General features: G+C 68.6%; 56 protein-coding genes and 13 pseudogenes (1 of these 69 cut by a window edge). 35 read left to right on the top strand and 34 right to left on the bottom strand.

Translation table 11 applies throughout. The annotated features are described in order from the left end of the window. The 3 genes from OG802_RS00345 to OG802_RS00335 form a co-directional block, all read left to right on the top strand. Positions 1-2,034, top strand: partial view of an SDR family NAD(P)-dependent oxidoreductase gene (locus tag OG802_RS00345; protein WP_329406015.1) — the 3' portion only. The gene continues 5,412 nt to the left of window position 1, outside the view; 2,034 of the gene's 7,446 nt are visible here — the last part of the coding sequence; its start codon lies beyond the left edge, outside the window; the stop codon is at positions 2,032-2,034. 397 nt (positions 2,035-2,431) lie between these two features. Further along, positions 2,432-4,690, top strand: coding sequence for an MMPL family transporter (locus tag OG802_RS00340; protein ID WP_329406013.1), 2,259 nt, complete (start codon positions 2,432-2,434; stop codon positions 4,688-4,690). A gap of 409 nt (positions 4,691-5,099) precedes the next feature. Beyond that, on the top strand, positions 5,100-6,743 hold the full coding sequence (locus OG802_RS00335; RefSeq protein WP_329406011.1) for an ABC transporter ATP-binding protein: 1,644 nt from the start codon (positions 5,100-5,102) through the stop codon (positions 6,741-6,743). Between the two features lie 965 nt (positions 6,744-7,708). Here OG802_RS00335 and OG802_RS00330 read toward each other — a convergent pair. Next, on the bottom strand, positions 7,709-7,948 hold the full coding sequence (locus tag OG802_RS00330) for a hypothetical protein (protein ID WP_329406009.1): 240 nt from the start codon (positions 7,946-7,948) through the stop codon (positions 7,709-7,711). Positions 7,949-8,226: 278 nt separating this feature from the next. On the opposite strand from OG802_RS00330, the gene OG802_RS00325 reads away from it, so the two are divergent. Further along, entirely contained in the window at positions 8,227-9,240 is a 1,014-nt protein-coding gene (locus OG802_RS00325; protein WP_329406008.1) for a DNA polymerase Y family protein, read from the top strand. Between the two features lie 51 nt (positions 9,241-9,291). Here OG802_RS00325 and OG802_RS00320 read toward each other — a convergent pair whose 3' ends face one another. The 3 genes from OG802_RS00320 to OG802_RS00310 all read right to left on the bottom strand — a co-directional run bounded on the left by OG802_RS00320 (position 9,292) and on the right by OG802_RS00310 (position 11,086). After that, positions 9,292-9,768 carry an ATP-binding protein gene (locus OG802_RS00320; protein ID WP_329406006.1) on the bottom strand — a complete coding sequence of 159 codons (477 nt, stop codon included), beginning with the start codon at positions 9,766-9,768 and terminating at the stop codon, positions 9,292-9,294. A gap of 526 nt (positions 9,769-10,294) precedes the next feature. Next, a complete protein-coding gene (locus OG802_RS00315) occupies positions 10,295-10,660 on the bottom strand; it encodes an STAS domain-containing protein (RefSeq protein ID WP_329406004.1) in 366 nt (121 codons plus the stop codon). Between the two features lie 117 nt (positions 10,661-10,777). Then, complete coding sequence (locus tag OG802_RS00310) at positions 10,778-11,086, bottom strand: DUF5133 domain-containing protein (protein ID WP_329406003.1); 309 nt, start codon at positions 11,084-11,086, stop codon at positions 10,778-10,780. Positions 11,087-11,480: 394 nt separating this feature from the next. On the opposite strand from OG802_RS00310, the gene OG802_RS00305 reads away from it, so the two are divergent. Then, positions 11,481-11,852: a hypothetical protein gene (locus OG802_RS00305; RefSeq protein WP_329406001.1), complete on the top strand. Its 372-nt coding sequence runs from the start codon at positions 11,481-11,483 to the stop codon at positions 11,850-11,852. 227 nt (positions 11,853-12,079) lie between these two features. On the opposite strand, the gene OG802_RS00300 is transcribed toward OG802_RS00305, so the two are convergent. Both OG802_RS00300 and OG802_RS00295 read right to left on the bottom strand, forming a co-directional pair. Further along, on the bottom strand, positions 12,080-12,331 hold the full coding sequence (locus OG802_RS00300; RefSeq protein WP_329405999.1) for a hypothetical protein: 252 nt from the start codon (positions 12,329-12,331) through the stop codon (positions 12,080-12,082). Between the two features lie 203 nt (positions 12,332-12,534). Beyond that, entirely contained in the window at positions 12,535-12,996 is a 462-nt protein-coding gene (locus OG802_RS00295) for a hypothetical protein (protein ID WP_329405997.1), read from the bottom strand. 255 nt (positions 12,997-13,251) lie between these two features. Here OG802_RS00295 and OG802_RS00290 point away from each other — a divergent pair, with 255 nt between their 5' ends. Further along, on the top strand, positions 13,252-14,304 hold the full coding sequence (locus OG802_RS00290) for a hypothetical protein (RefSeq protein ID WP_329405996.1): 1,053 nt from the start codon (positions 13,252-13,254) through the stop codon (positions 14,302-14,304). A gap of 348 nt (positions 14,305-14,652) precedes the next feature. Here OG802_RS00290 and OG802_RS00285 read toward each other — a convergent pair. Beyond that, a pseudogene (locus OG802_RS00285) lies at positions 14,653-14,900 on the bottom strand (alpha/beta fold hydrolase); the annotation flags it as partial. Between the two features lie 260 nt (positions 14,901-15,160). Continuing rightward, positions 15,161-15,937, bottom strand: a complete 777-nt coding sequence (locus OG802_RS00280; protein ID WP_329405994.1) for an AraC family transcriptional regulator — start codon at positions 15,935-15,937, stop codon at positions 15,161-15,163. Between the two features lie 92 nt (positions 15,938-16,029). Here OG802_RS00280 and OG802_RS00275 point away from each other — a divergent pair, with 92 nt between their 5' ends. Then, entirely contained in the window at positions 16,030-16,845 is an 816-nt protein-coding gene (locus OG802_RS00275) for a sulfite exporter TauE/SafE family protein (RefSeq protein WP_329405993.1), read from the top strand. Positions 16,846-16,887: 42 nt separating this feature from the next. On the opposite strand, the pseudogene OG802_RS00270 reads toward OG802_RS00275, so the two are convergent. Continuing rightward, positions 16,888-17,031 (bottom strand): annotated as a pseudogene (locus tag OG802_RS00270) (DUF6192 family protein); the annotation flags it as partial. 158 nt (positions 17,032-17,189) lie between these two features. On the opposite strand from OG802_RS00270, the gene OG802_RS00265 reads away from it, so the two are divergent. After that, positions 17,190-17,564 carry a helix-turn-helix domain-containing protein gene (locus tag OG802_RS00265; RefSeq protein WP_329405991.1) on the top strand — a complete coding sequence of 125 codons (375 nt, stop codon included), beginning with the start codon at positions 17,190-17,192 and terminating at the stop codon, positions 17,562-17,564. A 503-nt stretch (positions 17,565-18,067) separates the two neighbouring features. On the opposite strand, the gene OG802_RS00260 is transcribed toward OG802_RS00265, so the two are convergent. Continuing rightward, positions 18,068-18,547: a MarR family winged helix-turn-helix transcriptional regulator gene (locus OG802_RS00260; RefSeq protein ID WP_329405990.1), complete on the bottom strand. Its 480-nt coding sequence runs from the start codon at positions 18,545-18,547 to the stop codon at positions 18,068-18,070. A gap of 105 nt (positions 18,548-18,652) precedes the next feature. Between OG802_RS00260 and OG802_RS00255 the strand changes: the two genes are divergently transcribed. Then, positions 18,653-19,534, top strand: coding sequence for an NmrA/HSCARG family protein (locus OG802_RS00255; protein ID WP_329405989.1), 882 nt, complete (start codon positions 18,653-18,655; stop codon positions 19,532-19,534). 49 nt (positions 19,535-19,583) lie between these two features. Beyond that, a complete protein-coding gene (locus OG802_RS00250) occupies positions 19,584-20,003 on the top strand; it encodes a MarR family winged helix-turn-helix transcriptional regulator (RefSeq protein WP_329405987.1) in 420 nt (139 codons plus the stop codon). A gap of 57 nt (positions 20,004-20,060) precedes the next feature. On the opposite strand, the pseudogene OG802_RS00245 reads toward OG802_RS00250, so the two are convergent. The 4 genes and pseudogenes from OG802_RS00245 to OG802_RS00230 all read right to left on the bottom strand — a co-directional run. After that, positions 20,061-20,441 (bottom strand): annotated as a pseudogene (locus tag OG802_RS00245) (transposase family protein); the annotation flags it as partial. Positions 20,442-20,778: 337 nt separating this feature from the next. Continuing rightward, a pseudogene (locus OG802_RS00240) lies at positions 20,779-21,584 on the bottom strand (alpha/beta fold hydrolase). 160 nt (positions 21,585-21,744) lie between these two features. Further along, positions 21,745-22,031, bottom strand: a pseudogene (locus OG802_RS00235) (leucine zipper domain-containing protein); the annotation flags it as partial. Further along, positions 22,028-22,999: an SDR family NAD(P)-dependent oxidoreductase gene (locus OG802_RS00230; RefSeq protein WP_329405986.1), complete on the bottom strand. Its 972-nt coding sequence runs from the start codon at positions 22,997-22,999 to the stop codon at positions 22,028-22,030. The pseudogene OG802_RS00235 and the gene OG802_RS00230, both read right to left, overlap by 4 nt. A gap of 55 nt (positions 23,000-23,054) precedes the next feature. On the opposite strand from OG802_RS00230, the gene OG802_RS00225 reads away from it, so the two are divergent. The 3 genes and pseudogenes from OG802_RS00225 to OG802_RS00215 all read left to right on the top strand — a co-directional run. After that, the gene (locus OG802_RS00225) at positions 23,055-23,477 is read left to right on the top strand and encodes a MerR family transcriptional regulator (protein ID WP_329405985.1); all 423 of its coding nucleotides are present in this window, start codon (positions 23,055-23,057) and stop codon (positions 23,475-23,477) included. Positions 23,478-23,508: 31 nt separating this feature from the next. Beyond that, positions 23,509-23,763: pseudogene (locus tag OG802_RS00220) on the top strand (transposase); the annotation flags it as partial. After that, a pseudogene (locus OG802_RS00215) lies at positions 23,738-23,904 on the top strand (IS630 family transposase); the annotation flags it as partial. The pseudogenes OG802_RS00220 and OG802_RS00215, both read left to right, overlap by 26 nt. A gap of 84 nt (positions 23,905-23,988) precedes the next feature. Here OG802_RS00215 and OG802_RS00210 read toward each other — a convergent pair. Next, positions 23,989-24,900: a LysR family transcriptional regulator gene (locus OG802_RS00210; protein ID WP_329405983.1), complete on the bottom strand. Its 912-nt coding sequence runs from the start codon at positions 24,898-24,900 to the stop codon at positions 23,989-23,991. A gap of 72 nt (positions 24,901-24,972) precedes the next feature. Here OG802_RS00210 and OG802_RS00205 point away from each other — a divergent pair. The 4 genes and pseudogenes from OG802_RS00205 to OG802_RS00190 all read left to right on the top strand — a co-directional run. Then, positions 24,973-25,350: pseudogene (locus OG802_RS00205) on the top strand (RidA family protein); the annotation flags it as partial. After that, complete coding sequence (locus tag OG802_RS00200) at positions 25,336-25,737, top strand: antibiotic biosynthesis monooxygenase family protein (protein WP_329416865.1); 402 nt, start codon at positions 25,336-25,338, stop codon at positions 25,735-25,737. The pseudogene OG802_RS00205 and the gene OG802_RS00200, both read left to right, overlap by 15 nt. A 440-nt stretch (positions 25,738-26,177) precedes the next feature. Further along, positions 26,178-26,417 (top strand): XRE family transcriptional regulator, encoded by a 240-nt coding sequence (locus tag OG802_RS00195; protein WP_329405982.1) that lies wholly within the window; start codon positions 26,178-26,180, stop codon positions 26,415-26,417. Between the two features lie 141 nt (positions 26,418-26,558). Then, positions 26,559-26,768, top strand: a complete 210-nt coding sequence (locus OG802_RS00190) for a hypothetical protein (protein WP_329405980.1) — start codon at positions 26,559-26,561, stop codon at positions 26,766-26,768. 275 nt (positions 26,769-27,043) lie between these two features. Here OG802_RS00190 and OG802_RS00185 read toward each other — a convergent pair. The 3 genes and pseudogenes from OG802_RS00185 to OG802_RS00175 all read right to left on the bottom strand — a co-directional run. Beyond that, positions 27,044-27,492: pseudogene (locus OG802_RS00185) on the bottom strand (helix-turn-helix domain-containing protein); the annotation flags it as partial. A 7-nt stretch (positions 27,493-27,499) separates the two neighbouring features. Next, positions 27,500-28,171, bottom strand: coding sequence for an HAD family hydrolase (locus tag OG802_RS00180; protein ID WP_443055428.1), 672 nt, complete (start codon positions 28,169-28,171; stop codon positions 27,500-27,502). A 134-nt stretch (positions 28,172-28,305) separates the two neighbouring features. Further along, positions 28,306-29,238 (bottom strand): transposase family protein, encoded by a 933-nt coding sequence (locus OG802_RS00175; protein ID WP_329405977.1) that lies wholly within the window; start codon positions 29,236-29,238, stop codon positions 28,306-28,308. Between the two features lie 57 nt (positions 29,239-29,295). On the opposite strand from OG802_RS00175, the pseudogene OG802_RS00170 reads away from it, so the two are divergent. Both OG802_RS00170 and OG802_RS00165 read left to right on the top strand, forming a co-directional pair. Further along, positions 29,296-29,736 (top strand): annotated as a pseudogene (locus tag OG802_RS00170) (IS5 family transposase); the annotation flags it as partial. Positions 29,737-29,996: 260 nt separating this feature from the next. Further along, positions 29,997-30,143, top strand: coding sequence for a hypothetical protein (locus tag OG802_RS00165; RefSeq protein WP_329405976.1), 147 nt, complete (start codon positions 29,997-29,999; stop codon positions 30,141-30,143). Positions 30,144-30,296: 153 nt separating this feature from the next. On the opposite strand, the gene OG802_RS00160 is transcribed toward OG802_RS00165, so the two are convergent. Next, positions 30,297-30,671 (bottom strand): ATP-binding protein, encoded by a 375-nt coding sequence (locus tag OG802_RS00160; RefSeq protein WP_329405975.1) that lies wholly within the window; start codon positions 30,669-30,671, stop codon positions 30,297-30,299. Between OG802_RS00160 and OG802_RS00155 the strand changes: the two genes are divergently transcribed. Genes OG802_RS00155 through OG802_RS00145 form a run of 3 tightly spaced genes read left to right on the top strand, consistent with a single transcriptional unit; the run spans position 30,652 to position 32,724 of the window. Then, the gene (locus tag OG802_RS00155) at positions 30,652-30,939 is read left to right on the top strand and encodes a helix-turn-helix domain-containing protein (protein WP_329405973.1); all 288 of its coding nucleotides are present in this window, start codon (positions 30,652-30,654) and stop codon (positions 30,937-30,939) included. The genes OG802_RS00160 and OG802_RS00155 overlap by 20 nt on opposite strands. 1 nt (position 30,940) lies before the next feature. Further along, positions 30,941-32,419, top strand: a complete 1,479-nt coding sequence (locus OG802_RS00150; RefSeq protein WP_329405971.1) for a S1 RNA-binding domain-containing protein — start codon at positions 30,941-30,943, stop codon at positions 32,417-32,419. Further along, positions 32,416-32,724: a hypothetical protein gene (locus OG802_RS00145; protein ID WP_329405970.1), complete on the top strand. Its 309-nt coding sequence runs from the start codon at positions 32,416-32,418 to the stop codon at positions 32,722-32,724. The genes OG802_RS00150 and OG802_RS00145 overlap by 4 nt, the downstream gene beginning before the upstream one ends. Positions 32,725-32,791: 67 nt before the next feature. Here the strand turns inward: OG802_RS00145 and OG802_RS00140 are convergent. The 5 genes and pseudogenes from OG802_RS00140 to OG802_RS00120 form a co-directional block, all read right to left on the bottom strand. Beyond that, a pseudogene (locus tag OG802_RS00140) lies at positions 32,792-33,540 on the bottom strand (transposase family protein). A gap of 428 nt (positions 33,541-33,968) precedes the next feature. Then, positions 33,969-35,573: an MFS transporter gene (locus OG802_RS00135; RefSeq protein WP_329405968.1), complete on the bottom strand. Its 1,605-nt coding sequence runs from the start codon at positions 35,571-35,573 to the stop codon at positions 33,969-33,971. A gap of 528 nt (positions 35,574-36,101) precedes the next feature. Beyond that, the gene (locus OG802_RS00130; protein WP_443055148.1) at positions 36,102-36,275 is read right to left on the bottom strand and encodes a hypothetical protein; all 174 of its coding nucleotides are present in this window, start codon (positions 36,273-36,275) and stop codon (positions 36,102-36,104) included. Between the two features lie 13 nt (positions 36,276-36,288). Further along, positions 36,289-37,032, bottom strand: coding sequence for a TNT domain-containing protein (locus tag OG802_RS00125; protein ID WP_329405966.1), 744 nt, complete (start codon positions 37,030-37,032; stop codon positions 36,289-36,291). A gap of 89 nt (positions 37,033-37,121) precedes the next feature. Beyond that, positions 37,122-37,859, bottom strand: coding sequence for a nuclease-related domain-containing protein (locus tag OG802_RS00120; RefSeq protein ID WP_329405964.1), 738 nt, complete (start codon positions 37,857-37,859; stop codon positions 37,122-37,124). Positions 37,860-37,889: 30 nt separating this feature from the next. On the opposite strand from OG802_RS00120, the pseudogene OG802_RS00115 reads away from it, so the two are divergent. Then, positions 37,890-38,018: pseudogene (locus OG802_RS00115) on the top strand (cytochrome P450); the annotation flags it as partial. A 239-nt stretch (positions 38,019-38,257) separates the two neighbouring features. Continuing rightward, positions 38,258-39,484 (top strand): lactonase family protein, encoded by a 1,227-nt coding sequence (locus OG802_RS00110; RefSeq protein WP_329405962.1) that lies wholly within the window; start codon positions 38,258-38,260, stop codon positions 39,482-39,484. 194 nt (positions 39,485-39,678) lie between these two features. On the opposite strand, the gene OG802_RS00105 is transcribed toward OG802_RS00110, so the two are convergent. Further along, on the bottom strand, positions 39,679-39,999 hold the full coding sequence (locus OG802_RS00105; protein WP_329405960.1) for a hypothetical protein: 321 nt from the start codon (positions 39,997-39,999) through the stop codon (positions 39,679-39,681). A 26-nt stretch (positions 40,000-40,025) separates the two neighbouring features. Between OG802_RS00105 and OG802_RS00100 the strand changes: the two genes are divergently transcribed. From OG802_RS00100 to OG802_RS00085, 4 genes are all read left to right on the top strand, one after another. Then, positions 40,026-40,637, top strand: coding sequence for a hypothetical protein (locus tag OG802_RS00100; protein ID WP_329405957.1), 612 nt, complete (start codon positions 40,026-40,028; stop codon positions 40,635-40,637). 123 nt (positions 40,638-40,760) lie between these two features. Further along, positions 40,761-41,765: an RHS repeat-associated core domain-containing protein gene (locus tag OG802_RS00095; RefSeq protein ID WP_329405955.1), complete on the top strand. Its 1,005-nt coding sequence runs from the start codon at positions 40,761-40,763 to the stop codon at positions 41,763-41,765. Continuing rightward, on the top strand, positions 41,648-42,358 hold the full coding sequence (locus tag OG802_RS00090) for a polymorphic toxin-type HINT domain-containing protein (RefSeq protein WP_329405953.1): 711 nt from the start codon (positions 41,648-41,650) through the stop codon (positions 42,356-42,358). Before OG802_RS00095 ends, OG802_RS00090 begins: the two co-directional genes overlap by 118 nt. A gap of 64 nt (positions 42,359-42,422) precedes the next feature. Further along, complete coding sequence (locus OG802_RS00085; protein ID WP_329405951.1) at positions 42,423-42,947, top strand: barstar family protein; 525 nt, start codon at positions 42,423-42,425, stop codon at positions 42,945-42,947. A gap of 83 nt (positions 42,948-43,030) precedes the next feature. Here the strand turns inward: OG802_RS00085 and OG802_RS00080 are convergent. The 6 genes and pseudogenes from OG802_RS00080 to OG802_RS00055 all read right to left on the bottom strand — a co-directional run. Continuing rightward, positions 43,031-43,417, bottom strand: a pseudogene (locus OG802_RS00080) (transposase); the annotation flags it as partial. Positions 43,418-43,642: 225 nt separating this feature from the next. Next, entirely contained in the window at positions 43,643-45,019 is a 1,377-nt protein-coding gene (locus tag OG802_RS00075) for an IS1380 family transposase (protein WP_329405949.1), read from the bottom strand. 122 nt (positions 45,020-45,141) lie between these two features. After that, positions 45,142-45,666, bottom strand: coding sequence for an IS5 family transposase (locus OG802_RS00070; protein WP_329405947.1), 525 nt, complete (start codon positions 45,664-45,666; stop codon positions 45,142-45,144). 415 nt (positions 45,667-46,081) lie between these two features. Continuing rightward, positions 46,082-47,062 carry a hypothetical protein gene (locus OG802_RS00065; RefSeq protein ID WP_329405945.1) on the bottom strand — a complete coding sequence of 327 codons (981 nt, stop codon included), beginning with the start codon at positions 47,060-47,062 and terminating at the stop codon, positions 46,082-46,084. A 1-nt stretch (position 47,063) separates the two neighbouring features. Next, complete coding sequence (locus OG802_RS00060; protein WP_329405943.1) at positions 47,064-47,669, bottom strand: RNA polymerase sigma factor; 606 nt, start codon at positions 47,667-47,669, stop codon at positions 47,064-47,066. Positions 47,670-48,624: 955 nt separating this feature from the next. Continuing rightward, the gene (locus tag OG802_RS00055) at positions 48,625-49,323 is read right to left on the bottom strand and encodes a hypothetical protein (RefSeq protein ID WP_329405942.1); all 699 of its coding nucleotides are present in this window, start codon (positions 49,321-49,323) and stop codon (positions 48,625-48,627) included. 278 nt (positions 49,324-49,601) lie between these two features. Between OG802_RS00055 and OG802_RS00050 the strand changes: the two genes are divergently transcribed. Further along, positions 49,602-49,844: a hypothetical protein gene (locus OG802_RS00050; RefSeq protein ID WP_329405941.1), complete on the top strand. Its 243-nt coding sequence runs from the start codon at positions 49,602-49,604 to the stop codon at positions 49,842-49,844. A gap of 165 nt (positions 49,845-50,009) precedes the next feature. On the opposite strand, the gene OG802_RS00045 is transcribed toward OG802_RS00050, so the two are convergent. Together OG802_RS00045 and OG802_RS00040 are read right to left on the bottom strand one after the other, a co-directional pair. Beyond that, a complete protein-coding gene (locus OG802_RS00045) occupies positions 50,010-50,558 on the bottom strand; it encodes a DUF4262 domain-containing protein (RefSeq protein ID WP_329405939.1) in 549 nt (182 codons plus the stop codon). A gap of 49 nt (positions 50,559-50,607) precedes the next feature. Then, positions 50,608-51,162, bottom strand: coding sequence for a LysE family translocator (locus OG802_RS00040; RefSeq protein WP_329405937.1), 555 nt, complete (start codon positions 51,160-51,162; stop codon positions 50,608-50,610). Between the two features lie 134 nt (positions 51,163-51,296). On the opposite strand from OG802_RS00040, the gene OG802_RS00035 reads away from it, so the two are divergent. Both OG802_RS00035 and OG802_RS00030 read left to right on the top strand, forming a co-directional pair. Beyond that, positions 51,297-51,806, top strand: coding sequence for a GNAT family N-acetyltransferase (locus OG802_RS00035; RefSeq protein ID WP_329416864.1), 510 nt, complete (start codon positions 51,297-51,299; stop codon positions 51,804-51,806). 11 nt (positions 51,807-51,817) lie between these two features. Continuing rightward, complete coding sequence (locus OG802_RS00030; protein WP_329405935.1) at positions 51,818-52,078, top strand: maleylpyruvate isomerase N-terminal domain-containing protein; 261 nt, start codon at positions 51,818-51,820, stop codon at positions 52,076-52,078. 495 nt (positions 52,079-52,573) lie between these two features. On the opposite strand, the gene OG802_RS00025 is transcribed toward OG802_RS00030, so the two are convergent. Next, on the bottom strand, positions 52,574-52,858 hold the full coding sequence (locus OG802_RS00025; RefSeq protein WP_329405933.1) for a hypothetical protein: 285 nt from the start codon (positions 52,856-52,858) through the stop codon (positions 52,574-52,576). A 512-nt stretch (positions 52,859-53,370) separates the two neighbouring features. Between OG802_RS00025 and OG802_RS00020 the strand changes: the two genes are divergently transcribed. From OG802_RS00020 to OG802_RS00005, 4 genes are all read left to right on the top strand, one after another. Continuing rightward, a complete protein-coding gene (locus tag OG802_RS00020) occupies positions 53,371-54,513 on the top strand; it encodes a DUF6417 family protein (RefSeq protein WP_329405932.1) in 1,143 nt (380 codons plus the stop codon). Between the two features lie 58 nt (positions 54,514-54,571). Next, positions 54,572-54,775: a hypothetical protein gene (locus OG802_RS00015; RefSeq protein WP_329405930.1), complete on the top strand. Its 204-nt coding sequence runs from the start codon at positions 54,572-54,574 to the stop codon at positions 54,773-54,775. 79 nt (positions 54,776-54,854) lie between these two features. After that, complete coding sequence (locus OG802_RS00010; protein ID WP_329405929.1) at positions 54,855-55,208, top strand: hypothetical protein; 354 nt, start codon at positions 54,855-54,857, stop codon at positions 55,206-55,208. Continuing rightward, positions 55,205-55,354 (top strand): MerR family DNA-binding transcriptional regulator (locus OG802_RS00005; RefSeq protein WP_329416863.1); only part of this gene is annotated, 150 nt, incomplete at its 3' end. The genes OG802_RS00010 and OG802_RS00005, both read left to right, overlap by 4 nt.

Genomic DNA, 55,354 nt, shown 5'->3' with positions numbered 1-55,354 from the left:
GGTGAAGTGGTGATCCAAGTGCGGGCAGCCGCACTGAACTACCGCGACGTGATGCTCGCCGAAGGCATGCTGCCGCCCGGCGCGGAACCCGTCACGGAGTCTGGGCCTCAGCTGGGCCTGGAATGCGCCGGCGACGTCGTCGCCGTGGGCGCGGGCGTGACCGCTCTGGCGGTCGGTGACCGGATCTTCGCCTTCGGGCACGGCACGCTGGCCTCCCACGTGCGGGTGCGCACCGAACAGGCCGGCCGCATCCCCGACGGCATGTCCTACAACGAGGCCGCCACCCTGGCCGCCGTCCACCTCACCGTGCAGCACAGCCTTGAGACCTGCGCGCGCCTGGCAGCAGGAGAGACCGTGCTGGTGCACGGCGGCGCCGGCGGCATCGGGCTGGCCGCTCTCCAGTGCGCCCGGCGGGCAGGTGCCACAGTCATCGCCACCGCCGGGAGCCCCGCCAAACGTGATCTGCTGAGGATGCTGGGCGCCGCCCACGTCTTCGACTCTCGCAGTCTGTCCTTCGCCGACGACGTCCGCACCGTCACCGAAGGGCGAGGCGTGGACGTCGTGCTGAACTCCCTGGCCGGGGAAGCCATGACCCGCAGCCTCGAGTGCCTGAGGCCGGGCGGTCGGTTCATCGAACTCGGCAAGCGCGACATCTACGCCAACCAGCCGCTGCTGCTGCGCCCCTTCCGCAACAACCTGGCGTACTTCGCGGTCGACATCACCCGCCTCATCTCCGACTCGCCCGCAGAGGCCGCGGCTGCCTTCCGCACCGTCGCCGAACGGGTCGCCGAAGGCATCTACCGGCCGCTGCCCCACCAGTGCTACCCCGCGCCCCAGATCGGTGAGGCCCTGTCGGCCCTGCGCCACTCCCGCCACATGGGCAAGGTGGTCGTCAGTTTCTCCCCCGGCACTCCCGTCCACGTCGAGGAAGGCGGCAGCGCCAAGCCCTTGGCCGAGGAGGGCACCTACTTGATCACCGGTGGACTCAGCGGGCTAGGGGCCGCCACCGCCCGGCACCTGGCGGCGCGCGGCGCACGTCACCTGGCCCTCGTCGGTCGTCGCGGTACCGCTTCCCCGGAGGCGACCGCTCTCCTGGCAGACCTCGAACGCCAGGGCGTATCGGCCGTCGTGCATGCGGCCGATGTCACCGACGCGGCCGGCATGGAACGCATCGTCCAGCAGGCTGAGCATCTCGGACATCCGGTCCGTGGCGTCGTCCATGCGGCCATGCACCTGGACGACGCGCCGTTGGAGGAACTCACCGCGGAGCGCTTCCGCAGCGTGCTGGCGCCCAAGGTATGCGGAGGTGAGATCCTCAGCCGGCTGACGGAGAACTCCGACCTGGACTTCTTCGTCGTCTACTCCTCGATCACCGCCCACGTCGGCAACATGCACCAGGCCCCCTACGCGGCGGCCAACCTGCACCTGGAGGCCCTCGTACGCGACCGCCGTCGACGCGGATTGCCCGGCCTCGCCCTGGCCTGGGGCGGCATCAGCGACACCGGCTACGTGGCCCGTACCCAGATTGCCGACACCATCACCCGATCCGGGCTGGGACTCATCAAGCCCCAGACGGCCCTGTCCGCCCTCGACCGGCACCTGCACCGCGACACCGTCACGGCAGCGATCGGTGTCATGGACTGGGACCGCCTCGCCCAACTCCTGCCCGACCTGAACGGGCCGCGCTTCAGCGGCCGGCTGTCGGACACCGCCGACCGCTCTGCCCGCACCGCGGCCGAGGAGCTACGCAAGCGCCTGTCGGCAGCAGTCGACGATCAGGCACGCCTGGCCGTCATCACGGAAACGTTGATCGGCGCGGCGGCACACATCCTGCAGACCGCTCCGGAACGGATCAACCCCGCCGCCAACCTCGCCGACCTCGGCCTCGACTCACTCATGGGGGTCGAACTGAAACTGCTCGTGCAGCAGACGTTCGGCTGCGACCTGGCCCTGATGGAGCTCATGGCCGCAGGCACCGTCAACGGACTGGCCCAGCGTCTCCACCAGAACCTGCGCCCCACCCCGCAACGGTAGACGCCATACCGGTTGCCGCCCGGAAGGCCCGCGTCACTTCCGGACGGTCACCCGTCGCAGGACGGCCACCCGGTGCGGGGTACGGGATCGGCCGCCCATCGCTTCCGATGCACGACCTGAGGCTCCACGGACGGGCCGGTGCACCGGGAGCCGCCACCGGCCCTTGATCAGGCCACGTGGCCACCGCAGGCGGAGCGGCTTTCCTCCCCCGATCGATGCTAAGGAGATTCGTCATGTTGATGCCCAGCAGGGAAACCATGGCCCGCGGTGGTGTGTGCACAACCGCACGGTTGCGATCAGCCCGGGCGCCGAGGCCGACGGCTCGATCGAGCAACCGTGGCCGGTACGTCCGCGTTGTCGTCTCGGACGGTTTCGTCATGGCAAGTACGGTCCCTGCGTGCTGACCGATGCCGTGGGTGTGCTGGCACGCTGGTCGTTCCGGCATCGCCGGTCGGTACTGAGTCTGGCGGCTTTGCTGATCGTGGCGTGCGCCGCAGTGGGCTTGAGCGCCGGAGTCCGCTGGTCCAATGGGGGCTACGCCGCCGAGGACACGGCGGCTGAGCGGGCGGAGCACATGGCACAGAAGTTCGGTGCCGGTACAGCGGACCTGGTGTTGTACGCCCGACCGGGGAGGGCGGTCGACTCCCGTGACGTTGCGGCGCAAGGCCGTCAGGTGACGGAACTGGCCCAGCGGTCTCCCGGAGTCCGATCGGCACTCTCGTACTGGACCACCGGGCTCGAGGCTCTGCGCTCGGCGGACGGCAGGGGCGCCCTCCTGCGGATCGACCTGAAGGGAGATGAGTCGCAGGAAGCCAGGACGGCCGGCACTCTGGTGCCCGCCCTGCGTGCGGCGGTCCCCCGCTTGGCACTGTCGGCCACCGGGCGGAGCTGGATCAACGTGCAGGGCACGGCTCAGGCGGAGCATGACTTGCTTCGTTCCGAGTTGCTGGCCCTGCCGTTCATCACGGCTGTGCTCGTCCTGGTTTTCGGATCCTTCGGCGCCACATTGGTGCCCGTACTGATCGGTGGACTGGCCGTGACCGGGTCGCTCGCGGTTCTGGCCGCCGGCAGCCGGCTCCTGCCCGTGTCGGTCTTCGCAGCCAACCTGAGCTTCGCACTCGGCTTCGGACTGGCCGTGGACTACGGCCTGTTCACGCTGTCCCGGTACCGCGAAGAGCGGGCCCGGGGGCTCGGGGGCGAGGCCGCGGTCGTCCAAGCCATGTGCACGGCCGGCCGTTCGGTGATGTTCTGTGCGCTCACCATGGTCTGGTGCATGGCGGCCCTGCTCGTCTTCCCGCTGGGCCTGGTCCGTTCGTTGGCCCTCACCTCGATCATCGTCGTCGTGTCCTGCGCGATCACCACCCTGGTCGTGCTTCCCGCTCTGCTCGCAGCGCTCGGCGACCGCCTGGAACGGTTCGACCCTTTCCGCGGTCTGCCCTGGCGGCGGTCGCCGCTGGAGGCATCGGTCAGCCCGACTTGGCGCCGCATCGCCAAGGCGGTGACCAGACGGCCGCTGCTGTGGGCGAGCATGGGAGCGGTGACGCTCCTGACCCTGGCCCTGCCGGCCATCTGGTTGCGGCCGGCGCTGATGGACGAATCCATCCTGCCGGCCCGGGCGGAGGCACACGCTGTCGCCGACGACGTCCGCGCGGACTTCCCGAACCCCCCTGAGCGGCAACTGACCGTCGTTCTGCCGAAGACCGATCCTGCGGCGCGCTCGGCGGCCCTGGACGCCTATGCCCGGCGCCTGGCTGGACTGCCGGGCCAAGCCGGGGTGAGCACTCTGGCAGGTGACTATGCCACGGGGCGGCTCGTCAAGACTCGGCAGTCCGACCTGCAACCAGGGACCGGAACGTTGCTCGTGGTGTTTGCGGCAGGGCCGCCCCAGTCCGCGTCCACGGTCGCTCTGGTCGACGCACTGCGTGCCACGCCAGCGCCCGGACCGGCCTACGTCGCGGGGGTCGCCGCCCAACTCGCCGACACCACGGCGCAGATCCGCACCGCGCTGCCCTGGTGGGCGGGACTGATGCTGGGGGGCACCCTCGTCGGCCTGCTCGCGTTCACCAGGAGTCCGGTCTTGGCGGTAAAGGCAGCAGTCCTCGGTGGTTTGAGTCTCACCGCCGCTCTCGGTCTAATGGTCCTGCTCTTCCAGGATCTGCGTCTCAGCGGACCGCCGGCCGGCGGAGGCGAGCCGTCGTTGGAGATCACCATGCCACTGTTGGCGAGCGCGCTCGCCTTCGGTCTCTGCGTGGACTACGAGGTCTTCCTCATCGCCCGGATGGCCGAGGAATGGCAGCGCACCGGCGAGAACACCAGCTCCATCGTGTTCGGGATCGAGCGCACGGGCAGACTGTTCACCGCCGCCGCCCTGGTCGTTGCCGTCAGTATGGGAGCACTGATTCTTTCCCGGGTCACCCTCCTGGTGGTGCTCGGCGCGACCATGGCGGCGGTCGTCGTCCTGGACGCCACCGTGGTCCGCGGCATCCTCGTTCCCGCCGCCATGCAGCTGGCCGGACGGGCCAACTGGTGGTCACCCACACTGCGCCGCGGCGCAGCGGCAACGGTGAGTGCGGCAACGGTGAGTCTGGAAGGCATCGATCAGCACCGTGCGGACGAGACCTGCGAGGCGGGTCGGCGCGCGGCCCGACAGCAGTGAGGACCTGGATCCGCAGGCGACTTCCACCCCGACATCGCACTACAGCTGTGGAGCGAGGAACTGACCCTGGACGTCCATGGGTTGCCACACAGACCCACAGCAGAAGGCTGTTGCGGCGCACGTACTTCCGCACGGCCCTGTACGGGATGAGACAGCACTATGGGGCCAACGATGTTCGGCGGGAGCCCTGATGCCCGCGGTACGCGCGCATCCAGCCGGGGATCCGGGAGCACGTCCGGGCGAAGGGGTCACTGACCGCGGCAGGCGGCGGTCCAGGGGAACTCCGCACGGCGGCCGCCTCATGGTCCGCGGCGCAGCGACGACAGACGTCCCGCCACCCCGGCCGGTTGCCGCCTCGGGCGTCCGAGCCAGTCTGCCGCTGGCCGAGCTGACGCGGGGCAGCCGGGGGATGCTCTTCCTCGCCGCGGCCTCGGCATGGTTCTCGACGGGGGCGGGGCTGGCTCTGCCCTGGGCGATCACGGGCACGATCGTCGCCCTCACCCGCCATGGGCCGGTCGCAGGACCGGTGCTCTGGCTCAGTGCCCTGGCCCTGGCCGCTGCGGGGTGCCAGGCGGGAAGCGGCTGGCTGCTCGCCCGGGCCGGCGAGGATCTCGTGCTGCGACTACGACGCCGGATCATCGACCATGTGATGCGGCTGCCAGTGGCTGCGCTCGAGGCACAGGGAGCCGGTGACATCAGCGCCCGTATCACGTCCGACTGCTCCCTCGTACGCGCCTGGGCGGAGGCCGCACTGGTCCACCTCCCCGTGGCGGCGCTCGGTACGGCCGTCACCCTCACGGCCATGGCCTGTCTCGACCCTGCCCTGACCGTGCTCACCCTGGGCGCCTTCGCCACCGCGGGAGTGCCACTGGCAGGCGTCATCGCGCGAACTCGGCGGGCGGCCGACGCCCAGCAATCCGCCCTCGCAGACCTCGGGCAGCGGTTGTTCGCCACCCTGGCCGCATTCACAGCCATCAAGGCGTACCGTCACGAGCCCATGGCGGTCGCACGGCTCGGACACACCGCAGCCCGCCTGAGCACCGCCACGACTACCACCGCACGCCTTCAGTCGCTGATGGGTCCCCTGGTGACCCTGGGGCAGCAGGTGGCCGTGGTCGCCGTCACCGTCTTCGCGGCCCAGCGAATCACCGCCAACGAACTGCCGAGTGCCACCTTCAGCGCCTTCTTCTTCCTCCTGCTGTACCTCACTTCGCCGATCACCGTTGCCGTGCTCGGTGTCGGACAGCTCCGGGCAGGACGGGCCGCCCGGGCCCGCCTCACGTTTCTGCTCGGGCTCCTGACCGAACCCGCCGAACCACCGCACAGCCTCGTCGGTCCCGTAATCGCGACAGGTCAGGAGGCCGTGAGCTTCCAGAACGTCAGCTTCACCTACCCAGGGGCGACGCCCACGTTCCAGGACCTGTCCTTCACCATTCCCACCACCGGCCTGACGGCTCTCACCGGGCCTTCCGGAGCCGGGAAATCCACGGTCTTCGCCCTGATCAGCCGCTTCGCCGAAGTCGACGAAGGGTGCCTCCGGATCCTGGGACAAGACATCGATGCCTGGCCGCTTCAAGATCTTCGCCGTCACATCGCCTACGTCGACCAGCACGCCAGTGTGCTGGAGGGCACGATCCGGGAGAACCTGCAGATGGGCCGGGACCACCCGATCCCTGAGCAGCACCTGTGGGAGGCGTTGGAAACAGTGGGACTGCACGAAGCTGTTCGGCGACTTCCCCGGACACTCGACACGCGCCTGGGCCGCGGCCGGGATCTGTCCGGGGGCCAGCGCCAACGCCTCGTGCTGGCTCGCGCCCTGCTGAGCGACGCCCTCCTCTTCCTGCTGGACGAGCCGACGTCCCAGCTGGACGATGCCGCCGAACAGCGAGTAATGAGCACCCTGAACCATCTCGCCGAGACACGTGCGGTGGTCATGGCCACCCACCGCCTCTCGTCAGTGCGCCACGCTCATCACACCGTTTTCATCACCCCTCACACACCCGACGACACGAACCCGTCGGCTCCTCTTCCGATCGGCGAAGACGTCCGCTGAAGCGGGGCGGTGAGCCGACCACGCGGGCGGCCGCTGGGGCCAGCAGCTGCCCGCCGACGACCTGCGCTTCTGGCCTGCGATCGTCGTTTCGCTCGCCGAGTTCAGCTTATGGGCCGAGATGAGCGCTGGCGGTGCAGTCGTCGGGACCGCTCATGGGGCTTCTGGCAGGTGCTGGGACGTGTTGCCCCCGGTGAGCGCCTGTGCGCCGGGCACGCCCTCTCCACGGACACGCACCGGGCGGCGCACGGTCGGACGCATGGGGACTACAAGGGATACGTGCCCAGGGCGCGGGGACGGCACGGACTGCCCGAAGGGGGAGGACGAGGTCCTGGTCGACGGGGTCCGGTGCGAAGATTGCCTGCACTACTGGGAGCTGGATGCGACTGCGCCGGAGCGTCGGCTGGTGACGGATGACGGGCTGACCCGACCGACCGGCGCCCCGTGGGAAGCCAGGCCGGGAACAGCGGCGTAGTCCTCAGGCCGTCCCCACCCGCTCCGCGCCACCTCGTACGCGGCGCGGACGAGATGGCCTGGAGCGTGACCGTCGAGCCCGTCGGTGCCGTCGGAAGATGTCGACGAATGAGAGGGAACCCGCGTTGCCTGGGAGCGTGGTGGACGCGCATGTTGCGGACGAAGTCACCGCCCGCCTCCGCGTGTGCGGTGTTCGATAGCTGTGCGACCGCGAGCTCCTCGGTCACCCCATGGCTCGCCTGCTGAGAGGTGGAGATGAGCCCGGTCGCGCGTCGTCACCTGGCTGACAGTGTCGGTCGGTGCGGGAGGAATTGATGTGCGACGACTCGCCCTTCACTTGGCGGTGGGGAACCGAGGCGGAAGAACGAGTCGCCTGGCATGAGGTGATGACATGGCTGGCAGGTCAGGCGTCGCCCGCGTGTGCGCGTGAGGCCAGCACCGCGGCAGAGCGTGCGGCGACCAGCACGCTCCGTTCGCCCGTCGTCAGCGGGGGCTCAGAAGTCGATGCAGACCGGGCCCTCGTTGACGTTGATCAGACCGTGCTGGTCCACGAAGGAGTTGCAGGAGACGGTGCTCTGGCCTTCGCCGTCGCCGTCGTCGTCCGCGCTGCCGGTGGTGTGGGTGCCGGCGTCTGCAGAGCCGAAGTGGATGCACACGGGGCCCTGATTGACGTTGATCAGGCCCTCCTGAGCGGTGAAGTCGTTGCATCGCGCGTCCAGCACCTGCTGGACCATGTCTTCTCCGGAGCCGTCACCGGCCGATGCCACGCCGGAACCAGCCAGAACCGCGGCGGCAGCCAGCGCAGTGGCCGCAACAGCCATACGTATACCCATCATGGTCTCTCTCCAGACTGTGGGGGACATCAACAGTGATCACTTCAGCAACGTCTGGAGCCAGCCGCACGCTGAGCTGCGCCATCCGGGCATTCACCCGGCCGGTGGAGATCCCGAAGTTGCGGGCCTCCTGTTCGTTCACCTGCGGCCCGCCTGCCGGTGACCGCACCGTCCGGCCGGTGCGCCCGGCCTCGCCCAGCGGCGGCGTTGCATGTGCGCTGCCGGACCGGCTGCCGGAGGAGACCTACCGGCAGGTCGTGGAGGAGATGGCGGAGCTGTCCCCGGTGGTGCAGGCTCTGCCCCCGACCGCGGCCCTGATGGAGCTCAAGGGCGCCCTGCGTTATCACCGTGCCGACGCCCGGCAGCTGGGGGAGATGCTGCGGGTGCGGACCCTGTCCCGCGTCGGCGTCGACATCCGCATCGGCATCGGACCCACCGTCGCCGCCACCTCCTCCACCCGGATCAATGCGCCGGGCGGCGTCCTCGCCGTCGCCCGAGACCAGGCCGCCGACTGGCTGGGCGCGCTGCCGGTGAACGCCCTGCACGGCATCGGACCCCGCCAGGCCGCAAGATTGCACGACTACGGCATCCACACCGTCGGCTTGCTCGCCGCCATCCCCACCGAGGCGGTGCAGCGCCTGCTGGGCGGCCGGGCCGGGCGCACCGCGGCCGACCGCGCCCGCGGCATCCACCCTCGCCCCGTCGTCCCCCGCGCCTTGCCCGCCGCCGCGACCGTGCGCCAGGTCTTCCCGCGGCATCTCGTGGACGGCGCCGACGTCCGCGGCGCCCTCCTCGACCTCGTCGTCCAGCTCGCACACCTGCTGCGCCGACGTGGTCAGGCCGCCCGCGGCGTGACGCTGACCCTGAAGTTCGCCGGCGGGGCTACGTGGGAGAAGAGCCGCCGCCTTCCGGAGCCGTCCGGACACGACGACGACCTGCGCGCCCTGGCCTACCGGCTGATGGACGCCGCGGGCCTGCGACGCGGCCGCCCGGCCGCACTTGCATTGAAAGGGGAGGACCTGGTCGGCGTCGACCAGGTCGCCCAGCAGATCAGCCTCGACGGCACCCGGGAAGCCCGGCTGGTGGCCGGAGCGGCCATCGAGCGTCCGCGACAAATTCGGACCCCAAGTCATCGGCCCGGCCACCGTCTTCCGGAGTGCCTCATGAGCCCCCGCGGCGACCGCCTTTGCTGAAGAGTGGACGAAGGGCCGTGCCCCGAATCATGGGGGTCTGGCGGCGTGTGGTTAGAGGATCTGGTGGCCGGTGACGTCTCCTGCGGGGTCGTCGGCGAGGGTGATGGCTGCGGTGATGCGTTTGCCGACGGGTTCGCGTTGGACGGTGAAGCGCTGGGAGACGGCCATGACGATCTCCAAGCCGTGCTGGCCGATCCGGGCGGGGTCGGCCGCCAGGATCGCGGGCAGGGTGGGGCTGCTGTCCCACACGCTGATCTGGGCGGTGCCCTCGACGATTTCCAGGTCGAGCAGGCAGGGTCCGGGCGCGTATTTGCGGGCGTTGGTGATCAGCTCGCTGACCGCCAGCTGGACCATGCCCATGGCCCGTTTGGACACGGGCAGGCCGTGGACGGCCTGTACGGAGGTGAGGAAATCGCGGGCGGTGTCGCGGGCGGCACCGATCTCTTCCCTGCCCTCGAACGCGGCCAAGACCATGATCGGACGCTCGAGGACGGGCTCCTGGCCCTCGTCCTGCCCAGCCAGGTCCATAAATCCGCCTCATGTCCAAATGCGCTGGAGTACCCGATCCCGTTACCCCCAAGCCAGCGAATAATTCGACCATGGCGGCCAGCCGCCCGGCGCTACGGTCGGCCTTCGCCCGGACGCCACTCGTCTCACGCATGTCCGAGTCTGAGAGCCGCGCGTCCGCATGATCGGCGTGAGAGAAATCGGGTGGCACGGTCTGGGCTTTCGCGGGCCGGCGCCTGGCATGCCAGGCGCATCGGCTGATCTCACTCGGCAGGTCCGTTCTGTCCTGGTTCAGTCCGGTTTCCACGTGGTGAGCGACGCGGGCGGCGACGTTCAGGGCTTGCGGGTGACGCAGACGGACGCCGGGGTTTCGGTCAGCTGGACCGCCTCGGGCGGATCACCTGGCCTGCCCGTGAACAAGCCGGCCATGCTCCGGGCGGCGACCGTATGCGGGCGATAGTGCAGGCGGCAGCGTCGGGGGCTGCTGACCCAGCAGGGCCTGGCCGTCGACGAAACGCCGACGGCGAGGCCCTGAGCGTGCAGAAGGTCAGGCCTCGAGGGCGTGTTCGACGTCGGGATGGCAGTCGATGAGGCTGTCGATGCCGACCATCGCGATCAGAGCCAGGATTGGGTTCGGGGCGCCGGCGATGCGCAGCCACCCGCCAGCCCCGCTCACGCGGTGGTAGGCGGAGATGAAGACGTTGATCCCGCTGGAGTCCAAGAACGTCACGCCGCTCAAATCCACGACGATCCGAGGCGGCAGGGCGGCGTCCGGGGACAACAGCGCCCCGCCGAAGTCGTTCACGACGTCATCATCGATCTCGCCGCGCACAGTCGCGACCACGATGCCGTCGACCACCTCGGACTCGACGGAGAACCGGCCCGGCCGCTTCTGCTGGTGAATGCCGCTCACCGTCCTCAACCCCGGCTGGAGCAGGCCGACGGATGCATGTGCAAATGGTGGTACTCCACCACGGCGCGTCGCACGCGCTGAAGCCCTCGCCCGATCGCCGCTCGCAGCCGAACGGGATTAGTTGTCATAGTGCAAGCGTAGTGGGGCCTGTGCTGCACGAACAACACGAGTCGGCAGCAGCGTGCGAAGCGGGCTCCGGGCACGCATCAGTGACGCAGGGCCTGCTCGCGTCGCATCGGCCGGCTGGTGATGGGCTATGCAGAGCGCGGTGTCCAGCTGGCGGGTGCCGGTGACCGCACACGGCGTGTACGACGCGTCCTCGAGTCGGCGCCTCATCTCAGGGCTGCCACCGGACACCAGGCGCCGCCTGAGGGTCTCGCAGCGCTTGACGAGCTCCCGCAGGAGCCGAGGATCAGTCCTCCGCATGACGGATCGCCAGAGGTCGAGGTGGGGGCGACGCGGGCGTGCGGCACCAGCGGCCGGCAGCCGAGTGAGTCCAGGAGAGGCCGGCCGCCGCACCGAGCGGTCAGACGCTGGGGTGTGCAGCCATCCTGAGTTTCCAGCCGCTGCCGGTGCAGCGGTTTTGCAGCCAGCCCCCGTGCTCGGGGCTGCCCGTGCCCGAGAACGGCGCCGCCCCCCTGCGCTGATGTGGACCATTCGAGGAGATCCATCGAGGGACCGCCCAACTGGCTTCTTATGGGACGAAACGATCTTGACGGCCCGTCGGTCGTCCTGATGGGCTGGCTCAGCCGATCGGGGGACGGCATGTCCGCGCTTCCGGGTTGGCGCATGCATCTGACCAGCTCTCCAGGAGTAGCGCATGAAGAAAGTTGTCCATCTCGCCCTCGCGGCGCTGACCACGGTCTCGCTCGTCGGGCTGGCCTCCCCATCGGCGGACGCCGCCACCAGCTGGCACTGCAGCGGCCAGCTGACCAAGCGGTGCATCAGCCACAGTGGAACCAAGGTCACGGTCAAGTTCTCGAACACGACCGCCAGGTCCGCCAAAGGCCAGTTCGGTGTAACGTGCGTCGGCTCCGGCGGCCAGGACGCGAAGGTCCTCAAGGACGGCACGATCCCCGGCTACGACACCTTCTCCAAGTCGTACCAGTGCCCGAAGGGCTTCCGTGACCACGCCACTGGCTGGCAGATGAGCAACGGCAAGGTCTACCGCACACCGGCCGTCAAACTCTAGGCAAGTCGCGCAGGAGGCGGGCACCGCCCAGAGTGCCCGCCTCATCCGGAGCGCACAACGCGCCCGTCCGTCGCGGTCAGGTCAGCCCGCTGGCGATGCCCGGCGGACTATCGGTTCGGTCTTTCATGGGCGAAGGGTGCATGCCATGATTTTTCGTCCGGTGGTGATGCAGACCAGGAGATCACGTCCGGCCTCGGGTGCCGCGAACCGCCGTGCAGGTGGGGCGATCACCGTGTGGAGGCGTCACTGCGGGGGAGCGGGCCGATATCGCTGCGGCGGCCGGTGCGGAGTGCGGCGTGGGTCTGTCCCGGGCCGCGTCGGTTCTTGGCGGCGAGCGCGTCGGCGACGGCGCCGGTGGTGAAGGCGTACACGGCCTCGTGCAGGAGGTCGACGACGAGTTCGCCGCGCGGCCAGATGGCCGGCGGGGCCCCGATGCCGGTCGCGTTCTCCAGGATCTGGTCTGGTCGTTGGTGAGGCACACGACGGTGAACTCGGCCGAAGCGAGCGGTCCGCGCAGGCCAGCCTGGGACATGAGCGAGCGCAGGACGCCGAGCAGGGCGGCCTGACCGAAGTGCATGGCCCAGTTGGCAGGCAGCGGCTGTGGGCCCGGGCGCTCGGGCAGCCCGGTCAGGCGCTGGAGGATCCGCGCGGGCACTTGGGAGTCGGGCCGGCCCGTGACGGCCTACTCGATCTTCTCGCCCGTGCCGACGGTAACCTTCACCACGTCCTGGCCTTCAGTGTGCACCAGGTTCGCGCATTCGCTCTGCGTCGGCGGCTTCTGATCAGCCTTGACCAACACCATCGTGACGTTCGCGAAGCGGGCGGTGCCGTCCGACAGCGTCGCAGACAACGAGATGTCCCCGCCGACCGCCTCGGCTTGGCTGGGTGGGTTCGAGTCCAACTCGGAGTATCCCTGTAGCCGTACGGTGCCGTGATAGAACACGGCTGTTGTGGCGTCTGAGGAAGCCGGCGGTGCGGGATGCCCCTGATCCGCGCCTTTGTCCTGTTGAGGCTCGTCGCTGGCGGCGGTCACCGTCGCTGTGACGGTGACCGTAGGTTGTGCCGCGCTGGTCGGGGACCTCAAGCCCGTGGCCGGAAGGCCGAAGAAGCCGGCAACGATGCCGAGTACGGCGACGACCGCCATGACCACCGCTGCCCAATCCTGCACCCTGGCCGGGCGCGGCTCGGGTGGCGGCTCCGGGATCGGTGGTGGTCAAGGTGTGCTCATGCGCTCCCCCGGGACACTGAGATGGGCCCCGGCCTGGCCTGCGCCCCGGCTGCCGCAGCCTGCGGTGGCCGAGGGCAGGTCGGCACCGGCAGACGGCCAGGGAAGCGGTGTGGTGTCAGTTGACGTGAATCGGTAGGCCCATTGTCAGATGCTGCTGGCAGCATCAACGCTGTGAACGCGATATTTACCACTCCGCCGCGGCCGTTCGACGTCACCGCGCTCTTCCCTCAACTGGCCCCGCTGGCACGCACGGCGACCCGGCTGCACCCGCGGCCGGGGGCGCCGGCCGTGCACGACAGCTCTGTCGGCGGCCCGCTCCTGTGGCCCGCCGACGAGCCGTGGCCACACTGCGAAGAACCGCACGACAGTGAAGCGGCAGACGAGATGCACTCTGCTGACGAGATCCGGCTCCTGCGTCGCATCCGTGCAGCAGCGGCCGAGCGGCGGCTCCGCGACCCCCAGGCAGCCGCGATCACGCCCGAGGAACGGGAGATCGAGCAGCGGCTCCGCGAGGGCCACCCGTGGTTCGACGGCCCGATTCCCATGATTCCCGTGGCCCAGCTCTACGCCCGCGACGTCCCTCTCCCCGTCAGCCCTCCCGGAGCCGACCTTCTGCAGGTCCTGTGGTGCCCTTCCGACCATGCGGAGTTCGCACACCCGCGAACCGCCCTCTTCTGGCGTTCCTCCGCCTCGGTCACCGACGTCCTCGATGCTCCGCCCGAGCCACCCGTGATCCAGTTCGACTGGTACCTCCCAGAGCCCTGCCTGCTCGCACCGGAACAGGTCACCGACTACCCCAGCCCCACGGAGCTGAGCCAGGAACTGCAACAGCAGCTGGGCGACGTGAACCGGTGGGAGACAGCCGGATTCGCATGGGACAGCACCGGCGCGCTGGACCCGCAGGAGTACTACTTCCGCAACCTGTGCCACGCCCCCGGGTGGAAGACCGGCGGCTGGACCCGCTGGGGCCTCACCGACCCCGTGCCCCGCCCGTGCCCCGAATGCGGCACCGAAACGACCCCGCTCCTCACCATCGCGTCCTCGGAATGGGATTCCGGCAGCAAGAGCTGGATGCCCGACGAGGAACGGACGAACCCGACCCCGCTCCTCATCGGCACCCCACCCTCGAACTTCACTCTCCTCGACATCGCCGGCGCATACAGCCTGCAACTCCACGCCTGCCCGGCGTCCCCGGAGCATCCGCACATCGAACTGGTCCAGTGAGCCCTCGCGGAAGTCCTCCGTGCCGACGCGTACGCCGCCATCGGCACCGTGGTCGACTGTTCAGTCAGCAGCCTTGGCCGACTATCAGATGATCTGAACAGGCCCTGGGGTGGAGAGAAACGGCCAGGACGTCCCGCAGCGGGCCGGCGGGGCCAGCACCCCCGCCTTCTTCCCCTGGGGTGGAGAGAAACGGCCAGGACGTCCCGCAGCGGGCCGGCGGGGCCAGCACCCCCGCCTTCTTCCCGGGTGGGGCGTCATGGCGGGGGAGTCGGCGGTTCGGCCGGCTGCTGTGCCTGCGCTGGGGGATCCGGTGGTGGGGGAGTGGTGGCCTGCCGGGTGCGGGCGATGTGGGTAGAGGCGCCGCAGCAGCCGGTCGTCCCACCGGGCAGGCGATCCGCCGGCATGCGAGGGACCAGTCGGGCGGCCCAGCGGTATGGCGCTGCCCGGAGCCCGCGGGTGGAGGCGCTGGCTCCCGCGAGGATCAGCCCGCGCAGTTGTTCCGGACGGCGCCGCGCGAACTCGAGCGAGGCGTATCCGCCGAGCGAGTGCCCGACGACCAGAGCCGGCCCGCGGTCAAGCGAGTCCACCGAGGAAGCGGGACGGGTGCCCGTGATCGAACTTGCGTAGGTGGCGACGAAGGCGCCCTGACCATGGTCCGGGGGTGCCGCGTTGAGCCCCGACCACGGTGGGTCAGCTTGGGGCAGGAGTGACGGCGCAGGTCCACGAGGCGAGCCCCCAGACGGAAGAACATCGGCACGGCCAGTACTCGCAAGAACCGGCGCCCGTCTCACCGTGGCTGTCACAGCGGATCCAACTGGCGGCGAGTGCCTGCCTGGTGGGGTGGTGGTCAGGCCCGCTATCCGACCTGTCGGGCGGGCCGGTAGGCACTCGGCGGGCGGCCCAGCAGGGTGCGGAAGGCGGTGGTGAACGCCGCCGGGCTGTCGTAGCCGAGGCCCGCTGCGACATGGGTGACCGGCGCACCGGCGGCCAGGTGTCGCAGGGAGTGCACGATGCAGGCCCGTTGCCGCCACTGCGCGAAGTTCAGCCCGGTGGCGCTGCGGAACTTCCGGCCGAGGGTGCGTTCGCTGACGCCCAGGGCGGCGGCCCAGCGGGCGGGCGGATCGTGGACGTCGGGGTGGCGCAGGAACGCGTCGCACAGCTGCCGAAGAGCCGGGTCGGTGGGCAGCGGGATGTCCAGGGGCAGGGGCGCCAGGTCAGCCAGTTCGTGCAGGAGCAGGTCGACCAGGGCCGCGTCGCGGCCGTGCTGCGGATAGCGCGGCTTCATGTCGACGGCTGCCTGCAGGAGTTCGCGCAGCAGCGCGGAGACTTCGACGACCCGGCAGCGGGTGGGGAACCACGGCACGGCGGCCGGCTCGATGTAGAGGCTGCGGGTACTGACCCCGGGCATGGAGACCTGGTGCTGGGTCCCGGCCGGGATCAGCACCGCACGATCGGGGGGCACCGTCCACGTGCCCTCCGCCGTCGCCAGCTCCATGACGCCGGTCTCGGCGTACAACACCTGGACCCGGCGGTGCTGGTGGTACGGCAGCAGGTGGCCGGGCGGGTAGTCGGTGCCGATGGCCAGGACGTCACGGTCGAAGGCGTCGACCTCGTCGATGCGGACGTTGCGCACACCGACAGATTAGGGCCTGACCGCGCTGTCGGATACTCGAAGGAAGTTGGCGTTCATGCGATTGCCGGTCATACGGTCAGGTCCGTAGCGTCGTGGAAGTGCCGACCTCATACCTGCTTCTTCTTCTGTTCGGATGTCTGACCGGGATGACCACAGTGTTCTTCGGATTCGGCGGCGGCTTCGTCACCGTCCCCGTCGTCTACGGCTTCTGGAACGTCACGGGGCACTCCGACGCCGGCGCGATGCACGTCGCGGTGGCGACGTCGTCCGCGGTCATGGTCGTCAACTCGGCCCTTGCCGCACTGGCGCAGTGGCGCCAGGGCCGGATCCGCCGGGAATACGTCTGGCCGCTGGTCGCGTTCGTTCTGGCCGGCGCGGTGGCAGGGTCGTTGGCGGCGACCCGGATCGGCGACAGCGCACTGCGCGTACTGTTCGCCGCGTATCTGCTCGTGACGATCGCCGACAGCTTGCTGCGCAAGGGCTTCCTGTCCGTGCCGCGGACCCGCGAGCCGCGCCCGCTGAGCCACCCGGCCAAGACGCTGGGCGGGATCGCGATCGGCTCGGTCGCCGCCTGCCTGGGCGTGGGCGGCAGCGTCATGACCGTGCCTCTGCTGCGCCGCCGAGGCCTGCCGATGGCCGAGGCGACAGCGATGGCCAACCCGCTCAGCGTGCCCGTCGCCGTGGTCGGCGCCGTCGTCTACGCCCTCGCCGCCCCCGCCCTGCACGCCCAGGGCGGGCGCATTGGCTACATCGACCTGCCCGCCTGCGCCGCGCTGCTCGGCGGTTCGCTGCCCACCATCGCCCTGGCTCGACGCGCTACTGCCTGCGTCCCGGACCGGGTGCACTCCGTCGCCTACGTCACCCTGCTGGTGACCGTCCTGCTCGTCCTGCTCGTCATGGGGGCGTGAACGGCGGGTTGAAGGTCGCCATGTCCTCCCCTGCGCGACGACTGCAGGACGCCGCAGCAGGTCACCGGTGCCGGTGGCGGCGACCTCCTCGTCCTGGGCGAGGGTGTGCATCGCGCTGCCCTTCTCCTGCGGAGTGACGGGCTTGGTGACCTGGCGGCCGACCCGGCGGTTGGCCTCGTCCGGCGTCCACCGCGATAGCGTGAGACGGCATGACTGTGCTGATCATCGGGTGCACCGGCTTCCTGGGCGCTGAGCTGGTACGCCGAGCGGCAGCCGCAGGCCGGCCCGGCCGCCGCGTTCCATTCCCGCCCCGGCGGCCACGACGGGGCGTCACCACTCGCCCGATGCTGACCCAGCGCGAAGCCGCCGACGCGTGCGGTGCGAGTCGTACGACTATCCGGCGCCGCCGTGAGGCCGGCGAACTGCCCGGAGTCGTGCTGGACGATGAACGCGGCTGGCTCATCCCCGTGGAGGACCTGCTCGCAGGCTTCCGGCTGAGCGCTTCCGCGCCTCCGGACCAGGCAGGCCCCGAAGAGGCCCCGGCCGGGGCCGGGCAGACGGACGTCCCCGGTGACGCGGCCGAGCTGCGCGCCGAACTTGAGCGCCTGCGGCACGAACACGAGCTGGCGCTCACCCAGGAGCAGCACGTCCGCGCCCTGGCCGAGGCGGAGGTGCGGCACCTCAAGGAGCCTGGCGGAACGCGCGGGGCACATCGCTGATCTCCAGCGCGCTCTCGCCGCGCTCGCCTTCGCACCGGGAACGGGCGGCGATTCCCCAGCCTGCTCCCGCCATGGACCTGGCCGTCTCTGGCCCCCGCCGTGGTGCTGGCCGCGTCGGAGACGGCAGCCACTGGCCCAGGCCATGACCAGGAGCACGGCGAGCGGCGGCGATGGTGGTCCCGCCGCGGCTGACCTGCGTCGGCGACATCTCTTGCGGCATCTGTTGCGCCTTCTCTTGCGCGAGTGCTCCGGAGTGGGTCCCATTCCCGCTGGTCACCCCACGTAGTCCAGCGTGGTCGGGAGCCTGGCACCTCCCTCGGTGCACAGCGCCTTTGGAGGTTGCCATGCCCAACACCCCGCCCCGTGACCGCGGTGAACCCCCATCTGTGACTGAGTGCTTCACCTGGCGAGTGGGCGCCCGTGGTGGGGATGAGCGTTTCAGTCGGCGGGCGGCGCGAGGTCATGTGCTCCCCGATGATTCAGAGGGGGTGCCGCCATGGGATTCAGTCCGGCTTCGGCAGGGATCGCAGGTGTCGCATCTGGGCGTGGCTGAGTTCGTACGCCCCTCGCATATGGCGGGCGATCACCTCTAGCTCGTCCTCGCCGTGCCCGTCGAGCAGCGACTGCCACGCCGGACCGAGGTCGTCCCACACCGCGGTGACGCGGGCGATGCGATCGGGTACCGGCGTGACCACCACCCGGCGTCGATCCTGCCGGTCGGGCGTGCGGACCACATAGCCGCCGCGCTCCAGTCTGTCGACCAGCCGGGTGGCCGACCCCGTGGTCAGCCCCGTCATCTCGGCGATCTGCTTCACCGTACGCGGCCCGGGGTCGGCCGTCAGCAGGCTCAGGCACTGCACGTCGGTCGGGTGCAGCCCGAGATGATCAGCGACGGCCTGGTTGAACAGCACATACGCCGCCAGGTAGCGGCGCGACGCCATCGACAGCTCCTCGCTCAGCCGGGCCCGCCGTGAGTCCGCCAACTGGATCACACTCCAAATCGCTGCGCGGTGCAGCAGTATGCCTGTAGCATCCACTGCGCGACACAGTTAATGTGTCGCGCGTCGATACTACCTGCTGGGGGAACCATGATCACCGTCGCCGTCACCGGAGCCACCGGAGCCCAGGGCGGAGCCACCGCCCGCGCCCTGCTGGCCGCAGGTCACCGGGTGCGCGCGCTCACCCGCCGCCCCCACTCGCCCGCCGCCGACGTCCTGCGCGACCTCGGAGCCCGCGTGCACCACGCCGACTTCGACGACCGCACCTCCCTCGACGTCGCTCTCTCCGGGGCGGACTCCCTGTTCGCGGTCACCACGCCGTTCGGGACCGACACCAGCACCGAAACACGGCAGGGCAAGGCCCTGATCGACGCCGCGACAGCGGCCCACCTGGGGCACATCGTCCTCACCACCGCCGCCCACGCCGACCGCGGCACCGCGGTCCCGCACTATGAGAGCAAGTACCTGGTCGAGCGATACCTCCACACATCCGACGTGCCCTGGACCGTGATCGCGCCGGCGGCATTCATGGACAACTACGGCAGCGGCTGGACCCTCGACGGGCTTCGCGACAACACTTTCGCCTGGCCCATGCCTGCCGACCGGCCACTCGCGCTCATCCCCGCCGCCGACATCGGCGCGTTCGCGGCGCTGGCCCTCCAACGCCGCGACCAGTTCGCCGGCCGTCGGATCGACATCGCCTCCGACGAGTGCACCCCCGGCCAGATCGCCGAGATCCTCGCGGCAGCCACCGACCGGCCGATCGCCCATCGAGAGGTCCCGCTGGCCCATGTCCGCGCCCGGTCCGCCGACCTGGCCGCCATGTTCGAGTACTTCACCACCGTCGGTCTCGACGTCGACGTAGCCGGACTGCGACGCGACTTCCCCGAGGTCGCCTGGCACAGCTTCGCCGACTGGGCCGCCGGCCAGGACTGGCCCGCAGCCCTCGCCCCTGCCCCGGGACCTCGATGAGACCCTGCCCCACGCACACAACCGCCCTTGCGTCTGAAGGAGCATCTTCGTGAAGCCCATCGGTTACTGGCTCAACCGCACGGACAAAGCCCTCACCCGCCACATGAACGACACGCTGAAGGAGGTCGGGCTCACCCGGATCACCTGGCAGGTCCTCAACGTCGTCCACGACACCCCTCGGGTCGCCGACACGGAAGTACTGTCCACTCTCTCCGCCAACGCCGACGTCCCCACGCTGACCGCCGCCATCGACACCGTGATCGTCGACGGCTGGGCGACACGTCCCGCACCGCACCGGCTCTCCCTCACCCCCGATGGCCGCCAGCGCCTGGCCGGCGTCGCCGAGCGCGTCGACGCGTTCCGCGAACTCTCCACCGCCGGCATCTCCCGGGACGAGTACTGCACGGCCGTCCGCGTCCTCGAACGCATGACCGGCAACCTCGAAACAGCGTGGGGCGCCGCCCCGTGAGCCATCGCGGAGCACTCGGCTTCGCCCAACCCGCCAACCCAAGCACACTGAGCTTCTTCAGCGTTGCCGCTCCAGGGTGAGGACGGCTTTGGCGATTGACGTCATGCGGTTCGGACTGCAGCGGGCTCTGCGGAAGATCCGCCAGGACTTCAGGCGGGCGACGCCTCGTTCGACCGGTGCCCGTGCCGCGGCCAGGGCCCGGTTGACGGTCTTCTCGGTGGGGGTGAGTTCCCGCAGGGGCCTGCGTTTGATGCCCGTGCTCAGCCAGGGGCCACCGCCCTGGTAGGCCGTCAGATCCGCCGGGACGGGAACGCCCTGGCGCTCGCGGATCCGGTTGATCCGGTGGGTGCGGGCGGCGGTCAGGTCATGGGTGCGGCCCGGCAGGGCGGGCGAAAGCCAGAGCAGCCGGCCGCCGGGGCCGGTGACCACCTGCACGTCTCGCCGATCGCCCGGGTGATGGTGGACCGCTCCAGACCGTACAGCTCTGCGAGCGCGGCGTACGGGAGCTGGGTACGGAGGCAGACCAGGGTGATCAGCACCCGGTCGGTGCAGACCAGGTCGTGCTTCGGTCCGGCCCCCGGCTGCTGCTTGCGCTTGCCGCCACGCCGCTCGTGCAGCGCGCACCCACAGCACGCGCTCCACGGGCCAGCCAACTCCTCGATCAAGCGGCAGAGATGTGCACGGGAGATGCCCGTGAAGGCAGGATGGGACAAGGCCGCACGGGCTTGTTCCTTCGTCATCACACACGAGGAACCCGCGCGGCCCTCTCTCCACGTCACGCTCCGCCTTCGCAATTGCCTGGCTGTTGCTGCTCTCGGTCCGTGAGCGCCGCCGCGGTGGCGCGGGCGAAGCCTTCTGGGTTGTCCAGCATGATGTTGCGCCCGCAGTCCGGGATCGGGACCACGGCCACCCCGGCTTCGGTGAGCGCATCGGCGCCCGGAAGCGGGCCGTCGGCCTCGGGCAGGAGGTAGGTGCGGGGAATCTCCAGGCCCAGCAGAAGCTCACGCATGGTGGGGACGGTGCCGCGGGTGAGGTGGACCGCGCTGCGATGCAGGGCCTCACGGCCGGCCAGCCGCATAGTGGACCATCAGTGGGAACCGGCCCGGTCGCGGCTCTCTTCCCAGCCGCCCGACAGGAACTCCTGCTCGGAATACGCGGCGATGCCGCTGCTGCCTGCACAGGCGGGCCTGGGCGGGATCGGGTCGAGGTTGGCGTCGACCAGGACCAGGCGAGAGACCAGCTGAGGGTGCCGGGCGGCCAGGACGACGGCCACCGAGCCGCCCATGCTGTGCGCGATCAGCTCGGCCCCGGTAACACCGCGCAGGACAGGGCTGCGGCGAGGGCATCGGCGTGCGATTCCAGAGTGTAGTCGAAGCCTGTCGGCCGGTCGCTGATGCCGTGCCCGAGCAAGTCGATCAGCAGCGAACGGCGGCCGGCCAGCAGAGGATGGACCGCGACTTCTGGGAAGTAGGCGGGCGAAGTGGCGTCCAGACCATGGACGAAGACGCGTGACGGTTCCTGTCCCGGCAGCTCAACCCAGCGGATCTGGTCGCCCTCGGGCGTCACGACGGCGTTGCGCACAGTCTGCTCCCCTGGACTCCAGACCGACGGAGAGACGACAGTAGCCACCGGAACTCGGTACACCACCACCGCGCCCAGCACAGGACATTGCTCGAGCACCAGAAGTCTCGGACCTCGGTCAGGACACCTCACTCGGTTTCGTTCACAACGCCGTAAGTTCGGCCAGCTCGTGGTTGATCCGCAGCGCGGACCACTTCCTCTGGCGTCGCCAGGATTCGATCTTCTCGATGACCCATGCCGGGGTCGCGTTCGGGATGTGGTGTGGGGCCGACGGACGGTCGAGCAGACCGAGGTCACCATGACCGCGCCACCGGTTGACCCGCTTCGAGGCGCAGGCCCGAGAGATGCCTCGGCGGCGAGGTGCGCGATCGGGCGGGCGCGGCAGCGTTCGACGAGGCGACGTGGGCCTTCGATGGTCAGTGGTGCGTTGCGGTGCGGTGACGTCATCGGGTGATCGGGGCGGTGCCGGACGCGGCGATGGACAGGTCCCACAGCCGTGCGGCTGCATCGGGGTCGATGGCGTAGGCGCGGACGCCGCCGTCGTCCATGGACGCTTCGGGGGCGGAGATGCCGGCGATGTCGCAGTCCTCCAGGTAGAGGCCGCCGCAGTCGGCGAGGAGAGGGGAGGTGGCGGCCCACAAGCCGGTGGCGGCGCCCTGGGCGGGGGTCTTGAAGTCGGTGGCGATCACGTTGCCGTGCTCGTCCACCCACCCGCGGTCGATCTGTTCTTGGAGTGCCATTTCCCGCTGCAGCCCGGTGATGATCTTGCCTGGATGAAGCGAGAAGGCCCGGACGCCGTCGCCGCACCCGAGCGTGTCGAGGTGTACGGCGAAAAGGGCGTTGGCGGTCTTGGCCTGGCCGTAGGCCAGCCACTTGTCGTAGCCGGTGCGGAAGTGCGGGTCGTGCCAGCGGATGTCGCTCAGGGTGTGGCCGGCGGAGCTGTTGACCACGACGCGTGCACCATCGGCGGCGGCCAGGAGCGGGTAGAGCTCGCAGGCGAGGGCGAAGTGCCCGAAGTGGTTGGCGGTGAGCTGGCCCTCCCAGCCGGGTCCCACGCGTCGTTCGGGAGTGGCCATGACTCCGGCGACGGCCATGAGCAGGTCGAGCCTGGCCAGGGAGTCGCGGATGTCTGCGGCGGCGGCCCGCACGCTGGCGAGGTCGGTCAGGTCCATGGGGATGACCTCGCAGCCCTTCACATTCGCGAGTGCGGCCCGCGCGACGTCAGGCCGGCGCGCCGGAACGATGACGCGGGCTCCGGCGGCCGCGAGGGTACGAGTGGTTTCCAGGCCGAGCCCGGAGTAGCCCCCGGTCACCACGGCGTTCGTGCCGGACAGGTCGAGGCCCGCGGTGACGTCCTGGGCAGTGCTGGCGGGGGAGAAGGGCGAGCCGAGCGGCTGCTGATCAATGCTGGTCATACCGTCGAAACTACGATCTAGAGCGAGGTCTAGATCAAGTCCTAGACTGCGACGCATGGTTAGCACCGAGACTCCTGCAACACCACTGAGCATCGGCGACGTGGCCGGGCAGACCGGACTCAGCGTCCACGCGCTGCGCTTCTACGAGCGTGAGGGACTGCTCGTCGGACCGGTCCAGCGAACCTCCGGAGGCCGGCGACGGTACAGCGCGCTCGATGTCGACTGGCTGCTGATCTGCGTCAAGCTACGGGAATCCGGGATGCCGCTGGCCGACCTCAAGCAGTTCGCCGAGCTGGTGCGGCACGGTCCGGGAAACGAGACGGAACGCCTGCAGCTTCTCGAAGCCCACCGGCGGCGCGTCGACGCACAGATCCAGGCCCTGGAGGAGTGCCGGTCCGTCATCACCTGGAAGGTCGGCGTCTACGCCGACCACCTCGCCCGCGGCAAGGCCTCAGGACTCTGGGACCCCACGACCTGAAACCTCACCGGCCTGGGTCGTTGTGGTGGGCATGGGGCGGGACGATCTGACAGATGACGAGTGCGAACCGTTGCGTCCGTTCCTGCCAGTGAGCAATGGACGTTGTGGCCGATGGCGGGATCACCGACAGGTGATCGACGGGATCCTGCGCCGGGTTCGAACCGGAGTGCAGTGGCGGGATCTTCCCAAGCGGTTCGACCCCTGGAAGACCGTCTATGAACGCCACCAGGTCCGCGACGTCGTGGGCCTCTACCCCGACCCAGCCCGTGCTGCCGATGGGGCCTGGTGTTCCCGAGCGCCGCAGCCACGACCACGTCCGTGCCAGCACGACCACCCTGTTCGCGGCGTTGGAGGTCGCCACGGAAGGTGATCGGTTCCCAGCACCGCAGACACCGGGCCGTGGAGTTCAAGAAGTTCCTCGCCAGGCTCGACAAGGAAGTCCCCGCCGACCTCGACTGCATCTGATCCTCGACAAAGTCGCCGCCTACCGCCGACGAATCTCCGACTCAGGTCACCAGGTCCTGTCCGGCAGACTTTGGCTGATGGTCGCCAGTAGATGTGCAACCAGGGGATTACGGTCGTTCTCGCGCCAGGCGACGGCCACTCGGGTACGGGCGGTGTCGGGTTCGATCCTGCGGAAGGCGACGCCTTTGAGGCGGATGCGTCGGATGCTCGCCGGGGCCAGGGAGACGCCCAGGCCGGTTTCAACGAGGGCGCACACGGTCTGCCACTCCACGGCGTGCTGGACGACCTGCGGTGTGAACCCTGCTGCGGTGCACAGGCCGATGATCTGGTCGTGCAGTGTGGGGCCGACCGCGCGGGGCAGCAGCACGAACGGCGAGTCCGTCAATTGTGCAACCTCTACAGTCCGTTGGCTGGCCAGAGGATGGGTAGACGGCAGCACGGCCACGAAAGGCTCGCTGAGTACCGTCCTGAAGCTGAGCTCTGTCTCGTCGGTGGGGGGTTCGCGTAGCAGACCGATGTCGATGGTCTGGTCGTGCAGGGCAGCGATCTGCGGAGCGGTGGTCATCTCGTGGATGTCCAGGTGCACGCCAGGGAACTGGTGACGGAAGGTGCGCAGCAGGCCGGGCAGGATCGTCAGGGCGAGGGAGGCGGCGAAGCCGATCCGCAGGCGGCCGGCCCGGCCACTGCCGACGGCCCGGGCTGCGGTCAGGCCGTCCGAGAGGTCGGTGAGTGCCCGCCGGGCGGCGGGCAGCAGTTCGCTGCCGGCTGGGGTGAGGGCGACCCGCCCTGGGGCGCGGGTGAACAGCGCGTGGCCGACCTTGTCCTCCAGGCGGCGGATCTGCTGGCTCAGCGGTGGCTGGGCGATGCCCAGGCGGGCGGCCGCGTGGCCGAAGTGGAGTTCCTCGGCGAGCACGACGAAGGCGTGCAACTGCAGCAGGGGGAGTTCGGGGCGCTCCATACGCTCATGGATATCAGATCAAGCCTCCGGTCGTATTAGACGTATCAGTGCTGGTCACTTAGCGTTCGGCGCATGACAGAGCGACGCGCGATCCTCAGCGGCTCGACCTTCGAGGGGCAGATCGGCTACGCCCGGGCTGTCGTCGACGGCGATTGGGTGCATGTGTCCGGGACGACCGGGTTCGACTACGCCACCATGACGATCTCCGACGACGCGGTGGAGCAGGCCGAGCAGTGCCTGCGCAACATCGAGGCCGCGCTGGCCGAAGCAGAGTGCACCTTCGCCGACGTGGTGCGTGTGCGCTACCTACTGCCGGACCGCCAGGACTTCGAACCCTGCTGGCCGGTCCTGCGCCGCTGCTTCGGCGAGGTCCGGCCGGCAGCCACGATGCTCATGTGCGGTCTTGCCGACCCACGGATGAAGATCGAAATAGAGGTGTACGCGCGGCGGCGCGTCCCGCCTGACGGTGGCGCTACGAGCAATCTCTCGGAAGCGCCTGTTTCACCCGTCGGAGCGTATGAACCCCCCTACTACGCGGCCGTCTTCACTACGGTGCGAACCCAGGATCAGAGCGGCTACAGCGAGACCGACGCCCGCCTGGAAGAACTGGTGAAGGACGTCCCCGGGTACCTGGGGATGGACCACGCGCAGACTCCTCGCGGGCTTGGCATCACCGTCAGCTACTTCCGCGACGCCGACGCCCTCACCCAGTGGCGGACCAACACCGAGCACCGCGCGGCGCAACAGCGCGGGCGAGCCGAGTGGTATGAGAGCTACACGCTGCACGTGGCGAAAGTGGAACGCAGCAACGGGTTCACGCGAGAGCAGGCTCCGTAGAGCCCGACAGCACGCTGATCAACCGGGACCACCGCAGCCACTGGCCCGCCGCAGGGCTATGACCTGCGGATAGGCGGCGGCGTCTGCCACGGTCGCCCCCGGTCACCTCGCGCGGCAGTACGATCCACGGATAAGGCCGTGTGGCTACGTGGCGGTCGGCGGGCCGGGCAGCGGCGTGATGTCGATAGGCCTGGAGGGTGTCCGTCCGGTCCGCTTGGGCCGATCAGGTGGCGATGCCCATGCGAGCGTGCTGGCGTTGGGGGCGGAAGATGAGTCCTGCCTTCCTGCGTCTTCACGTCGCCCCCGGGGCGTACTGGTGACGCATCGCATTGCACCGGAGTGCGCGTTGGAGGTGCTGGACCTGGCCGGGCGGTGCGCGCGGGTTGCTGACCATTGCGATCCGAGCGGTTGAAAGGGGCGGGGGAGGGCAGAAGGAGCGGATGGCTGATCTGTCAGAGTTGCTGCAGCAAGGCATGCTCCGTCGTCACCTGAACGCGCAGGCCCTTGCCGCGCGGACCGGCATCCGTACGCCGCGCATCCGCGTTTTCGCCGTGGAGGGCGCGCACGGTCCCGTGCACCCCACGCAGGAAGAGCTGGCCGAGCTCGCCGCGGCACTTGCCCTGCCGCTGCCCGAGGTGCTTGCTGCCGCCCGCACCCCTGAGGCGGTGCCGTCGGCCTGACGGTGTCCCGACACCAGCGCGTCGGGCGGCGTGGATTCCTCGGCGACTGCAGCGGCTGCCCGGTAAGGCGGCCTCCAGGACTGCCATCGCCCTTTCTGTCCCGGCGGGTGTGTTTGGTAATCACGGCTCCTGCCTCGGCTTATGGCTGCTCAGCAGGTTCAATGGGGTGTGGATGATGTGTTGTGGAACAGGCTGTCGGCCGAGGAGCGAGCAGAAATTGACGCTCTTGTCGCCGCTGGTCGCAGTGTGCAGGCCATCGTGGTGATGCGGGAATGCGCCGCTCTGCCGCAGCCTGATCTTCGTGAGTGCGTTGATCTTCTGGCACAGCGGTTCACGGTGCTGCGGGAGTAGGCGATGGCGCCGTGCGGTTGATCATGTGTCGCGCCAGTTCGAGGTGCTGATGGGGGTTCTTGAAAACGGCCAGGACTCCTCCTCGCATCACTCGCTCTGGTGTTCAACGAAGTGAGAGTTTCAAGGAGCGTATTCCCGGGTCGTCGGCTTGGGTTTCCCATGCGTGGAGTGCGCCGGCCGTGTCGAGACGTCGAGACGCTGGCTTCGTGTCGGTGGCCAATCCGGGATCCTCACGCACGGCCACACCAGTGATCAGCTGCCTGTGGAGAGGTCCGGTCGTTGCGGTTGCCGGGCAGCGGCTGGCCGACGGTCACGACGAGCCGGGTGTCGGCGTCGATGACGACCTGGTGTTCTTTGACTGCTCGGCCACCGTGTGGTCGCGGGTGAGAACCCGAGTGCCGTCCGCGATCAGGACGGTGTCCTTGCGGAACCGCTTGCGTTGCTGCAGCGCGAGTGCGGGTCCGAGGTGGTCGATGATGCGGTCGGCTGCGGACTTCGACACCCCGAACTGTGGTGCCAGTTGGCGCAGTGTCAGGTTGGTCCGCCAATAGGCGGCGACCAGCAGCACCCGGGCCTCCGGCGGCAGGCTCCACGGCCGGCCCCTGCGCACCGGATCCGCCCCCTCGCGCCGCAGTGCGGTGATCAGCTTGCCGAACTGCCGTGGGGGCAGCCCGGCGAACGGGGTTGTCCAGGAGGGCTCCGACGCCGTGATCACACCAGTCACACGAAGATCATCCCAGCGAGTCTTGGTGCCGACGGACGGCCTCAGGCTCGGCATTCCCGTGAGGGCCGGATATGAAGGCCAGGATGTGCGGGACGGCCTCGTGCAGACTGACGAAGTGGCGGTGCACGCCCTCCACCGCGACAGCGGCGTTCACGCCCCACACCGTCATCCCGGCACGCAGCCCGGACCGCACTCCGGACGGGGCGTCCTCGATGACCAGGCAGTCTCCCGGCTCGGCTCCCAGCCGCGCAGCGGCTCGCAGATAGGGGACGGGAGAGGGCTTGCCCTCCTCGACCGCAGCCGCGTCCACGATCACGTCCGGCATCGGCAGGCCTGTCCGCAGGAAACGGCCGCGCACCCGGTGCTCGTAGTTCGAGGTCACCAGCGCCCAAGTCCCCGTTGGCAGGCCGTGCAGCAGCTCGGATGCGCCGTCGAAGGCCGAATAGACGCCGGATCGGACGTCTTCGTCCTCCAGTTCGTGCAGCGTGGCCAGGCACTCGCAGGGATCTTGGTCCGCAGTGACCTGAGCGAACGTCTCCATCGGTCGCGTCTGCAGAGCCACCTGGTAGACCTCTTCAGCATCCAGCCCGTACCGCTCTGCCCAGGTTGCCCAGACTCGGCGCTGGTTGCTCACCGCGTCGATCAACGTGCCATCGACATCGAGCAGGACGTACTTCATGCGGCCCGGCCGCCCAAGTTCACTGATCACGCGTCGATCATGCCAGGCGGCGAACGGGCGATTGCGGGACAGCCCTTACGAGCTCGTGCATGGTTGGCGGTGAGACGTCGAGGACTTCGGTGGGGGCCCGGGGTTCACATCTGCTGGGCCGATGTCAGGTCCGCTATTTGCTGGTGGGACAGCAGGCCGGCGATGGCTCGGACCGTGTCGCTCATGTGCTCGCGGCGCCCGAGGTGGCGGGCCAGTGCCCGCCAGTTCTTCAGGTGTGCAATGCCGTGCTCGACCCGGATACGGCGTGAGGAATGCGCCTTGCGCTGGCGCTCGTACATCTCCTCGTACCAGTCCGGGGCGTTCTTCTTGAACTTGCGGTGCGGTGGTGTCACTACACGTCCGCCGGTCTGCGCGCCGAGCCCCTGGTAGCCGGCATCGGCGAGGATCTTGACCGCAGGCCCACCGGCCAGGAGCCCCACCAGCCCCAACTGGCGCGCATGGGTGATGTCCGCGCAACTCCCGGGCTTGGTCGGGCTGCACCACAGCACGCGTCCTTCGCCGTCCGTGACCACCATGGACTTGACGGCGTTCTGCTTGTTCTTCCCGGAGATGAACTTGTCCCGGTCCTTTCGCCCTTGGGCCGGCCGCCGGACCCGGATCTCGGTGCCGTCGATGATGCCGGTCTTTCCGGTCGCGCCGAGATGGTCGACGACTTCGGCCAGAGTCCGCAGCCGTACGTCGGGGCTGATGGTGCACCCTCGCTCGGCGAGCAGGGGCCGCACCTCGTTGATGGCCCGGGTGATGGTCGAGCGGTCCACGCCAAACCAGCAGGCCAGCACGTCGTGGGTGGTTCCGTGACGGAGATGGACGAGAGTGGCCAGCAGTCGGTCGACGAACACCAGCCGGTGCTTCGCGCCGGCGCCCATGGCCCGCTTCCGCTGCCGGGAGGCAAGCCTGGTCTGGTGGCGTTGATGCCACAACGGGCCGACTTCGGCGACGAGTTCAGCGATCACATCGGCCGTCAGGCCCGTGATCCTCCGGTTGCTGATGACCAGTGCACGAGTCGAGTTCCCCACCACACAACCATGATCAACGATCAAGAGCTCGACGTCTCACCGCCAACCATGCACGAGCTCGTTAGCGAAGGTGGTCGCAGACCTCTCGCACTGCTGGTCACCCCCGGCCAGTGGGGCGACGCACCACAGATGATCCCCGTACTCGAACGCGTCCGCGTGGCTCGCAACGGCGAAGGACGCCCGCGCACCCGACCGGTACACCTGAGTGCGGATAAGGCGTACTACTCCCGCAGGAACCGCCGCTACCTGCGCAGACGCCACATCAAGCACACCGTTCCCGAGCCGAAGGACCAGAGAGCCAACCGTCAGCCCCGAGGGAGCCGCGGCGGCCGGCCTGCCGGGTTCGACAAGGAAAAGTACAAGCGCCGCAACGAAGTCGAGCGGACGATCAACCGCCTGAAGAGCTTCCGCGCCGTCGCCACCCGCTACGACAAGCGAGCCTACGTCTTTCACGGCACCGTCACCGTGGCTGCGATCCGCCTATGGCTCCGGTCGTGATCTGCCGGAGTCCTTCAGACGCCTGAGGGATCGGTGTGATCCTGGCTTGGGCGAAGCGTCAGCAGCTGGCCATGCCATGGTGTCGCTCCGCTCCGATTGCAAGACTCCGGAACGCGACTAACGCCCGGTCCGAAGATGCTCACATTGTTGCTGGACATGGTGCTGGCTGACCATGCTGGGGACCAGGCAATCTCCGTCCGGCTCCGTTGCCGTCTGCGCGGGGTGCTCAAGATCCGCCGGACTCGCCTTAGCGCGCGTGAGTGCTCCCGGCCGCCGGCGCGACGCTGCGGGAGCGGTGGGCGGCCATCGCCCCCGAGCTCGCCGGGCACGTCGCCGCCGTGTCGTACGATGCCGACTCCGGCTGGCTCACCGGCGGATACAGCGGATGTGCTGCAATGGGTGAGTGAAGTTTGAGCATGACAACATGGTCGGTGTCCGCCTGGCTGTGTCGCTGGTGAATCTCGAGGCTGCTGGTTCGTGGCGGGCTGAGGCGTTGGAGCAGGTGCTTGAGCGTCACGCGATTCGGCGTGCTCGTGTGACTGGTTCGGCTTGCGAGGAGATCAGAGGTGCGAGGCCGTGAGGCCCTGGCCCATGGGCAGCACGGTCGCAGCCGGCTCCTCACGGGCGAGCCTGAGGAGCCGGTCGCGGTCGGCGGTGGAGTTCTGCCCGCTCAGTCGGATCGGGGCCTTCAGGTCTATCAGCAGGGGACGGGGGGCGGTATTGGCGTCGACCCGGATGACCACCACGCTGAGTCCGGAGCCGTCGCCGAAAGGGACAGGGATGAAGGTCGGCTCCCAGGGAGGGGCGAACTTCTCACGACAGCCGCTGGCGACCCTGTCGATCAAGTCTTGGGCGTCAACGCCGACGACGCGGTCAGTGCCCGGCTCGACCTTGTCGCTGACGCCGACAAGGATCATGCCGCTGTTCTTCAACATCCGGGCTAGCTTCGCCGAGTTCGAGGTCGATCTCCTGCGCATGCGCACCCGTGAAGGCATGGCGGTGGCGCGGGCCAAGGGCAAGCTCAAGGGGAAGCAGCCCAAGCTCACCGCCCGCCAGCAAAGCCACCTGGTCCAGCAGCACCAGTCCGGCGAGTACACCATCGCCGACCTCGCCGAGCTCTTCTCCGTCAGCCGCGCCACGGTCTACCGCGTTCTTGAACGCCACCAGAACGCAGCCACGCGGTCGACCTCCGGTGGGCAGTGACGTGCTGCCCTACGTCTATCAGGTCACCAAGTACGACCCCGCCGATCGCGACCACCACGGCCGCTACGCCGGCACTGAGGACACGACCAGCGACCACGGGCCGGTCGAAGCCGCCTACCTGCAGGCCGTCGCCGCCTTCGCCGAGGACAGCTGCGTCGACCAGCTGGCCATCCGCGAGCCGGAGCTCGCAGGCTTCGTCCACTTCGGCCTGGAGCCACCGGTCGACGGCGACGGCCTGGCCGGCCTCTTCCCCGCCGGCCCCGCCGGGTTCCACGACGGGGCACTGGTGCCGATCGGTGTCGGCCTGGAGCTTGTCCGAGCGATGCTCCGCGACAACGGGGCCTGGTGCCGCCTGGAAGTCGAGGGGGAGTTCACGGTGCACGTCGGCTGGGACCAGTACCTCTACCTCGGCAGCAGCCGGCCCTGCGAAGCCGCGCTGACCCGCACCCGAGCTCTCGGCCTGTTCCCGCAACGCCTGGACGCATCGCCGTACGACTTCGCCCCCGACGACCCCGCATACGTGCAGCGCCCGGCCGACGCCGACTTCTGGGCCCGCCTTGGCTGGACCGTCAGCGCCCACCGCGCCACGTTCCTGGAGGAGACCTTCGCCTTCAACGCCTCCCGGTGGCACCGCCTGAGCCGCGACAACATCGCGACCGTGCGCTCCCAGCTGACTCCACGCGCACAGTTGGCCGTCTGGCCGGACCTGCTCACCGACGTCGACACGGCCGTGGCCGCCCTGCCCGACGAAGGGCTGGTGAAGATCATCTGGGAGAAGGAAGACGGGCAGATCACCAGCACGGTCGCGGACGAGACCCAGTTCGAGGACGTGCCCTCCCAGCTTGCCGGCGCGCGTGGAGCCGGCGTCGTATCCATGTACGCCGGTGAAGATCTCCCGCTGTTCACCGCCGTGCTGCCTGACAGCGACGGGGTACTCCGCGCGCGTTGGCAGACCGAGCCGACACCCAGCGACCGGGACTGGGCGTTCCTGAAGACCCTGCGCCGCGGCCAGGTCGTCACCGGCACGGTGACGTCCATCGCCAGTTTCGGCGTCACCTTCGTGGACATCGGCGGCTTCACCGCGATGATCAATATTCCGGAACTGTCCTGGCGTCCGATCAACTACCCGTCCGACGTCGTCAGCGTCGGCCAGGAGGTCATAGCTGAGGTACTCGACGTCGACATGGTCCGGCAGCGAGTGCCGCTGTCGCTTCGAGCAGTGCAGGAAGACCCATGGCCGCAGGTAGCGCAGAGGATCGGCCAGGTGGTCACAGGGCCCGTCACCAAGATCGTGCCGTTCGGTGTCTTCGTCCGCATCGAAGACCGAGAGGACGGCTTTGAGGGGCTCGTCCACACCGACGAGCTGGATCAAACGCCGCAGGACGTTATCGAAATCGGCGACACCCTCACCGTGAAGATCATGGATGTCGATCTCGTACGGCGCCGCATTGCCCTGTCGCAGAGGCAGGCCGACCGGTGACGACGTGGATGCAGTGCTTCTGGGACGAGGAAGCCATCTGGTTCTACTTCGAGGTCGACGCCAGCGGCTGGGTGACCCGACAGGTCGAACTCCAGGGTTCCGAACTGACCCCGACCGCGGCTGCGTCCCTGGACGAATGGCAGCGTGCCCAGCAGGCAGGGGGTCTGGCCGAGTACGAAAAAACGTTCGGGGCTACTGCTGAGCTCCCTGTCTCACAGTGGGAGGGACACGAACCCGATCAACTGACCGCGCAAGAATTCGAGGCGGTCTGGGATGCCGCCCGTCGTGCGATCACAGCCCGCTAACCCGGTTGACCAGAGGCGGAACGCTGAGACCCTGACAGCAGCACGTCAGATCGACTACTGAGATTCTTCAGCGTTGCCGCTCCAGGGTGAGGACGGCTTTGGCGATTGACGTCATGCGGTTCGGCTGCAGCGGGCTCTGCGGAAGATCCGCCAGGACTTCAGGCGGGCGTCGCCTCGTTCGACCGGTGCCCGTGCCGCGGCCAGGGCCCGGTTGACGGTCTTCTCGGTGGGGGTGAGTTCCTGCAGGGGTCTGCGCTTGATGGCCGTGGTCAGCCAGGGGCCACCGCCCTGGTAGGCAAGATCCGCCAGGATGGGAACGCCCTGGCGCTCGCGGATCCGGTTGATCCGGTGGGTGCGGGCGGCGGTCAGGTCATGGGTGCGGCCCGGCAGGGCGGGCGAGAGCCACAGCAGCCGGCCGCCGGGGTCGGTGACCACCTGCACGTTCACACCGTGGCGCCGGTGTTTGTGGGAGTAGTCGGCCCGGCCGTCGCCGACCCGGTCGCGCTCGCCGAGGGTGCCGTCGAGCAGGACGAAGTCGGGTTCGTGCTCGCGCAGCGTCTTCAACAGGCCCGGTGCACGTGCGGCGAGCAGGCCGACGACCGCGCTGGTGTAGGCGTGGGCGGTGGACTCGCTGATCCCGAATCCAGCGGCGATCTTCGCCAGAGTGGTGTGTTCGCGCAGGTACACCAGTGCCACCATCGCGCGCTGGGACGGGCGGAGCTTGCAGCGTCGGTCGCCCTCACGGGTGACGATGAGCATGGTGACCCACTCCACGAGTGCATGCGGCAGGTCGAGTGCGGCAGGATAGATGACCAATGAGGCCCCTGAGCAGCGTGGTTGAGACGTCAGACATCTCGATCAACAGCCCGGGGGCCTCGCGCGTTGCGCTTCACGGCCCATCACCCGATCGGTGGCCAACTCGAAGAGCCTCATAGAGATCCGGCCGCCGGCGTCAATGCTTCTCACAGAATTCACGAGCCGGAGAAGTCACGAGCCGGAAGAAGGCCTGGTACGGCAACGGTGCTTGTTCTGCCAGCCTCGCTGGCTTTGTGCGCCCATGGCCCGGAGGCGCCTACCGGGTTCTGGCAGCCACAGCGCCCTGACGGCGGGTGCTGCACTACGTCAGCTGCTTGTTTCCCGTGGCCACACAGGGCGGCGGTATTCGTGCCAGCGCATAAAGGGATCGGTGGCCCGCTCACCCCACCTGCACGACGGCTTCCGGTTTTGCAGAGTGCGCCCGGAGCTCACCCCTGCTTGCTCGGGACGTCCTTCTCCGCGGTGAGCCGCCGGGCGGGCAGATGGCGGGTGAAGCCGAAGCCGCACAGCGTGATGCCGCCCGCCGCGAGGATCGCGGCCTTCAGCCCGTTGAGCTGCGCGGCGGCGTACGCATCGACGAGATGCTGGGCCTGGTCGGGGGGCACCTGCGCCTGTTTCAATGCGGTGGACACCTGGTCGGTCGGCACGAACTGCACTCCGGCCTCGAGCGCCACGCCGACCTGCTGACGTACCGCCTGGGAGATCCGCGGGTCCGCCTCGATCTGCTTGTTCAACGCTCCGGCGAGGGCGGCAATCAAAATGGCGCCGATCAGGGCCGTGCCCAGAGCCGAGCCGAACTGCTGGGCCGTGTTCTGCAGGCCGCCCGCCTCGCTGCGTGCCTTCTCGCCCACGCTGGACTGAACGACGTTGCCCAGTTGTGACGCCAGCAGACCCATGCCGAGCCCGAGCAGGGCCATGGCAACAGCGAAGGAGAGGTCGTCGATCACCGGCTTGACGGTGGCCAGCAGCCAGACGACGGCCCCGAGCATGACGAGCAGACCGCAGCGCACCACCGTCCGGGGCGAGGCGACGCGGGCCAGCGCGGAGCCGCTCATGGCGGCGACCAGCATGGTCGCCGAGACGGGAAGCAGCCGCAGACCGGTCTGGAAGGCACTGAACTCCTGGACCACCTGGAGGTAGAGCGGGATGACGAAGAACAGGCCGAGCAGGACCGTGCTCTGGATCAGCAGCATGAACAGCCCGGCCCGCAACGTTGGCACCCGGAACAGTTCCAGGCGGACCAGCGGGTCCGCGCCGCGCGACTCCCGACGCCGCTCCCAGCTGACGAACAGGCTGAGCACCACGCCTCCCGCCGCCACGACGAACAGCGTGGCGGAGAACCCGAATACGGTAAACGGCGACTCCTTCGGCCGCAGCCAGCCCCAGGAACTGCTCTGCAGGATGCCGAGCACGATCCCCGCCAGACCCACCGCGCACAGCACCGCGCCGACGACGTCGAGCCGCACCCGCCGGGCGGCCTCCGGTGGGACCTCGATCCAGCGCAGCAGCGCGAGGATGACGACGACCACGACCACCTCACCCACGAAGACCAGCCGCCAGGTGAGATAGGTGGTCACCCATCCGCCCAGGAGCGGCCCGACGGCGATGCCGACGCCCGAGAGCCCGCCGATGACCCCGTAGGCCAGCGCGCGATCCCGGCCTCGGTAGGATCCCGCGACCAGCGCCGCCAAGGCGGGCAGGACGATCGCGGCGCCCAGGCCTTCGATGACCGACCAGCCCAGCGCCAGCACCCACAGCACCGGCGCAGCAGCTGTGATCGCCGAGCCGACCCCGTAGACCACGAGCCCGAGACCGAAGGCGCGGCGGCGGCCGAGCAGGTCGCCGAGCTTGCCCCCGGTGATCATGAACGCCGCCATCACCAGCGCGTACAGGGCGATCACTGTCTGGATCGCGGTGACGGTGGTGTGGAAGTCCTCCACCAGCCGGCTGATGGACACGTTCATCACGGCGGTATCGAGGACCATCAAGAACTGGGCCGTGCCCAGCACGGCCAGCGCCTTCCACTTTCCCATTGCCTCGGGCTCCCTAGCGTCCGCCTGCCGGACCGGTCGACACCTCGCCTCCATTTCCGCACGGGGGTGAACGTCGCGCATCGCGGCGGTGCCGGAAGAACTCGGCAAGCACAACCGGCCGGCCAACCGGCGCGGCCCGACCGCGGGGAAAGGCGCGCTCCGGAGTGATCTGCTGGCCCGGTGGCCGGGATCAGCAGCCTCGCCGGAGCCGTGTTCGACACCGCTCGCCGGGAACGGGGCGAGGAAGCGGCCTTCGGCTGTCACGGCCAGAATCTGAGCAACGAGTCTTCGTCTCCCACGCCGCTCGGTCCGGTGCTGGTGGCATGAGGAGGGCTGATCTGGAGCGTGTGTGGTCCTGGTTGGGCGACAACCACGGATGGCATCTCACGTCAGCCGCGTACAACAACTGAGAGGCCTGGTCGTATGAATGACGACAACGTGTGCCGGCCGGACCCATCAGTCGTCGGTCAGCAACCGCAGCAGGTAGGTGCATGCGTCCTCTTCGCGTGTGTGCTGGGCGGTGACTTCTCAGGTGCCTCGCTCGTAGGCGCCGGTCTCCCACATGCCTGCAAGGGCAGGTGACCGGCGCAGATACATGAAGTCGGTGGGCAGGGGGGAGGGCTGGTGGACCTCCTCGATGTAGTAGTGGCCGTCCCGCACGCCCCGGGCGCGCAGGACGGTGCGCAGACATCTGCGGTCCACCGGCCGGCCGGGTTCAGCCGGCGGAAGGGGCGAGGTAGCCGTGGTCCAGCAGCCACTTCACGTTCAGTCGCTCACCCGTGCCGGGGTCGAGGAGGGCCGGGTCGAGCTTGATCTGCTGGCCGCCGCCGGGCTGTTCGAACCAGGGGGCGATGCGGCCCTGCCAGACGAGGAAGGGCTGCTTCACGGCGTAGCGGTGGTAGTCGCAGGGGTACTTCGGGTCGCGGGTGTTGAGGTTCTGCGGCGGCAGGGCCCGCTTGGCGTAGGAGTCGCCGGCAGGGGCCAGGTACGAGCCGTACTCGGAGCCGAAGCGGTCCAGGCTTTCACCGGGCTCGAGGACCTCGACGTGCTTGTCGGCCTGGCCGGAGTTGGTCTCGGCGAACCCGTCGTTCGGCGGGTACTTCCACCCGCCCGGTCCCTGCGGGCTGTCGTCCTTCCAGTACTTGCCCAGGAAAGCCCGCGGGGACAGTTCACCCATGCGTTGATAGTGCTTCAGCAACGGCCCGACCGGTGCTTCCCACGAGCGGGGCAGGATTTGCGGTCCCAGCCGCGCATCTCCCTGGTACTCGCCGGTACACGGGGCGGGCAGGGATGTGGCCGGTACCGCGCGGGGGCCGACGTCCTCGGCGGCGGTGGCCGCGGTTGGCGCCAGAGCGGCAGCCGCAGTCAGTGCCAGCGCGGACAAAGTGCTGCGAGTGCGGTGGTTCACGTGTCGTACTCCGGTGGCTCGGTCGAAGACGAAGCCGACCCAGGCGGGCATGCCTGGAGCAGGCGGGTCCGCCAGGAGGCGGGACGAGTGGCCCGGCCGGGGCCAAGGGCGGCGAAACGTGAGGTCGCCGTGATCCGATCTCAGGATGCAGACGGGCCGGACCGGCCGAGACGGAGATCAACGAACGAGTGACCGGCAGGACACCCGTTCCCTCGCGCCGCTGCTGCGCAGCCGACGAGACAAGACACCGATGCCCGGATAACAGGAGAATCGTGGACCGCAAAGGCACCCACGCCGATGTTCACTCGTTCGAAGCGATCAATCCGCTCCACGGTTCGTGGCATCCCGACCTGGCTCAGTGTCGCCTGTGCGACGTTCGTACCCGGCGTCCCCAGAGCCCGTCGGGTCCCGCGTCCTCCAACAGCCCCATACAGCGCTGTATGCATGCACCTACGCTGAAGCGTGGCCGGGCGAAGGGTGCCACCCTGCACGGTCAGCTGGGACTTGTCCGACGTCCAGTTCTTCGTTTCGACGTACACGGCGCCAGCGGCCGTGAAGACCAGGTGGTCCGGGTTGGCGCGCTCCCTGGCCGCCCGATCGTGAAGCACCACCGCGTGGCCCCGGCGGACGAGCGGGGCCAGCAGCTTGGCCGTCCGCGCCTCTACGGCGGCACCCACCGCCCAGCTGTTGTGGGCCCGCCGGTATAGGCGCCGGACGCCGAGCCCGACGACGAGCGCGGCCACCAGGCCGAGTTGCCAGTTCCCCACGGTGCCCACGGCCCAGCCGACCACCGCGGCGGCCGCCGCCAGGAGCGGCAGAACCACCTTGGCCCACCGATGCTGTGCCGCCCGCTCCGCCGCCCACGCGGCCTCTCCCATCCGGACCGCGCTCGCGCCCGCGCCGCCCCGGTGGTGTCCGGTCTGATCGCCGCGCACGACGAGGGCGACCGGCTCACCGAGCAGGAACTGATCTCGACGGCCGTGCTGCTGCTGAACGCGGGGCACGAGGCGACCGTCAACGCCACGGTCAACGGCTGGCCCACGGCGGCCTCGGCGGCCAGGCCCCCTACGAACGCCTCAAGCAGAAGACCACGACCCAGGCGTAATCGTTGATCGTCAGTTGCACACCAGACCGGCATCGAGTCTTCCGGGGCGAGCGGAAGTTCTTACGAGAAGCTGACGCAGAGACCAAACACGTTCAACTCATCCGCCCCACAGGCGACTCTTGCTCTGCACGTCACCGGCCGGTGGTGGCGGCGAGGTACGAGGAGTCAGACGTGAGCAGGCACAACAGGCGCAGGTCGAAAACGCAGGTCCGGATGACCATCGCCGGGGCCGGGATCCTCGCCTCGGCGGCGGTCGCGACCACGGTGGCCATCGCCTCGGCGGACGAAGTCCCCCGCGCAGGCGAAAGCGCGACAACGAAGAGTGCCAAGGCGGGAGCCGACCACGCTGTCTTCGTGCAGGGCAACGAGCTCGCCGGAAACACCATCCATGTCTTCAAGCGCGACGAGGACGGAAAGCTGACGGCCTCGAACACCTACGCGACCGGCGGGCAGGGCGGCGACCAGGTCGACGCACCCACCGACTCCCTCGCCTCCCAGGGCTCACTCGTCTACGACCGCAGCTCGCATCTGCTGCTGGCAGTCAACGCGGGCAGCGGCACCGTGACCTCGTTCAGGGTTGAGGGACAGAAGCTGACGGACCGGCATGTGGTGCGCTCGGGCGGAGACTTCCCCTCGTCGATCGCGGTGTCCGGCAACCTCGCCTACGTCATGAACGCGGGAGGTGCAGGCAGTGTCCAGGGCTTCAAGATCACCGCTAACGGACTCAAGCCGCTGGGCGGTTCATATCGCTCCCTGGGGCTGAAGAACGACAAGGTGCCGTTGTTCAGCAGCTCGCCCGGCCAGGTTGTTTTCACTCCGGGCGGCCGTGAACTGGTCGTCACCACGAAGTCGGCCAACACAATCGAGGTGTTCCCGATACGACCCGACGGACGCCCCGCGCATCGCGCGAAGATCAACGACTCGGCCGGCGGCGTGCCGTTCGCGGTCACCTTCGATACGGCGGGCCGTATGCTGGTGGCAGAGGCCGAGAAGTCGACGGTCAGTACCTACAAGGTGCGCGCTGACGGCAGCCTCAAGGTCGTCCAGAGGCCCCTGACCAACGGCCAGAACACGCTGTGCTGGCTCGAGCGTGCCGGGGACTTCTTCTACGGCGGCAACACCGGCAACTCAACCGTCACCGGCTACCGTACCGACCGGCACGGCAGGCTCGCGCTCACCAACGACGTCGGCATCGCTACCCCGCCGTCAGCCATGTCCCAGGGAGTCATCGACCTGGCGGTGACACAGGACGAGAAGTTCCTGTACGTACAGAACGGCACCTCCGGCACCGTCGACGGTTTCCGCGTCGGTAAGAACGGCTCCCTCACCAAGGTCACCACGGCCACCGGTCTGCCCGCCTTCGCCGACTCCGGCATGGAGGGCATAGCCGCGGTGTAATGAAGCTGGCACCGGGTTCCGGCACCCTGGAGACTCCTCTCTGGGTGCGCCGAACCTGTTCGAGTGTAGAAGGAGTTCTGCGACGACGGGTGCCCGTCATGGAGCCCACCCCGGACGGAGCACAGGCACGCGACCACTCAAATGCCGGACGTTGTGCTCTGCCACTCGGGGCTCCGGCCGACAGGCACGCCCGGTCACCGCTCCTCGTTCACCATCCGCGCCGTCGCGCTGACGCCAGGCAGAGCGGTGAACACGCAGTCCCAGCGTGCGCCCAGCTCCCGCAGCGCGTCGGCGCACGGATTGCCGTCGGTCGCCGCAGTGACAAGGTCGACCGGGACAACGGTCACGGACGCCTGGAGTACGACGGTGTCGCCATCAGGACCGGCGGGCACCCGGCCCAGGTCAAGTTCGTGGTAATCGTTCAGTACACGCGTAAGACAACGGTCCAGAAGTACGATGCCGGTCGGGGACAGAAGATCGGCGTCATCAATGCCTTCTGCCGCAACCAGCCCCACAACAAGTGTCCCGCATGGATGAACCAGTGATCGACTCTGAAGACCGTGAGCAGCAAGCGGCCGTCAGCCGTCTGCTGCTGTACTACCTCAACAGCCCCCTGGCCGAGGGGTGCCGGCTTCACGGAGTTCTGCCCGCCCCCGGCGCCGTCCGTGTTGCCGTCCATGCCGGAGACAACGAGGACGGCACCACCTTCCTCTACGAGATCCCCCACGACACCGTTGCCCCGTACTACATCCCCGGCCTCCTGCGCACGGTGCTGACGGGCACTCAGCTCTACGGGACGAGCGACATCAGCGAAACCATGGGCATGACACTCATCCGCCTCCACCCCGAGGAAATCACCCCGGACCCCGAAGACGAGTACGGCCAGACCCTCACCGTCGTACGCGCCCTGTCCGACCCAGGCGACGAGGACAACCCCTTCCTGGTCGGGTTCCTGATGCTGGAGCACAGCCTGCTGCGCCTGTACGTGCAGCGTCCCGACCGCCCAGGCATCGTCGGTGTCGACGTTCGCCTGACCGACACGACCACCGCCCTGATCGCCTCCCTTCCGAGCCTCATCGGGGAAGCCCAGCACCACAGGCCGTCCTCGGACGACCCACACTGCGATCTCCTCGTGGACCTGACCAACTGGTAGAGCACCTGGCGTCCCGGTCGAACTGCCTTGCGCCGGCCGCAGCGGCCGATCCCGCCTTCTGAAGCTCCGATCGCGACCACCGGCCACTCCTGGACACGACCTCTGCCAGGCGGCGGCACCGTAGTGCGAACAGGCACCGGCACCAACTACAAATTCCAGATCAGCGACCCGCACGGCACCAGCGGCCTCTACCTGGACTCCACCGCGCAAACCCCCACATGGCGCCAGTTCACCCCCTACGGCGGCACCCGCGGCACCGCGGTCACCTGGATCGACAACCGAGGCTTCCTCAACGCACCCGACAACGCGAACACCGGCCTCACTCAACTCGGCGCCCGCCAATACGACCCCACCCTCGGCCGCTTCACCAGCCTCGACCCCCTTTTCGAAACCACTGACGACCAACAACTCGCCGGCTACGCTTACGCCGCAGGCAATCCGATCACGAACAGTGACCCCTCCGGGCTCTGCGCAGGACCTGACTGCCCGACACGTAATTGCCCGTCATGCATAAATGCCACACCGGGAAACAGGGCCAGCGTCAACGCCGCGATGCGTGACCACGCCAACTCGGGTAGCACCCCCAGTAACAGTAAGGCCGGCACACACCAGGGCTGGGTAGCTTCAACAACCCCGTCGTCAAACAACGCGCGAAGGCTGGGGAGTTCCTACTATCAGTTCAGCAGTAACAAGCTCACAGCCACGGGGGGCGGTTACTGGGCACCGCAAACGAATGTCTTCGGTAAACCGGAAACTGTTTGCTACGGCCGCCTCGCCTGTAATCGTGCATATTCCTATTACCTTGACCACCCGGATGATGTAGCCGGAGCAAAGGAGATTGCTGCCACCTACTGCGTCATAAATGAGGAAGAATGCAAGAAGGATGCCCGGGTTTGGGAACGCGCCCTAGGGGTTGCTGACGATTTCGTCATGGCTCTGGCCGCTGGCGAAGGCATTAGGTTCGGAGAGGGGAGCACCGGCTCCCGAGGGTCCGGCTCCCGAGGCCGTCCATGCAGTTTCTCACCAGACACGCCGGTATCATGGAGGGTGGCAAGACAGAGCCCATCGGTGAGATTGAGGTCGGCGACAAGGTCGAAGCAGCCGATCAAAAGACAGGCAAGCACGTAGGCGCCCGCACGGTCCAACACGTGTTGCTCAACCGCGACTACGACTTGCTCGATCTGACCTTTCGCGGCGAGGATGGCAAAACCGCCACTCTCCACACAACCGCCAACCATCCCTTCTGGAACGACTCCACTCACGCATGGGTCCCCGCCGGTGACCTCCACCGCGGCGACACTCTCAACACGGCCACCGGCCACCACGCTTACGTCATCTCCGCGCGGCCCACACCGGGATCCGCCAACCGTTGGAACCTCACAGTCGGCGACCTCCACACGTACTATGTGCTGGTAGGTGCGGCCCCCGTTCTCGTTCACAACAGCTGCCCGCTGAATCTCGAGGCGGTTGACGACTACCTGCATGATCAGATACAGACTGTTGTAGATGCTTTCGATAAGACCGGTAAGCCTCCGGCTGGCGTTATGCAAGGCGGTATCGACGTGGACAACGTCGGCGTATATCGGGGGCACAACATCCCCGGTGGCGGAAGTGATAAGCCTCTCGGTTACTGGACCGAGATGGACGTCTGGCCGACTGAGGCTGGCGCAAGGCGGGGCGGCATGGGGCGCATCGTCATCGGACAGAGGGGTGAAGCCTGATACACGCCCCACTACAAGTCCGGCTCGTGGACACCTATTAGGGAAGAGTGCAACTGTGGGCGGTATGGAAGATAACGGCGCGAGAGGAAAGTGGGCGCTGCTGAGGTCGGCTCCCGCCGATACGGACGACCCCTATGTGGTCGCGGCACGTCGAAGGCTGGCCCGGTGGGAAGACCTCGGAGCGGCGAGCCTCAATATAGGACAGCGTCCATTCCTGATTAAGGAAGAAGAATATAGGCGAATTAGAGGTGAGTTTGGCGGCGCCGGTGTCGACCTTCTGGAGGTTGACGCGACAAATGTTGTCACGGAGCATAAATTCCTCGTGTTGCTCGGCAAGATTTATAAGTTTCCAGAATACTACGGCGAAAATTGGGACGCGTTTCTTGATTGCTATGCGGACGTGGTTGAGGCTGATGAGACTCCCCTTATTCTCGCTATTTTTGGTCTCTCGAACTTTTGTGAGTCGAACTTTCGGGAGTTTCTTCGCTCGCTCTATGAGTTGGAATCGATCACTGAATCGATTTCCCTCTTCAGGTCAGTAATCCCGAGAAGAGTAATCAATGTCTACCCGGGGAACTGGTCCTTGTAGCCCGCCGTGGGAAATGCAGGTTCGAGATAACCATTGAGCTTCTTCAGCGTTGCCGCTCCAGGGTGAGGACCAGGGCTTCGACGCCCCAGCACGTCCACGGCCAGTCCCCGCTTGCGGCCCGAGACCTTCTTGTTGGCGTCCAGTCCCGTCGTGGTCTTCGGGACACCCGCGGCCGCGCGGACGGACTGGGTGTCGATGATCACGAGGGACGGGTCCTCTAATCGCCGGGCTCTCTCCCGTACCTGGCAGCGCAGGAGTTCCTGAATCCGCTGGTCGAGCCCGTCCTGGCGCCACAGGCCGAAGTAGTAGAACACCGCCGACCAGGACGGCAGGTCATGGGGCAGATAACGCCACTGGCAGCCCGTCCGGTTCTGATAGAAGATCACGTTCACGACCTCCCGCAGATCACAGGATCCAGGATCTCCGGTCGCTGACCGTGCCACCCGGTCCTGTTTCCAGGCCGTGATCATCGGCTCGATCGAGCGATCACGAACCGAGAAAGATCGGACTTAACGTCCACTAAGAACTCCTAACCTCGAAGTTTCGTGACGGGCCGCCGACGGAGTCGGTGGCCCGTTTTCGTGCCGTGAGTTGGGGGTGGGCAGGCCGAGGGCCCGAGTGTCGTCTCGGGGCGGCGCCGGGTTCCACTGCTCCGGGGAGTGAAGGGCTGTCGTAGGGATGGGTGAATCCGCTGGTCAGCCGGGGTTCGGCAGGAGTGCGAGCCGTTCGAGGGCGGCGGTGATGTGGCCGGTCCAGGGCCAGTGCCGGGCCAGGCGGAGGATCCGCTGGCGGCCGGTGGTGACGAGTTGTCCGGCCGCGGTGAACAGGCGGAGCCGCAGGCGGCGGGGCTCCCAGAGCCTGGCCTTGCCGGTGAGTGCGAGCATGGGCATCCAGGCCAGCAGGTCGAGGGCGATCTGGACGATCTCGAGCCAGACCTTGTTCTGGGCTGTGGTGTGCAGGGGCAGGTTGCGCAGGCCGGTGGCCCGGGCGGCCCGGATCCGGTCCTCGGCCCGGGCCCGCAGCCGGTGGCGGAGCTCGAGTTCGGCGATCGGCCGGCCGGCGGTGTTGGTGGCGAAGCACGTGATCCGCATGCCGTCCGCGTCCGTGATCCTCAACTGGGCTCCGGGGTGGGGTCGTTCCTTTCGGACGATCAGTCGCATGCCCTCCGGCCAGCCGTCCAGCAGCTTGCCGGTGAGCTCGGCGACCCAGGCCCCGTCACGGACCTCACCATTGGTCTCGACGGCCGCCGTCCAGGCCGGGGCGGGGACCTTCAGCACGTGTTCGTGGATCGCCTCGGTGACCGTCATGCCGACCGAGTAGGACAGCCATCGTCCTCGCCTGGCGAGCCAGGACACGAAGTCGTGGGTGCCGCCGGCGGAGTCCGTGCGGATCAGCGTCTGCCGCCCTCGCCGGTAGCGCTTGGGCAGCTGGGCCAGGGCGAGCTGGGCGGTGGTGATGTGGTCGGCTGCTGTGTTCGAGCCCGCGTTCCCCGGCCTGAGGAGGGCCGCGACCGGCTCGCCGGTTCCGCCCGGGCCGTGGTCGACGAAGGCTGTCAGCGGATGGTGGCCGTAGGTCTTCTTCCAGGTCGCGGCCGCGTCCTCCTTGTCGGAGTGCGCGATCACGAGGACGCCGTCAAGATCGACGACGACCTGACCATTGGTGTCCGGGGCATTCTCACCGGCCAACGACCAGACACGGTCACGGACTTCGGAGCGTGCGGACCGGATCGCCTGCAAAGCTTTCTCGCCGGAGGCGGCGAGGGTGTCGATCAGGCGGGAGACGGTCGGGTCGGAGGCAACCGGACCGAAGACGGCCGGCTCGGCCCGCAGCATGGCGACATCCGCGAGGCAGTCCCCGCCCAGTGCGACCGCCAGGGCGACATCCAGGAGGACCTTACCGGGATCGTGGACGGCCCGCGGCTTGCGCCACGGCGCCAGAGCTGCCGATATGACCTGGTCAAGACCGGACTTGCGGGCCGTTTCGACGAGCAGGACCGTCCCGGCCTGGGAGACGACCTGGCGGCCGTCGTCCTGGACGCGGACACGGGGATAGGACCCGATAGAGTGCTTCACCTGGGAAGTGCCTCCGGCGGTGGCAGGAACAAGGACCTCGACAATCCTCATTCTTGCTGGTCAGAGGCACTTTCTGCTTTCCTGACCGCCTGCCGGACAGCCCGCTTCATGAAAGCGCGAGGCTAACATAGGCGTTGGACGTGGCGGTGGGTGATCAGGCAGACGGCGAGGCCGAGGAAGGCTTCGTGGATGTCGTCGCGTCGCTCCCATCGGATGCGGAGTCGGCGGAAGCCGTGGAGCCAGGCGATGGTGTGTTCGACGACCCAGCGGACGGTGCCCAGGCCGGTGCCGTGCGGTTGTCCCCGTTCGGCGATCGCCGGCCGGATGCCGCGCTCGCGCAGGAGGCGCCGGTATTTGTCGTGGTCGTAGCCGCGGTCGGCAAAGAGCATGTCGGGCCGTCGGCGCGGCCTGCCGACAGCCCCGGCGACAGCCGGCACCTTGTCGAGCAGGGGCAGGAGCTGAGTGACGTCGTTGCGGTTCCCGCCGGTCAGGGACACCGCGAGCGGGATGCCCCTGTCCGTCGGTGAGGACGTGGTGCTTGCTGCCCGGCCGTGCGCGGTCGACCGGGCTGGGACCGCTTTTGGGCCCCGGCGGGCGGCCCGGACGTGGGAGGAGTCGATCACCGCCCTAGACCAGTCCAGCGGCATTCAGGTAGCCGTCACCGTCTCGCTGTTCACCGGGCAGCCAGACGACGGCGATGCACACGGTGCCGAGACGGTGCGAAGTGTCTCGGCCCGGTCGACGCCGACGCCATGCACCGCGTGGACCAGGCGCTGCGGGCCGTCCAGGTCCTGTAGCTTCACCAGCCGAAAAAGGGGCAGGCGCCCTCAGTCCGCGGTGATCCACGGCGGCCGCGGGGTCGGCGGCGAGCAGATGCCGACCTGGGCTAGGACTCCCCGGCCCTGCTGGAGACGACCGGCTGGCTGGAGTGCGAGTTCGGGGTGGCCATCGCGGGGGGCGAGTGCGCCGACGCCAGGACCCCGGCCCAGTTGACCTATCTGGTCAACTGCCTGCTGGCCGGGGCCGCCTGACCACGCGGCGGCGACCGAGGTGGCGTGGTCGTCAGCCGCGCTTCCCCGCCCCGTCGACGATCTCGGTGGCGACGCGGGTCTCCATGGCGATCACCGTGCCCTTCGCGATGAACGGCCCCCCGGAGGCCTTGCCGCCCGCGTAGTAGCCGAGCCCGGCCACCCACCGGACGCCCCGGTAGGCGTACGTCTCCGGGTCGAGCAGGACCTGGATGCCGTTGCGCTGGAAGGAGTAGTCACGGAAGTTGCCGTCGACGCCGATCGCGAGGACGGTCCGGCCCGCCCCGTCGGTCACCTTCACCGGCTCGGTCACTCCGTCCAGGCCCATGATGATCCGGTGGATCGTGCGCGCCTTGTCCGGCGGGAGGTCGGCGGATCCGGAGAGGACCTCCAGGATCTCGTCGAAGTCGCGCTGGGCCTGGGTCAGCCGCCACGCGCTGCTCGACCGGCTGGGCACGGACTTCTTCAGGATTGTCCGCAGGGCGGCGTCGGGGTCGTCGGGGAGCGTCGCCACGAGGGCGTCCATTTCCTGCGGCGCGAGCATCTCCCAGGCGTGATGACCGAGGGCGGCGTCGGGTCTGTTCCCTCTCCAGCCCGGTCCCGCCCACGCGTTGCCGTCGTACCGGACCCACCGGTCCGACAACTGGGACTTCGTCGGCGTGGCGCTGCAGGCCCGCCCGGCGTGGGGAGACAGATCAAGCACCCCGATCTCGCTGTACTCGCCGCCGCTCTTCGTGTAGGCGCACTGCCATCCGTCCATCCGGACGTGCTGGTACACCCACTGGTTCGGCCGGGGTGCGGGTTTCGCCGGCGCCGAGTGGTCCGCTCGCAGCGTCACCGTGGACAGCGACGCCGCGGCCACCACCGCGGCGACCGCGCCCAGGGCCTTGAGCCGCCAGCCGTAACGGTCGCGGCGCGGCCCGGCAATCTCAGCCAGCAGGCGCTGCCGGGCCGGGGCGAGCCGGGCGTGGTCGGGTACGGGAGCGTCGGCCCGCAGGCCGCGGACAGTCGTCATCTCATCCATGGCCGATCATCTCCGTGGCGTCGTGTACGAGGGTGGGGTCGGCTCCCCCGAGGGTGTGACGGACCTTCCTGCGGGCCCGGTTGAGGCGTGAGCGCACCGTGCCCACCGGGATGGACAGGGCCTCGGCGACCTCCTGGTAGCCGAGGTCGGCCCAGGCGACCAGCAGCAGGACGTCCCGGTCGCCCCGCGACAGCCCGGCCAGCGCACCGGCCAGCAGCCCGTGGGCGGCGTGGGCGGTGACCCGGCTGTCACTGCGGTCGGTCCAGGACGCGGCCACCGGGTCGAGTCCGGTGCGGGCGAGCGCGCGCAGCGCCCGGACCTCGGCACGGCGCTGCTTCCCGATGAGGTTGGCGGCGATGCCGTACAGCCAGGGGCGGGCGTCGCGACGCGCCAGGTCGTAGCGCCTGCGCGTGCGGAACGCGCTCAGGAAGGTGTCGGCGGTGATGTCCTCGGCCGCCTCCTCGCCCAGCCGACGGGCCGCGTACCGGTGGATCACGGCCGCGTGCCGCTGGTAGAGCTCGCCGAAGAGCTCGGGGCGGTCCAGGGAGTCGGCGATGACGCGGGCGTCGTCGCCGGATCTGGCGGGTGGACTGTTCACACGGTCTCCGTGTCTGTCGACGGGCTGTCACCTCATCGGTCGATGGGCGACACCCCTCATTACCCGCAGCCCCCGAAAGGGTTCACGGCCGGACTCAGTCGGAGGGCGCGGCGGGCTCCGGCTCCGCCGCCGCTGTTGCCGCCGCCTGCGCCGTCTCCTTGCCGGCCGCGCCCGGAATCAGAAGATCGAGGAGCAGTCGCGCAACTTTCTCCGGACCGGCGCAGCGGGTCCGATCATGGACAGGTGATCAGGCGACGACGACCACACCTCCCGTCGCGCAGCCCGGTCGTAAGCGAAGTCCCGCCCTGGCGACGGGACATATCGTGCACCGCTCTCCTCGACGACGGACGATGCCCGCCACATGACCGGCAGGCGCAAGTTGATCAGTGCGTACACTCCGTGCCATTCGACACTTCATGATGGGGATCTGCATGTGGCCGAACCGAGATCGTTCCTCCTTGGCCCTGGCAGCAGCCGGCGCCCTGTTTCTTCTCGTCGGAGGCTGTTCTTCAGGGCCGGACGATACGGAACCCCGGTCGGGGACGTCTTCCGATCGTTCGAGGACACCGTCTGCGGGCGCGCGCCCACTCGGCGCTGCCGAGTTGGCGGCCGCGCTGCCAGTGGAGGGGGCTCTGCCGGGTTACAGGGTCACCGGCACGCCCAAGTCGAGCGCCGCCGCCGGACCAGGCGTCTCACGTGTGAAGCCTGAAGCGTGCCTACCGCTCTGGAATGCACATGCCGGCACTCCCACCACGTCCGCCGCCAGCGCCTGGGTCCCTATATCGTCTTCCGGTTTCGCCCCGCCGACCGAGACCCTCACGTTCTCCAGCTTCCGCCCAGAAGGCGCGGAGGCTTACCTGGCTTCCTTGAACAAGGCTCTGACGGCCTGCCCGTCGTCGGCCTTCATGGGCTCGGACGGCACGCCCGCGACTGCGGACATCGAACGCGTGGCGAGTCAGGACGCGCTGGGCGACACCTCGGTGAGTTTCCGGATGCACTGGACGGTCGACCTCGACGGGTTCACGTCCGATACGTATTCCTTGATCACAACCGTCCGGGCAGGCGAGGCGACCGTTACCGCCGTGGCGGACGCCGACATCGGCAGCCAGCTCCCGGCGTCGAAAAAGCGCACGTTCATGCCGCAGGCGGACCCCGCCATGATGAAGTCACAAGCCGACATCCTCATTGCGTTGCAGAGTCGCTGAACGACCGTCGCATCCAGGACGAGGCGGCACCGGCGGCGGAGCTCCTTCTCGAGCGCGGCCGTGTCGATCCAGGCGCCGGGCGTCGACCGGAACTTGATCGGCTCTGGCAGATAGATCACGCTGAGTGGGCGACCGTCGGCCTCCCACTGCCGGATCACGGCCTCGGCGCGCTCACGGAGCACGTCGTCCTTCGACTTGAGGGCGGGCCCGAAGGTGATCGGGCCCTTGGGCGCGGTGACTGCCAGAACGGCGAAGTCGATGCCGGCGGTGATGAGCCTCCCGAACGCCTCGTTGGTGGCGGCCGCCAGGCGGGCCTCCTCCCGGCGCGTCAGCGGTACGCCCGAGCGCCGGGTGTCGAGCGGCACCACGTCGACGGAAAACGGCTCGAGCGGGCCACTGGGCTCCGACACGGTCCAGCCGAGGGGCGCCCTCCAGCTGGCGCCGTTCATCATCTGGAGTGCACAAGGCTTCCGCCGCTGTGGACGGCGTGGATCACGTCGTGGCATGGGGGAATCCACAGGTAGCTCGGGCGGAAGGGGACCCATGCCGGTCCGAGGGAGAGTCGAGATCGGAGACGGTCGGAGAGGACCAGGCCGGACAGAGTGCCGCCGACGAGTTCCTGCGACCAGCCGGTCGTCAGTTGACCTACGGCATGGTCCGCGCGCACATCGCCACGTTGCGTGGCGCTCCGTCCGAGGCGCCGCCCCGGCCGCCTACGGTGCGGCAGGTGACCGGCTGGCTCACCCGGCACCCCAGCGCGCTGAGCGAGGACGACCGCGCTGGCATGAAGGACGTCCTGGCCCGCTGCCCCGAACTGGACAAGGCCGCCGGGCATGTCCACGACTTCGGCGAGATACTCACCGACCGCCTCGGCTCCACGCTCCCTGCCTGGATCGACGCAGTCGAGGCCAACAGTTACCCGGCCTCACTGGCTTCGCGCTCCACCTGCTCCGGGATCTCGACGCTGTGACAGCCGGGCTCAGCCTGGACTGGAGCTCCGGCAGCATCGAGGGCGCCGTGAACCGCATCAAGAAGATCAAGCGGCAACTCTACGGCCGAGCCGGATTCGAGCTGCTCCGCAAGATGATCTTGCTCCAGTAGCTTCTCGCCACGGTGTTGCTTGGCCGGCACGGAGTCAGAGTTCGGTCGTCCAGATCCCGACAGGGTGCTCACTCGGTGGCAGCCACAACTGAGGCTGTGACCCCCGATGCCTCACCTCAGCCAGTTCGTCCCAGTGAAATCGGTTATCCGCGTCAGGCCACGCAACTTGCAGCACAGGGAAAGGAGGCCGCCGGTAGAACCCGATGGCCTGTCCGAAGAAAGTCCGGTACCAGCGCAGATCAACCCGCATGAGCGCGACTTGGTGACCGTCGACAACGTCAGGATGTCTCTGGCCGTCAGCCAGTACAGCGCCTGCGGCGGACTTCTCTCCGAGCCTGTTGAGAATGCGGTGCATGACGTGGATATCGAGTCCGAACATGGCCGGTTCAGGTGCGCTGTGAGTGTGCGCGAGGCCGATCGTGTAGGCGAATCCAGGACCGATGTCGTCCTCGGGAACCATCACGACGTGCCATCCGTGCCGCTGCACGTTCTCGCTGATCGTCAGATCCATGCAGTCCGCTTCGTCTCGGTCACCGTAGTCATGGCAGAGGACGCAGCGGCACTGGAACGGATCAGCAGTCATACGCGGAGGCTACGAGGTGAGTGCTCGAGCCGGACAGCCGGGCTCGTGATCACCCTTTCAATCGAACGACACTGTCACCCTCTGCGACCGGTCCCCAAGATCTGTGCCAGAACCCGTAACTCACTAACAAAGCCAGGGCTCCATGCGGCACGAACTGCGGCAGGAAGGACACGGCGAACACGCCGGCCTTCGGATTGGCGAAGTTGGTGACGAGGCCCTGCCAGTACGCCCGCCGAAGCGACACCGCGGCTGTTTCCGCTGGTCCCTGATCCGGTTGTCCAGCTCGCCTCGACTGCCACAAGGCACGCGCTCCCATCCACAGCAACACCGCGGCGCCGACGATCCGGATGACGTCGTAGGTGACCTGCGAGGCCAGCAGTAGGGCGGAGAGACCGAAGGCCGCGGCCAGGCCCCACAGCAGCACCCCGCACTCGTTACCCAGGACCGTGGCCATGCCGGTCCTCCGGCCGTTCACCACCGCTCGGCGCAGGATCACGACCGTGCTTGGCCCTGGGACCATGGCGACCAGGAAGGCCGCACCGACGAACGCAACGACGGAAGTCATCATCGAGGCAGCATCGACAAGCGTGTTGATGCGCCGCAAGGCTCTTGTCGGCCCAGCTGCGGACGTGTTCCGCAGATCCCCCGTCGAGGCGAAGACCACCGTCGGGTTCACGCCGCGGAGAAGGCGCGGAATCGGGTGGACACGGCTCGGTACGGTGGCCGATGATCTCCGGCATGATCCGGGCCGCCACTGTGGACGACATCGCGGAGATCCGCGCGATGATCCGCGAACTCGCTGAGTACGAACGGGCTGCCGAGCAGGCCCAAGCAACCCAGGAGCAGCTCCGCGACGCGCTGTTCGGAGAACACCCCGCTGCTTCCGCACTGATCGCTGAGGACGATGAGACGGGGCGGGCCGTGGGCTATGCCCTGTGGTTCCCCCGCTTCTCGACCTGGACCGGCACGCGCGGCATGCACCTGGAGGACCTCTACGTGCGGTCGCACGCCCGAGGTGGAGGACATGGCAAGGCTCTGCTCGCCTCATTGGCCGCGATCTGTCAACAGAACGGCTACGAGCGCTTCGAGTGGTGGGTCCTGGCCTGGAACGAACCGACGATCGACTTCTACAAGTCGCTCGGCGTGGAGCTGCTGAACGAGTGGACGGTATGTCGGCTGAGCGGTGAACCACTGAAGGAACTCGCTGCCCAGGCCCCGGCAGTCCTCAACCAGAGCCCGGCCCTGTAGGACGGAGGGTCATGCAACCTCCTGTCGCAGCAGTGATCGAAGCCCACCGGACACTGGAAAGGCTCGTGGCCGGACTGAGCGACCAGCAGGTCACCGAGGCATCCGCCCTTCCGGGTTGGTCACGCAGCCACGTCCTCGCGCATCTCACCGACAACGCGAGAATGTTCGGCCGTCTCGCGGAACATGCCCTGCGCGGTGAACTTGTAGCGGGCTACGACGGCTATGGCGCAGGTCCACGACCCAGCCGCACGCCCCCGGACGGTCAGCCTTAGCGACCGCCTCACGGCCTTGCCGCACATACCGCTCGTACACCGCGTCAGATCCCTGTACCGCGGGGAGTGACACGTAGGCCAGGTGACCCCCCAGCGAGCGAGCCTCCGGCCCTCGGAAGGAGGAGTCGGGCGGAGCTTCGATCCTCTTTGCCACCTGGTTGGGTTCGACGAAGGAACTGTGCCCGTGGCCGACTGTCCGAAGGGCGGAGCGGATCGCGTCGTAGGTGTCTGATGGCTTCTGCGCGGCCCGGGCCTGCGAGAACGCCTGGCGGCGTACCTCTGTCCACTCGACCTGATGGCGCAGGAGCGCATTCTTCTCCATGATGTCCAACACCTTCGACAGGTAGGACCGGGCAGCGGCCGACATGGCTGGCCCTTCTGCCCCCTGCGAAAGGCCCGTGCATCCCGTCCCCGCGACGAGAACGCTCACCAGCCCAGCGCAGGCAGTCCCACGCAGCAACCGTCGCCGTCTCATCCATACCCCCAACTCTGCAATCAGGAGCAACCCTTGACTGCCGAGCAACTCGCTTTGGTAGCGGGTGAGTTCAGAAACAGGCACTGATCAATATGGTGACGCGCGGCCTCTCCGGGGACAGTCGGATCGGCGAGTTCGCTCTCGTGCCCGACATCGAGCTGGAGGTCACGGTCGGCAGGCGGCAGTAACTGGCGCTGCACACCGGCCACATCGCAGGCCTCACCAAGTTCCTGCGGGAATCCATCGGCACCCTCGGCATCAGCACTCCCGGCGCCCGCACACCCGTGGCTGGCCAGTGCTTTCATTGCGAGGGGACTGGGCATGCCCGCCCGCTGTGGGAGCGGTCGCGGACAGTCCCCATCGACCTCTGGTAGTTCCCGTACAGGGTGCTCGCGGTGGTGCTGGGTGGGATCGCCCAGCACACCGTCCAGGGTGCGGCGGCGGATCAGGCCGGTGCGGTGATCGCCGGGCAGTCCGGTCAGGGTGGGACGCGCCCGGCGCCCGGGTCGCCCCGTTGTCCGGACAGGACCAGGACGTTGGTGCGGGTTGGCCGATACGGCGCTGTTGATCATCTGCCGCTCACGATTCCCAGAGGAGCGATGCAGACCAGCCACCCTCTGAAGTCGCCGACCGTGCCGCGGACAATCCCGCGCTTCCGCTTGCGCGAAAGGATCCGCCGCATCGCGAACGCCGGCCTCTGACGACGGCGCGGCCACACACGCGCGCTGGCGGCAGTGACCTGAGCGCCCCGGCGCCCGTTGCCCTGCTGGGACCGCTCAACGCGGACGAGTGATCCCGTGGCTTGGGGGTGGGGACGTTGCACGATGACAGGGCCGTAGCGGTGCTGCGGGAGGTGGCCGACCGGCAGGAGACAGCCGGCCATGGCTGGGCCTTGGATGGGGACCTGCGCCCGGTCAAGCAGCGCGTGTTCAACCTCGCCGGGCGGGGACTGGTGGAGCTGGCGGGCCGCGAGGACCGTGCGGAGTTGTCGGCGTGGGAGGGCCGTCCCGTGCGATGGGCGGCGCGTCCGACCCCGTGCGGTCATGCCCTTCTCGTCTACAGCCGTCTACGTCCCCAGCCCGCCCCGGACGACCCCGGGCCGGGGCTGCGACGGGTGGAGCTGATCCCGGCGCAGATGACCGCGCTGCGTCTGTTCGTCGCCCTCGCCGACCAATTGCGGGTGCCGCCTGCGTCCGGGCTGGCGGAGCGGGTGCGCGGGGCCCGGCGCGAGCAGGGCACGAACCGGCATGTGTTGTACCTGTCGCCAGAGCAGATGGAGTCGGTCGCCTACGGGTTCTGGCTGCACAGCATGTCCGGCTCGGCTCTCGAGGCCAACCGCTTCGCCCGCGACTACGACGTCGCCCATGACCCTGCTCCTGCCACGGAGACGCCCGCCCTCCTGGCCGTCCACGACACCGTCGACGACACCACCGCCTACCGGGCGGAACTGTCGGCCCGCGTCGATGAGCCGGTCCTGTCTGACGACCCGGTCCTCCAGCGCGACCTCCAGCTACCCGACTCTTGGTGGGAGGACCTCGCCGGGACGCTGGAGAAGGTGGCGGCCGTCGACACCGACCGCGTCGCCGTACGGCAGCAGTACATGGACCGGGCGATCCCCGAGTTCGTGGGCATCCCGGCCCCGGCCGTGACCCGCTGGACCGCCGCCCACTCCGACCTGCACTGGGTAAACCTCACCGCGGCGCCGCTGCGGCTTCTGGACTGGGAGGGATGGGGGCGCGCTCCGGAGGGATTCGACGCCGCCACGCTCTACGCCTACTCGCTGCTCCAGGAGGACGTCGCCGCCCGGGTCCACGACGCCTTCCCCGTCCTGGGCAGTCCGGTCGGCCTTGCAGCCGAAGCGACCGTGTGCGCGCAGTTGCTGCAGACCGTGGCTCGCGGCGACAACCTCAACCTCGAAGACCAGCTCCGGCACTGGTCCGAGGAACTCCGCCGCCGCTGACCGAGCCCCTTGGCCCTGATGATGGCCAGGCGGATCAGCGCGTGGTCAGCCGCCGCTGGTGGCCTTCGCCCGCTACAGCCGTGACGGCAGCTTCGCGGTGCTCGGTGCCAACCTGCGCTTCACCATGGTGATGGCCGCCGGCTCGATCGCCGGTGCCGTGCTGGGCGGGCTGCTTCTGGGTATGTTCTCAGACTTGGTGCTCATCCCGGCGCTTGCCGCGATCCTGCTCGTCTCCGCGGCCAAGCTCGCCCGCCACGAATGACCAGGCGCATGCTCACGAGCTTGCATCCGGTACCCAGGTACAGGTTTACCGTCGGTGATGTCCCCGCCCAGGGGACGCGATGACGGGAGTGAGCGCGATGAACGACCTGGCGTGGGTGCCGCAGTCCTGCACGCTGCCCCCCGAGGAGCGGCCCCTGCGGGTCGCGGAGTGGGACGCGCTGTTCTCCGAGCGGCTGACCTCCATGTCGAGGCCCCAGCCGCTCAGTCTGCGCCTTGACCTGGCCGGCGGAGAAGGTGTGGAAGAGCGGGTGCGGGACCTGGTGGAACGCGAGAGCGGCTGCTGCTCGTTCTTCACCTTCACCACCACCCCCGGCCAGGACCTGCTCCGTCTGGACATCTCGGTGGACCAGGCGCACGAGGCGGTCCTGGACGCCCTGGCCGCACAGACGGCCGCTGCCCGGGAGCAGCGGTGAGCACGGGTCTGCGCAGCGGGCAGGTCGCGGAGGCGGCCGGGGTGAACATCCAGACGCTGCGCTACTACGAGCGGCGCGGCCTGCTGGCCGAACCGGAACGCAGCAACGGCGGCCACCGCCTCTACGGCGAGGACGCGGTCACCGCG

The sequence above is a fragment of the Streptomyces sp. NBC_00704 genome (assembly GCF_036226605.1).
In the GTDB taxonomy this organism is placed as follows: Bacteria; Actinomycetota; Actinomycetes; order Streptomycetales; family Streptomycetaceae; genus Streptomyces.
This window is presented reverse-complemented; position numbering and strand designations above follow the sequence as displayed.

Excerpts from the sequence above, each read along its gene's own strand:
- OG802_RS00090 (WP_329405953.1), top strand. The coding sequence starts at position 41,648 with ATGCAGTTTCTCACCAGACACGCCGGTATCATGGAGGGTGGCAAGACA.
- OG802_RS00155 (WP_329405973.1), top strand. The coding sequence starts at position 30,652 with ATGCCGCTGTTCTTCAACATCCGGGCTAGCTTCGCCGAGTTCGAGGTC.
- OG802_RS00085 (WP_329405951.1), top strand. The coding sequence starts at position 42,423 with ATGGAAGATAACGGCGCGAGAGGAAAGTGGGCGCTGCTGAGGTCGGCT.
- OG802_RS00330 (WP_329406009.1), bottom strand. The coding sequence starts at position 7,948 with ATGGTCCAGCAGGTGCTGGACGCGCGATGCAACGACTTCACCGCTCAG.
- OG802_RS00335 (WP_329406011.1), top strand. The coding sequence starts at position 5,100 with ATGCTCTTCCTCGCCGCGGCCTCGGCATGGTTCTCGACGGGGGCGGGG.
- OG802_RS00190 (WP_329405980.1), top strand. The coding sequence starts at position 26,559 with ATGGCTGCTCAGCAGGTTCAATGGGGTGTGGATGATGTGTTGTGGAAC.
- OG802_RS00135 (WP_329405968.1), bottom strand. The coding sequence starts at position 35,573 with ATGGGAAAGTGGAAGGCGCTGGCCGTGCTGGGCACGGCCCAGTTCTTG.
- OG802_RS00070 (WP_329405947.1), bottom strand. The coding sequence starts at position 45,666 with ATGCCGCTGGACTGGTCTAGGGCGGTGATCGACTCCTCCCACGTCCGG.
- OG802_RS00160 (WP_329405975.1), bottom strand. The coding sequence starts at position 30,671 with ATGTTGAAGAACAGCGGCATGATCCTTGTCGGCGTCAGCGACAAGGTC.
- OG802_RS00255 (WP_329405989.1), top strand. The coding sequence starts at position 18,653 with ATGATCACCGTCGCCGTCACCGGAGCCACCGGAGCCCAGGGCGGAGCC.
- OG802_RS00265 (WP_329405991.1), top strand. The coding sequence starts at position 17,190 with ATGCTGACCCAGCGCGAAGCCGCCGACGCGTGCGGTGCGAGTCGTACG.
- OG802_RS00125 (WP_329405966.1), bottom strand. The coding sequence starts at position 37,032 with ATGCCCGCCTGGGTCGGCTTCGTCTTCGACCGAGCCACCGGAGTACGA.
- OG802_RS00225 (WP_329405985.1), top strand. The coding sequence starts at position 23,055 with ATGGTTAGCACCGAGACTCCTGCAACACCACTGAGCATCGGCGACGTG.
- OG802_RS00320 (WP_329406006.1), bottom strand. The coding sequence starts at position 9,768 with ATGGACCTGGCTGGGCAGGACGAGGGCCAGGAGCCCGTCCTCGAGCGT.
- OG802_RS00035 (WP_329416864.1), top strand. The coding sequence starts at position 51,297 with ATGATCCGGGCCGCCACTGTGGACGACATCGCGGAGATCCGCGCGATG.
- OG802_RS00305 (WP_329406001.1), top strand. The coding sequence starts at position 11,481 with ATGAAGAAAGTTGTCCATCTCGCCCTCGCGGCGCTGACCACGGTCTCG.
- OG802_RS00065 (WP_329405945.1), bottom strand. The coding sequence starts at position 47,062 with ATGACGACTGTCCGCGGCCTGCGGGCCGACGCTCCCGTACCCGACCAC.
- OG802_RS00295 (WP_329405997.1), bottom strand. The coding sequence starts at position 12,996 with ATGGCGGTCGTCGCCGTACTCGGCATCGTTGCCGGCTTCTTCGGCCTT.
- OG802_RS00025 (WP_329405933.1), bottom strand. The coding sequence starts at position 52,858 with ATGAAAGCACTGGCCAGCCACGGGTGTGCGGGCGCCGGGAGTGCTGAT.
- OG802_RS00230 (WP_329405986.1), bottom strand. The coding sequence starts at position 22,999 with ATGACCAGCATTGATCAGCAGCCGCTCGGCTCGCCCTTCTCCCCCGCC.
- OG802_RS00055 (WP_329405942.1), bottom strand. The coding sequence starts at position 49,323 with ATGAACGGCGCCAGCTGGAGGGCGCCCCTCGGCTGGACCGTGTCGGAG.
- OG802_RS00120 (WP_329405964.1), bottom strand. The coding sequence starts at position 37,859 with ATGGGAGAGGCCGCGTGGGCGGCGGAGCGGGCGGCACAGCATCGGTGG.
- OG802_RS00010 (WP_329405929.1), top strand. The coding sequence starts at position 54,855 with ATGACGGGAGTGAGCGCGATGAACGACCTGGCGTGGGTGCCGCAGTCC.
- OG802_RS00030 (WP_329405935.1), top strand. The coding sequence starts at position 51,818 with ATGCAACCTCCTGTCGCAGCAGTGATCGAAGCCCACCGGACACTGGAA.
- OG802_RS00310 (WP_329406003.1), bottom strand. The coding sequence starts at position 11,086 with ATGCGGAGGACTGATCCTCGGCTCCTGCGGGAGCTCGTCAAGCGCTGC.
- OG802_RS00180 (WP_443055428.1), bottom strand. The coding sequence starts at position 28,171 with ATGAAGTACGTCCTGCTCGATGTCGATGGCACGTTGATCGACGCGGTG.
- OG802_RS00045 (WP_329405939.1), bottom strand. The coding sequence starts at position 50,558 with ATGACTGCTGATCCGTTCCAGTGCCGCTGCGTCCTCTGCCATGACTAC.
- OG802_RS00195 (WP_329405982.1), top strand. The coding sequence starts at position 26,178 with ATGGCTGATCTGTCAGAGTTGCTGCAGCAAGGCATGCTCCGTCGTCAC.
- OG802_RS00210 (WP_329405983.1), bottom strand. The coding sequence starts at position 24,900 with ATGGAGCGCCCCGAACTCCCCCTGCTGCAGTTGCACGCCTTCGTCGTG.